Below are 55,757 nucleotides of genomic sequence, written 5' to 3' on the forward strand. Positions count from 1 at the left end.
GGCGTTTCGGGTTAGAACCCGAAACGCCACTCACGACCCCCCCTGCCCCTGCGCGAACCCGGCGATCATGTCGCGCAAGAACCCCGGTAGGTGGTGAAGGCCTCCTTGCCTACCTTCAGGGTAGGGAAGGAGGCCTTCACGGACTTCGCGTCGGGCGGCACCGGATTTCTACCCTCTTTTGTCGCCCGAAGGTGAATTCACGCGACCGAAAAGGGTAAGCGAGAGGGCTGAACGGCGCACGCCGAAAGGAGTGTTCAGCTCGGGTTCTTTTCCAGGTATTCCGTCCAGACCTTCTTCGGCACGCACATTCGCCACGAGTCGACGATCAGTTCTCGTAACTCTTCGTAATCGATCGCGGACAGCCGGACGCGGACCCACTGATAGCGCATATCGGACGGAATCGGCATCATGAACTTCTCCGGTTCGCCGGCCACCAGTGCTTCCCGCTCCTCTTTGGGATAGCCGAATCCCATCACGGTTTCGTCCGGCGAGAGCGAAAGGAACACGATTCGCCCCACGCGGAACTTCGCTCGGTCGCGGACCAGCGCTTCATAGGCGCGAGGCAGGTCCGAAACGATCCGTCTGACGTCATCCCCGGTTACCATTTTTCCACCATTCTCCACTGTCTGTTCCCCAGTCACCCTTGGCGCCCATGGTGAAGGCGACGTAAAGGTATTCGTCGAGGATCTTCGCCAGTGACACGGGCCTGCCCGCCAGTGCGGGGATTTCCGCCCCGTCGTCCCCCGCCTCGGCGATCACCGCGGCGGCCCACGCGCGGCCGAGCCGCAGGTGCGCGCCGAACGCGGCGCCGTCACGGGCACCGTGGAGGGTGGCTGCGATGGCAGCGTCCCACGGCATGATCGTGTTGGGCCGCAACGCATACAGCGCCTTGGCCGCGGCGGTCGGGCCCAGCGTACGCCTGGTCCGTCCCGCTGAGACGACGACACCTGACAGGTCCGCGTAGGCCTTCGCGGCGGTGTCGATCTCCGCGTCCGTCAAGCCGGCCAGGTCGGCCGACGGGAGAGTGGTCCCCCAGATCTCCCACCAGGTGCGGACACCGTCGTCGAAGGGGGCGGGTTCGCCGTCCCGTGGGTACCGGATACGGCATCCCCACGAGTTCAGCCAGCGAAGAAGAATTGTGCGATGCGCGGGCTGTGACAGGTCGATCGCGGACCGCGTTTCCTTCAGCAGCCGAAGCCAAGAGGCGTCCACATTCGTGAAGCCGTTGAACACTTCGGCGGCCCGCCGCAGTTCGGCGAGCGGGGGCAGGGGAGCAGACATGGGCGAACCCTATCCGGTGCCACCAAGGGGGTGAATTTCCGCGTCCAACTATTGGACTTTGTACATTGAGTCACCTATTTGTATCTGCTGCATCCTTCATTGGTCCTTTAGGGTTGTGGTCAGGAAGGTCACAAGGATGGCGGTCACGCAGCGCGATTGCGTTAACCCATCCAGGGGAGGAGAGGGCATGGGCAGACCCGAGCGACCGTTGGACGGCTCCACTGGTCCGATCGCCGCATTCGCTCACGATCTGCGCGTTTTGAGGAACCGGGCGGGAAACCCGAGTTACCGGGAACTCGCCAGGACCGCACTGTTCGCACCTTCCGTGCTGTCCAGCGCGGCGAGCGGCCACCGCTTGCCGACGCTCGCCGTGACGTTGGCGTTCGTCTCCGCGTGCGGTGGGGACCGTGCGGTGTGGGAACGACGTTGGCGGAGCGTCGCCGGGCAGCCGGGCGCCGGCGCCGAGGTACGGGAGGATCGTGCGCCCGCGCCGGCGGACACTCCGCCGGACGGCGCGCACGCGACGGCATCCGGCGTCATCCGCCTCGCCCGTCCGGCTCAGCTGCCCATGGCATCGAGGACTTTCGTCGGCAGGGAAAGGGATCTGGCCGACGCCGCCGAGATGATCGGCGCGAGCGGGCCGGTCAAGGTGCCGTTGCTCGTCAGCGGCCCGATCGGGGTGGGGAAGACGGCTTTCGCCCTGCGGCTGGCGGAAGAGGTCGCGGCGGACTTCCCGGACGGGCAGCTCTACGCCGAGCTGGGCGACAGCGGCTCCGGCGGCCGCTCGGCCAACGGGATCGTGCGCGGGTTCCTGCGCGCGCTCGGCGTGCCTGCCCATCTGGTGCCCGACGATCCGATGCAGCGGATCGGGCTGTACCGGTCCCTGCTGGCGGAACGCAGGTTGTTCGTGCTCCTGACGGGTGTCCGGGACGAGGGCCAGGTGCGGCCGCTGCTCGGGCAGACCCCGCACAGCCAGGTCGTGGTCACCAGCCGCGCCCGGCTGCTCGGCTTGGAGGACACGAACCGTATCGAGCTCGATACGTTCTCCCGCAAGGAATCGCTGGCCTTGATCGGCCGGATCGCCGGACCGGGCCGGGTACGGGCGGAGCACGACGCCACCGACACGATCGCCGAACTGTGCGGGGATCTTCCGCTGGCGGTCAACATCGTCGGCCGCAAGATCGCCGCGCGCCCGGAATGGGCGATCGCGTACACCGCGGGCCAGCTCGCCGATCGCGAACGGCTCATGGACAGTCTCTGTGTCGGTGACGTCAACGTGCGGGACCGGTTCTCCGCGGCGTACGACCATCTGTCGCCCACCGAACGGGAGGCCATCCGGCACTTCGGGCAGAGCGGCGCGGGCTGGACGACGTCGATCGGCATCGCCGCCGCGATGGGCATCATGATCGAGACCGCCGACGAACTCCTCGAATCCGTGGTGGACGCCGGACTTCTCCAGCGTGCCAACGTGGCCGGGCGCTACGCGGTGTCCCGGTTGGTCAGCGCGTTCGCCGCCGAGCGGCAACGCGAACCTGGCCCGTTCGCCGCCGCCGTCCCGATGGCGGGCCGCAGGACGCGCAAGAACGCTTTCGAATCGCTGCGCCACGAGGCGGTGCGCACGCTGCCGGGAGGCTCGTCCGAAGGTTGATTGTTCTCCCCGCGCGGCGCTTCCGGTCAACGGGCCGCGCGGCTTGAATGAGTCGACGAATGAAGGCGAGCGAAATTCGGTGACACAATGCTGATTCTGTCGATGAAAGAGGGTCACGATGGCGGGATCGTGGCGATCGAGGACGGCAAGCTGCTGTTCGCGCTGGAGTCGGAAAAGGACAACTACCCGCGCTACGACCGGATCACCGGCGAGCTGATGGCGCGCGCGGCGGGCATGCTCGACAAGCAGCCCGACGTGGTCGCGCTCGGCGGCTGGGTCAAGGGGGAGTTCTCGGTGGAACCGCCGTCCCGCACCGGATACTTCGGTGTCGGCGAAGGCGCGATCTCCGATGAGGCGGGCAAGTTCTTCGGCAAGGACGTGCGGTACTTCTCCTCGACCCACGAACGCTCGCATATCTACACCTCCCTCGGGATGGCCCCCGCGGCGCCCGGCCAGGCGTACTACTCCCTGGTGTGGGAAGGGAACATCGGTGACTTCTACCGGATCGACGAGCGCGGCGAGGCCACGCACCTGCAGCATGTCCTGACCGACCCCGGCGCGAAGTACGCGTATCTCTTCGCGCTGGCCGACCCGGGTTTCCCACTGGGCAAGGGGAAGTTCCGGTTCAACGACGCCGGCAAGCAGATGGCGCTGACCGGGTTCGCCGAGCCGGGCCCGCTCACGCCGGACGAGCAGAAGACGATCGACTTCATCCTCGACCGCGACGGCATCATCCTCGGTCTGTCCAAAGAGGAGATGTCCTGGTCCCATCTGTACAACGCCGGTGTCTGGTCGCAGGAATACCGCAACGCGGCGGCGAAGCACTCGCAGGCGATCTTCAACCGGTTCTACGACTACGCCGAAAAGAACCTGACCGAAGGCCTGCCACTGCTGATCTCCGGTGGCTGCGGCCTGAACTGCGACTGGAACCGCTTGTGGCGGGAGAGCGGCCTGTTCTCGTCGGTGTTCGTACCGCCGTGCCCCAACGACAGCGGTTCCGCACTGGGCACGGCCATCGACGCGCAATGGTTCTACACCGGGCAGGCGACCATCGAATGGGACGTCTACGCGGGGGAGAACTTCGTCGAGGACGTCGTCCCGGATCCCGCCAAGTACGAGACACGGCCGCTCGTGGCGAGTGAGGTCGCGAAGTATCTCAAGGACGGCAACATCATCGGCTGGGCGCGCGGCCGGTACGAGATGGGCCCGCGGGCGCTGGGCAACCGGTCGATCCTCGCCGCGCCGTTCACCGTGGACACCACCGTGCGGCTCAACAAGATCAAGCGTCGCGAGGACTACCGCCCGATCGCCCCGATCGCGCTGGAATCCGACGCTCCCCAGTGGTTCGTCGGCTCGGTGCAGGACCCGTACATGCTGTACTTCAACCACGTCACCTCCGACGAGTTGAAGGCCATCACGCATGTCGACGGCACCGCGCGCACCCAGACGGTGACGCGCGAGCGCAACGCCGGTATCACCGACCTGCTCGAGGCGTTCCGTGAGCAGACCGGGTTCAGCGTGCTGTGCAACACCTCGCTGAACAACAACGGGCGCGGTTTCCTCAACCGCACCAGCGATCTCATCGAGTACGGGGAGACGTACGGCCTCGACGGCTACGTCATCAACGACACGTTCGTGACCCCGCGCGCCTCCTGAAATCCTTGCCCGACGGGGGCAAGGCCCGGATGCCACCACCCAGCAGTGGCATCCGGGTACCTCGTGGTGCCCGAACGAAGTCTCGCCCGGAGGGGGAAGACCATGCGAGTCGTGTTCGCGGGCGGTGGTGTCATCGCGCTGCTGACCGCGCTGGAGTGTGTGTCGGCCGGGCACGAAGTGGTGATCGCCGACCAGGCGGACATCCCGTTCTCCGGCGCGACCTCGTTCGACCGGCACCGCGTGCTGCGCGCGTTGCATACCGGTGACCCGGCCACCACGGCGGCCGCCGTCGGCGCGCATCACGCGTGGATCGAGCTCGAACACCTGCTGTCCACGTCTTTCTACGAACAGGTCGGCGCGCTCACCGCGCTTTCGGCGGACGCGGCGACGGCGGCGCGGGAATTGCTCACCGCGGCCGGATCGAAGGCCGAAGTGCTCGGCGCCGACGAACTCGCCGCGGAATTCCCGCACGCCGGGTTCGTCCCCGGGACGGGCGCGATCTTCGAGTCGCACGCGGGGGTTCTGCTCGCCGATCGCGTACTGACCGCGTGCGCCACGCGGCTGCGGTGGCACGCGAACGCGGAACTCCATCCGCATCGCAAGGTGGCCGGGATCGACGCAGACCGGGCCGAGGTCCGGCTGGCCGACGGGGGGACCCTCCGCGGTGACGCCGTCCTGGTGGCGGCGGGCCCGTGGTCCCGGGAGCTGCTGGCCCCCGCGCTGTCCAGGGAACTCGTGCTGCACCGGCAGACGATGCTCTACTGCGACGTCCCGCCCGCCGACGCCGCCGCGTGGGCCGCGACCCCGGCGATCACGTCGCTCGGCTCCGACGGGGGCGCGTGGCTGGTGCCGCCCGTGGCCGGGACGCCGTTGAAGCTCAGCGCCGCGAGCGCGTGCCGCGTCGTCGACGAGATCGGCGGCGCCACGGTGCCCTCGTGGTGGCGTGAACACCTGATCGACACGTTCGCCACGCTGATCCCTGGCTTCCGCCGGGACTGGCTGGTCGACACCCGGGACTGCCACTACCTCGCCCGGCGCTCCACCCTCGGCCCGATGCTCGCCGTCCTCGGCGACCGGGTCCTGACCTACGCGGCGTGCGGCGGCTCGTCGTTCAAGTTCGCCCCGCTGATCGCCCGGTCCCTGGCCGCGCGCCTGACCGGCGCCGACCCGGTCAAGACCGGACTCGAACCGCTCGACCGGCCGCTCGCGCGAGCGGGCGGTGTCCACCCGATCCGTCCTGCTCTGCGAGGTGTGTCGTGAAACTGCTCGCGCTGGAAGCCAGCCAGAACTCCTACTACTACCTGCCCCGGTATCAGCAGATCGAGGACTTCGGTGGCGTGCTGTACGTGCTCAACGGGATCGGGACCGAGGATCTCTGGCCGTCCGAGCGCTACCGGATCGCCGGCAGCAACCACATCGACGACCTGATCCGGCACGCCAAGGCCTGGCACGCGGAAGAGTCCTTCGACGGCGTGCTCACCTTCTCCGAATCCGGCGTGGTCCTGGTCGCCGCGGTCGCGGAAGCGCTCGGCCTGCCCGGTATCGGCGTCGACGCGGCGCGGACGAGCCGGAACAAGCTGATCATGCGGCAGGCGCACGAAAAGGGCGGTGCCGCGCATCCGGACTACCGGTTCGTCGAAGACCTCGATTCGGCTCTTCGAGCGGCCGAGGACTTCGGCTATCCGGTGATCCTCAAGCCGACACTCGGCGCGGCCAGCAACTTCGTCTTCCGGGTCGACGACGAAGAGAAGATGCGGGAGCGCTACGCGCAGGCGCGCGAAGGCATCGACGGGATGTCCTGGTACAACATGGAGGCCGAAGGGCTGGACCTCGGCCCGCACGGCCTGCTCGTCGAGTCCTTTCTGGACGGTCATGAACACCTCATCGAAGCGGTGGCATGGGAAGACGAGGTCTACCTCGGGTCCATTGTGGACCGGGTCACTTCGGAGGGCGAGACGTTCGACGACGACGTGCACCACGCGCCCACGTCGCTCACCGCAGAGCAGGTGGCCGAAGTGCACGCGGTGGTGGCCGCCGGAGTGCGGGCGCAGGGGCTCACCCGCGGCGCGCTGCACGCCGAGGTCCGATTCCACCAAGGCAAACCGTTCCTGCTGGAGATCGCCGTCCGGCCCGGCGGCGGGGGACTCGACCACATGGCGCGGCTTTCGGCGGGATACGACCCGATCAAGGGACTCATGGACGTCTCTCGCGGCGTACGGCCGGACGTCGGGCACTTCAGCCCGACCGGGCTGCACACCGCCGCGATGTGCCTGATCTGCCCCGGCGGCGTGATCGCCTCGATCGACGTCCCGCCCGCGGTGAACGAATCGGATTCCCTGTACTACCTGAAGATCTTCGCCAAGCCGGGTGACCTGATCAAGCGCCCGCCGCTCGGCAACAACATCTTCGGCGGCATCGGCGCGCTCGGCTCGTCCTTCGACGAAGCCATGCGCAATGCCAACGACCTCGCCGGGAAGATCGAGGTCAAACTCTCCGAAACCCAGAAGTAGCAACGGATTCTGTTAGGCGAAACCGGGCCCTTACCCAGGGCCCGGTGGCGGAAGACGCCCAAAACCGCGTGGAGGAAGCGTGTCACGGACTGCCACCCAACGGCACTACCTGATGGTCAGACCGACGTATTTCGACGTCGAGTACTCGATCAATCCCTGGATGGACCCGAAGAAACCGACGGACACCGAGCTGGCCATCGCGCAGTGGGAATGGCTGCGTGACCTGTACGTCGACCTGGGGCATCGTGTCGAGCTGCTCGATCCGCTGCCCGGTCTGCCCGACATGGTGTTCGCGGCCAACGGCGCCACCGTGGTCGACGGGCAGGTGCTCGTCGCGCGTTTCCACCACGTGCAACGCGCCGGCGAGTCCGCCGCGTACCTGGAATGGTTCCGGGACAACGGATACCGCTACGTACGGCAGGCGCAGTGGGTCAACGAGGGGGAGGGCGACTACCTCGTCGCCGGGAATACGATCCTCGCCGGGACCGGGTTCCGCACGAACCCGGAGGCGCACAACGAATCGCGCGAGTTCTTCGGCCGCCCGGTGACCCGGCTGACGCTGATCGACCCGCGGTACTACCACCTCGACACGGCGCTCGCCGTCCTCGACGACGACATGGTCATGTACTACCCGGGCGCGTTCTCCGAGGAGAGTCGTCTGCTGCTGAAAGAGCTGTATCCCGACGCGATCCTGGCGTCCGAAGACGACGCCGCCGTCTTCGGCCTCAACGCCGTCTCCGACGGCAAGCACGTCGTGCTGCCGCAGGCGGCCACCGCGCTGACCGCCCAACTGCGGGAACGCGGCTTCGAGCCGATCGGTGCCGACCTGTCCGAATTGCTGAAGGCGGGCGGCAGTGTCAAGTGCTGCACGCTGGAACTGCGTGCCGGTTAGGGAGAGAGAATCGATGGATTCGGCTGTGCGGGACCGGGGCGGGCGCACCACGCTGCGCCGGATCGTCGTCGGGACGGCGTTGATCGCGGTTCCGGCGGTGGTCGTCGTCGTGGTGCTCGGCCTGGGGTCGGCCTACGCGCCTGTCGCGAGCACGGGCGCCAAGGCCGCGGGCGGCGGGCCCGACACCTACGCACGCCTCCTGGTCGCGCTGCCGGTGATCCTGGGCGCCTGCTACCTGGCGGGCGTCCTGGCCCGGCGGCTCGGCCAGCCCGCGGTGATCGGCGAGATCGTCGCCGGCATCCTGCTGGGGCCATCGCTGTTCGGGCTCGTCTGGCCCGGCGCGTTCGGCTGGCTGTTCCCCGGCGGGGTGGTCTCGGCGATCAACATCCTTTCGCAGCTGGGCCTGATCTTCTTCATGTACCTGGTCGGTTCGGAGATCGATCTCGGCGCGGTGCGGAGGCGCGGGTTCACCGCCGTGACGGTCAGCCAGGTCAGCATCGCGCTGCCGATGGTCTGCGGCATCGTGCTCGCGCTCGGCATGTACCCGACCTTCGGCGGTGACGTCGGCTTCCTCGCTTTCGGACTGTTCATCGCGGTCTCGATGAGCGTGACCGCGTTCCCGGTACTGGCGCGGATCCTGACCGATCGTGGCTTGTCCAAGACGCCGCTGGGGGCGCTGGCGCTCACCTGCGCCGCCGTCGACGACGTCGCCGCGTGGTGCCTGCTGGCCGTCGTGGTCGCCGTCAGCCAGGGCGGAACTCCGTCCGAGGTCTTCCTGACCGTCGGGCTGACCCTGGTGTTCGTCGTGGTCATGCTCTCCGTCGTCCGGCCGTTGCTGGCGAAGGCGCTCGCCCGCGTGCCGGAGTCCGCGGTGCTGGCCATCCTGCTCGGCGGGATCATGCTGTCGGCGCTGGCCACCAACGAGATCGGCATCCACGCGATCTTCGGCGCCTTCCTCTTCGGGGTGATCGCGCCGAGGAACGAGCCGGTCGTCACCCGCGCGGCCGGGAAGCTCGGCAGCGTGACCCTGACGTTGCTGCTGCCGCTGTTCTTCGCCTACACCGGGCTGCACACCGAGTTCAGCCTGCTCGGCTCCGGATCGCTGTGGCTGTGGACCGTGGTGATCACGGCGGTGGCGGTGTTCGGGAAATGGGCGGGCAGCACCACGGCGGCTCGGCTGACCGGCGTCGGCTGGCGCGAATCGCTGTCACTCGGGGCGCTCATGAACTGCCGGGGACTGACGGAACTGGTGGTGCTCAACGTCGGCCTCCAGCTGAAGGTGATCAGCCCGGCGGTGTTCGCGATGCTCGTGATCATGACGCTCGTGTCGACGATCGCGACCGCCCCGGCGCTCACCTACATCGCCAAGTTCGGGAAGAAGTCCGGAAAGGACTCGGACAAGACCGCCGGTCCAGCGGCGGCGGAAAGTAGATAGGACACCATGACCAGCAAGCAGGAAACCCTAGTCAGCACCTTCGCCGAGGTCGCGCTCACCGACGAGGTCCGGGACACCATCGGGAGCGAGCTGCGGTCCTTCCCGAACCCTGTCGACGATATCGACCGCTCGCTGGCGATGCTCCGTGTCGCGTTCTCGAAGCTGCCGATCGACCAGTTGCAGACGATCCTGGACTTCGGCAGACACGTCGACACCCCCGGCGTCGCGCTCGTGCGCAATCTGCCGGTGGACCCGGAGCTCCCCGAGACGCCGATCGACGGGGAACCCAGCAAGGACAAGAAGACGTTCGTCGCCGAGACCGTCCTTTTGGGACTGAGCCAGCTACTCGGCGAGCCGGTCGGGTTCACCACCGAGAAGAGCGGGCGGCTCGTGCACGACGTCGTCCCGGTGTCGGCGGGGGCGCGGAGCCAGACCAACCAGAGCTCGCACGTGTTCCTGAACTTCCACAACGACATCGTGCACGACGAGGTCGGCCGCTACGACGTGTCCAATCCGGACTTCCTGGTGCTGAACTGCGTCCGCCAGGACGGGAACAAGGAAGCCGTCACCTACTACGCCGACGGCAGGGACATCTCGGCCGCCCTGGCCCCGGAGGTGCTCGACATCCTGCGCCGCCCGCTCTTCCGGCTCAACGCGCCCGGCAGCTACGTGCGTGACGTGGCCAAGGGGGCCGACGTGCTCTCCGATCCCGTGGCTGTCATCTCCGGGCCGGCGGAATCCCCGGAAGTGGCGATCTCGGCCAACGGCGTGGTGGGGGAGACCGTCGAGGCGGAGCAGGCGCTGGAGGAGCTGCAGCGAGTCTGCCGTGAGGTCGCGCATCAGGTCAAGCTGGAGCCGGGGACCGCGCTGCTGATCAACAACCGGAAGGGCCTGCACGCGCGGTCGCAGTTCTTCGCGCGGCACAACGGGCGGGACCGGTGGTTGCAGCGGACGTACATCCGGCGCAGCCTGTGGACGATCCGGTACCGGGGGACGGCGGAGGACCGGCGGGTGCACTGAGGGTTCCGGACCGGCATGCCTGGTGCCCTTTCACACCTGCCTCACAAGCCCCGACCGGCTCTGGACCAGGTCTTTGCCCGGCCTAGTACATGAAGGCCTCCTTCACTGCGCCAGGCGCAAGGAAGGACGCGCGGCCGTGGTGATGCGAAGAAAGCTTTCGCGACACCGCCGTCAGGCACGAGAGCGGGCATGTTCGAGAAAGCGGCCATCCGGGTAACCGTCGGCGAAAGCATCCGACGGGAGGGAACCCGATGGCAGACAGGTTACGGCCGCCGCAGCAGCAGGAACCACCGGGCGTGACGTCGAAAATGGACCCGCCGCCTCGTGATTCCATGGAGGACTACGAGGGGCGCGAGCTGCTGGCAGGCAAGCGCGCGTTGATCACGGGCGGTGACTCCGGGATCGGCCGCGCGGTCGCCATCGCCTTCGCGAAGGAGGGCGCCGACGTGGCGATCGCCTACCTCAACGAGCACGAAGACGCGAAGTACACCGAGGAACGCGTACGCGCTGAAGGGCGCGAATGTCTCCTCCTACCGGGTGACCTCGCCGAGGCGGCGCAGTGCCGCGAGATCGTGGACCGGACCGTGAAGGAGCTCGGCGGCCTGGACATCCTGGTCAACAACGTCGCCACGCAGTGGCCGGTCGACTCTCCGGAGGAGCTCACCGACGAGCAGTGGACGCATACCTTCGACGTGAACATCCACAGCTTCTTCCGGGTGACCAACGCCGCGTTGCCCCATCTGGGTGAGGGCTCGGTCATCATCAACACCGGCTCGGTGAACGGCTTGCGGGGCAACAAATCACTCATCGACTACTCCGCGACCAAGGGTGCCGTGCACGCCTGGACGTACGCGATGGCGCAGGCACTGGCCGATCGCGGCGTCCGGATCAACTGTGTCGCGCCCGGTCCGGTGTGGACACCGCTGATCCCGTCGACCTTCCCGCCCGAGAAGGTGGAGAAGTTCGGCCTCCAGGTCCCGTTCGAGCGGGCGGCGCATCCCGACGACCTCGCGCCGTCGTACGTCTTCCTGGCGTCCAACCGGCTTTCGTCGTACTACAGCGGCGAGGTCATCGCCGCGCTGGGTGGCGAGACGACACCCGGCTGAGGCGCGCCACGGCGTCGACGACGGCTTCGGGCGCGAGGCGGTCCAGGCACGGGTGGCCGGGCACGGGGCAGACCCGGGCCCGGCTGTCCCTGCACGCCGCGTGCTGGTCGCCGAGCACTTCGGACGGCACTCCGTACGGCGCCCAGCGCGAAGCCGGCACGACCGGCGCGAACAGCGAGACGACTGGCGTCCCGACGGCGGCCGCGAGATGGGCGGGGCCGGTGTTCGGCGCCACCACGACGTCCGCCTCGGCGAGCACGGCCGCCAGTTCGGACAGTCCCGTGCGGCCGCCCAGATCGAGCGCGTCTCCGGCCACTTCCTTGGTCAGCGTGCTTTCCGACGGGGACCCGGTCACGACCACGAGGTGCCCGGCGTCCGACAGCGCCCGCACGATGGCGGCCGAGCGCTCGGCCGACGGTTGCCTGGCCGGAACCGACGCGGCCGGATGGAAGACCACGTAGCCCTCATCGCCGACGAGCCCGTCCACGGGCGGCAGCGGTTCACGGATCGCGAGACCGCCGTCGTCGCCGGGTGACAACGAGAATCCCGCTTCCTCGGCCAGGGAAAGCATCCGGACCGGCTCCGGCGGATCACCGGGAACGCGATGCCGCAGATCCAGCAGCGATCCGGGGTAGTCCTCGCAGACCGCGCCGATCCACGGCACGCCCGCCATCCTCAGCAGTAGCGCCAGCGGGAGCGGGGACTGATGGAACGACGTCAAGATCAAGGCCGCGTCGAAGGAGAACGCGCGCAAGCGCCGGACGAGCGCGTCGGTGTCCTCTTGGGTGACGGGCGGGGGCTCGGGGTCGATCCACGGGGCGCACCAGCTGATGACCTCGTCCACTCCGGGCAGCAGTTCGCCCGCGGCACGGCCCCGGAGCCCGGTCAGCAGGACCACCCGTTCCGCCCCGGCCGCGACCGCGCGGACGCAGGGACCGGCCAGCAGGACGTCGCCGAGGTTGTCCATCCTCGCGACCAGGACGTTCATCGAGTACCCGCGACGGCCAGATGCACGGCTTCGGCGAGGTCCCGCGCGACGGTCGCCCGGCGACGGGCGCGGGCGATCTCCTCCGGCCGGGTCCGCGCGGTCGGGATGAGGATCCCGCGGGCTCCGGCCGCGAGGGCGGCGTCCACGTCGGCACCGGTGTCGCCGATGACCACACAGCGGCGGACGTCCACGCCGAGCGCCTCCGCGGCCTGGCGCACCAGGCCCGGCGCGGGTTTGCGGCAGGCGCAGCCGTCGCCGTCGTCGTGCACGCAGACCTGCCAGGTGCCGAACGGGCCGAGGACCTGTTCGACGCGGGCGTTCACGGCGGCCAGCCGATCCGGGGTGATCAGTCCTTTCGCCACCCCGGACTGGTTGCTGACCACACCGATCCTGATCCCCGCTGCCCGTATGCCGTGCAGGAGTTCCCTGGCGCCGGGCACGGGACGGACGCCGCCGGGATCGTCGAGGTAGGGCACGTCGACGATGAGGGTGTCGTCCCGGTCGAACAGCAGGGCCTGCGGCCGCCGTGAGAGCCGGTGCCGCAGTTCCCCGCGGAGCCGGTGATAGCAGGCCGCGGGCGGGATGAGGACGCTGGTCAGGAGCATCCGCGACACCTCGCCTGGGGTGAGCGGCCCCGGCGCGATCCGGCGCGCGGCGAACTCGGCGGTCAGCCCCGCCCACACTCCGGCCGCCGCGGTGGCGGCCTTACGGCGTCCCAGCGCGAACAGCGCCACGGCGCCCGCCGCGCTCACGATGGCCAGCGCGTGCCGTTCGAGCCGTCCGTGTCCGGCTCCGGTCTGCTGTCGCCAGAGGACACCGTGCTTGTGCCGCATGAGCGCGTCGTCGGCGTTGCCCCGCTGGGCGCGGAGGCTGGCCAGCGGACCCGATCGTTTGGGCGGATGGACGGTGACGCGTTCACCCCGTGCGATGCGGTGACCCACCTTGGCGACCTGCAAGGCCAGATCCGAGTCCTCCCGGTAAGCACGGGTAAACCGTTCGTCGAATCCGCCGACGTCGGCGAGCACGGACCGGCGGTAGGCCATGTCGGCGGTGATCCACCTGGCCGTCTCCAGCCCGGCGGTTCCGCGTTCGTCGTCGGTCGGACGACGGTCCGGCGGCAGCGGTACGACGAGCCGCGCCTGCGACGCCGCCGTCTCCGGCCCGAGGGGCAGGAGGTCTTCGGCGAGTTTCCGCGGCCAGTCCAAGCCGATCACCACGTCGTCGTCGAGAAAGGCGATCCACTCGGTCTCCGCGCGCCGCCAGCCCGCGTTACGGGCCGCGGCGGGACCGCGTCCGCCGGAGCGGACCACATCGATTTCCGTACTGGACGGGGGAAGCCGCAGCTCATCGCCGCCGGGCCGGTCGTCGGCGACGATGATCCGCGCGGGCCGGGGTTCCCCGGCGGCTTCGATCCCGGCCAGGAGCGTATGGAGATTCTCCCGCCCGGTCGTCGGGATCACGATCGTGTAGTCGAGGTCGCTCACCCTCTTCCGGTACCCGGGTGCCACGGCCGCAAACTCCGGTCACGCCGGGATCGCGTCGGTCTTCCGCCGCCACGAGCGATGTTCGCCCAGCTGCGTGAGGAAGGAGGCGAAGAAGCCGTCGGGCAGGGTCGCCTCGGCCGCCGTGGTGGTCACCACGCCCTGGTCGATCAGGGTTTCGGTGTCGTCGGCCAGCTTCGAGGTCACCCCGGCGCGGCGCAGCAGGTCCACACCCGAACCGAAGGCGGCCACCGGTTTGCCGTGCTTGTACGCCTCGGCGACGAAATGCACCGCGTACCCATCGCGTTCGAGGATGTCGATCGCGCCCGGGCCACACGGGACGGCCACCGCGTCGTAGAGCACCGAAGCCATGGTGTTGAGCTGCCTGTCCGGCCACAGCGGGTCTCCTTCACCACCTGGCCGGAGTTCGGCCTCGGCCGGCGCGAGGACTTCGGCGATCGCGCCCTGCTCGGCCAGCGCCTCGACCAGGCGGCCGACGCCGATCGTGTCGACGCCGTCGGCGGCGAGCACCGCGACCTTCCGGCTGGTCGGAGCGACGGGGGGCTGGTTGAGCTGGGAAAGCGTGGGGGAGGAGCGGTCATGGTGTGGCATGGCCGGAGCGGCGGGCACGGTCACGCCGATCCCCTCGGCCACCCGGGCCGCCAGGCCGTGGTCGACGTTGTTGAGCTCGGCGACGGTCCGCGCCCGGACCTCCCGGTCCTCGACCTTGCCGAGTTCGAACCGGAACGCGGCGACGATATGCTCGCGTTCGACCGGGGACATGCTGTTCCAGAACAGCGTCGCCTGACTGTAGAAGTCCTTGAAGCTCTCGCTGCGTTCCCGGATCTTGTGGCCGGCCACGGCTTCGGTGTAGTGCCGGAAGACGCCGGAATCGGCGATCGCCGGGCAGCCACCGCCGAGCGAGTTCGGGAAGTAGCTCGTCCGTCCTTTGTGGATACTCTGCTGCCCGTAACCGTCGCGCTGGTTCGTGTGCACCGGGGCGATCGGCCGGTTCACCGGGAGCTGGGAGAAGTTGGGGCCGCCGAGCCGGATCAGCTGAGTGTCGAGATACGAGAAGTTCCGTGCCTGCAGCAGCGGATCGTTGGTGAAGTCGATGCCGGGTACCACGTTCGCGGTGTGGAAGGCGATCTGCTCGGTCTCGGCGAAGAAGTCGTCGGGGTTGCGGTCCAGGACCATCCGCCCGACCGGCCGCACCGGCACCTGCTCCTCGGGGATGATCTTCGTCGCGTCCAGCAGATCGAAGTCGAACTCGTGTTCGGAGTCCTCGTCCACCAGCTGGACGCCCAGCTCCCATTCCGGGTACTGCCCGGCCTCGATGGCGTCCCACAGGTCGCGCCGGTTGAAGTCGGGGTCCTTGCCCGCGATCTTCTGGCATTCGTCCCAAACCAGGGAATGCGTGCCGAGCACGGGTTTCCAGTGGAACTTCACGAAGGTGCCCTCGCCGGCGGCGTTGACGAGCCGGAACGTGTGGACGCCGAAGCCCTGCATCATCCGATAGCTGCGCGGCAGCGCGCGGTCGGACATCAGCCAGAGCACCATGTGCAGGCTTTCCGGTTGCAGCGAAACGAAGTCCCAGAAGGTGTCGTGCGCCGACTGCGCCTGTGGGATCTCGTTGCGCGGCTCGGGTTTGACCGCGTGCACGAAGTCGGGGAACTTGATGCCGTCCTGGATGAAGAACACCGGCATGTTGTTGCCCACGAGGTCGTAATTGCCCTGACGGGTGTAGAACTTGGTCGCGAAGCCGCGGACGTCACGCACGGTGTCGGCCGAGCCCCGCGACCCCGCGACGGTGGAGAACCGCACGAACACGGGGATCTTCTCGCCGCTGGTGAGGAATTCCGTGACCGTGTAGTCGGCCAGCGCGTCGTCGTAGGCCTCGAAGAAGCCGTAGGCACCCGCGCCGCGCGCGTGCACGACCCGTTCGGGGATGCGCTCGTGGTCGAAATGCGTGATCTTCTCGCGTGCGTGGAAGTCCTCCAGCAGTGTCGGGCCCCGGGCTCCGGCGGTCAGGGAGTCGTTCGTGTGATCGACGCGGACACCCTGCTGGGTGGTCAGCGCGGACTGCCCGGGATCCACACGGCTTCCGCCCAGCTGTTCGTCCTTCGCGTCTTCTCGATGCTGTGCCACTGGTGTCGCCCCTTTGCGGTGGTGGTTTCCCTCGCGGCTACCCCGGCACTGTTTCGGCAAAACGACACCGGGTAACCGGCGCAGGAAACTTCGTGGAGGTGCGAATGACGACGGTGGACCGGCCGACCGTGCTGGAGATCCGCGACCCCGCCGACGACAGGCTCGTCGGCAGCGTCAAGGCGGCGACCCCCGATGGCGTCGAAACGGCGATCGCCACGGCGAAACGGCGAGCCCCGGGCTGGGCCGCCACACCGGCGGCCGAACGCGGGATCGCGCTGAAGGACGCGGCCAGGTCGCTCCAGGCGCGGGCGGGTGAACTCGCCGTCCTCATCGAGAGCGAGACCGGGAAGCCCCGCGACGAAGCCGAGGAAGGTGTTCTCGCCGGAGCCGGGACCTTGGAGCAGTACGCCGAACTGGGTCCGGTGCACCGCGGGCGGTCCCTGCTGGGTGATCGGTCGGCCACCGACCTGATGGTGCCCGAACCGCGGGGCGTGGTCGTGGCACTGACGCCGTGGAACGACCCCGTCGCCGTGGCCTGCGGGCTGCTGGGTGCCGCGGTGGTCACGGGGAACACGGTGGTGCACAAGCCGAGTGAACGCTGCCCGCACACCGGCGCCTGGCTGGGGAACGTGCTGTCCGAGGCGTTTCCCGAGGGAGTGCTCCAGACCGTGCAGGGTGACGGGACCGTCGGCGCCGAACTCGCGGCCCATGCGGATGTCGACGTCATCGCGCATGTCGGCAGTAGCGTCGCGGGTCGTTCGATCGCGGCGAGCGCGGCGAAGACCGGCGCCAAGGCGTTACTGGAGAACGGTGGCAACGATCCGCTCGTCGTCGACGCCGGCGTGGACCCGGTCTGGGCGGCCGGTCAGGCGGCGACCGGGGCGTTCGCCAACTCAGGGCAGATCTGTGTCTCGGTCGAACGGATCCTGGTGCACCAGGACGTCGCGGACGCCTTCATCACCGCGCTGGTCGCCGAAGCGGGCCGGCGCGTACTGGCCCCGCTCGTCGACCGGCGTCACCGCGAGGGGGTGCACGCCCAGGTCGCGGAAGCGATCGCGCAAGGCGCCGATCCGCTCGTCGGCGGCGTCGTGCCGGACGGTCCCGGCGCCTTCTACCCGGCGACCGTCCTCACCGGATGTACCTCCGGGATGCGGATTCTCCGCGAGGAGACGTTCGGCCCGGTCGCGCCGGTGACGGTGGTCGCGGACTTCGAGCAGGCACTCGGCCAGGCCGCCGACGGCGAGTACGGGCTCGCCGCCACGGTGCTGACCTCCTCGATGGCGCACGCGCAGCGGGCATGGCGCGAACTCCCGGTCGGGACCGTGAAGATCAACAACGTCTTCGGTGGCGCGCCCGGCGGAGCCGCCCATCCGCGAGGTGCCAGCGGCAGCGGTTACGGCTACGGGCCCGAACTGCTCGACGAGATGACGCAGACGAAGGTCGTCCACCTGGCGCCTCCGGGGCCGTGATGGGCGCCCGGCACCCATGGACGGCGCCGTTCGCCTGGGCCGGCCGGGCGTTCCGGGTTCCGGGGGAGGAACGCCGGAGTCTCATCCAGACCACGAAGGCCACGGCCGCGGCGGTGATCGCGTGGATCGTGGCGACCTCGGTGCTGCGGCTGCCGCAACCCTTCCTCGCGCCGTACGCCGCGGTGTTCCTGGTGCAGGCCACCGTTTACCGCTCCCTGCGCGGCTGGGCGCAGCAGGTCGGCGCGGTCGGCGTGGGGGTGTTGCTCGCGGCGGGCGCGGGCCAGGTCATCCCGTCCGTCACGGTCGCGCTCGGACTGGTCGTCTTCACCGGGTTGCTGCTCGGCTCGTGGCGGGGGTTCGGTGATTCCGGGGTGTGGGTCGGGATCACCGGCATGCTCCTGGTCTCCTACGGCAGCGCGACCGAACCGGTCCTGCTCGCCGACCGGCTGCTGGAGACCGCGCTGGGTGCGGCGATCGGCGCGGTGCTCAACGCGGTGATCCTGCCGCCGCTGCACGGCGAACGCCTGCGGGAGGCGACCTCCAGGCTGGCCGGGGCGATCGCCGACGTCCTCGACGAGACCGCGGAACTGGTCCGCGGCGGCGATTCGGCCGACGGTCTCGACGACCGGCTGCGGGACGTCCGCAGCCTGGCCGCGGAGGCGGAAGACGCGATCGGCTGGACCCGGGAGGGCCGGTACCTGAACCTCCGCGGACAGCGTGAGATCCGCGAGGAGCCCTTGTCGAACCTCATTTCCCTGTGGCAGCCGCTCGCCCAGCTGATCGACGCCGTGAGCGAGGCCGCCCGGAGTGAGCAGCCGTTCCGGCATCCCGGTGAGCACGCGCGCGGGATCGTCGCCGACCTGCTCGAAGCACTCGCCGAGGTTGCCCGTTCGGGTGACCCGGACAAACTCGATCGGTGCCGCAGGCTGCTCGACGAGATCGACCACCTGCTCGTCACGCCCACGGACGAGGTCGCGACGTCGATCGGCCTGGGGGCGATGGCGTTGCCTGCTCGCCGTCTCGTCCAGCGGCTCCGCGCCGATTAAGCCAGAGCGACGGTGGGTACCGTACCCATGAGCAGCAATGGCAAGCGGATCGTGGTCACCGGCGCCACCGGTAACGTCGGGACGGCGGTGGTGCGCGCGCTGGGTGCGGACCCCGAGGTCGGCTCGATCGTCGGGCTGGCGAGGCGCCCCAGCCGCTGGGAGAGCCCGAAGACCGAGTTCGTCACCGCCGACGTGGCCCGCGACGACCTCCGGGCCGTGTTCGACGGCGCCGACGTGGTGATCCACCTGGCCTGGCTCTTCCAGCCCACCCACCGGCCCGAGGTCACCTGGCGGGCCAACGTGCTGGGTTCGATCCGGGTGTTCGAAGCCGCGCAGGCGATGCGGGTGCCGTCGCTGGTGTACGCGTCGTCGATCGGGGCGTACTCGCCGAGGGACGACGACCACCCGGTGACCGAGGACTGGCCGACGCACGGCTCGCCCAAGGCGGCGTACACCCGGGAAAAGGCTTATGTGGAAAGGGTTCTCGAGGCCTTCGACCGCGGTCATCCACGGCTGCGGGTAGTACGGGTGCGCCCGGGATTCCTGTTCCAGAAGGCCGCGGCGCCCGGACAGCGCCGCCTTTTCGGTGGGCCTCTCGTTCCGGGCAAACTGCTGAGGCCGTCGCTCGTCCCGATCCTTCCGGACATCCCGCAACTGAGGATCCAGACCGCGCACACCGAAGACGTGGCCGACGCTTACCGGCGTTGCGCGCTTCAGGACGTCAAGGGCGCCTTCAACATCGCCGCCGACCCGGTACTGGACACCCGCGCGCTGGCACGGATCTTCGGCGCCAGGCCGGTGAAGGTTCCGGCTGCCTTCGTCCGGCACGCGCTCGCCGCGGCCTGGTCGCTGCACCTGATTCCGGCCACGCCAGGGCTCTTCGAAGCCGTGCTGCGTCTCCCGGTGATGGACTGCACGCGCGCCAGGGAAGAGCTGGGCTGGACGCCGCGATACTCGTCGGAGGACGCGATCGAAGCGTTCCTCAAAGGATTGCGGGAAGGCGAAGGGTTCCCGACCGAACCCCTGAAACCGGACGTCGGCCGGGGGCACGAACTGGCCACCGGGGTGGGGGAGCGGCCGTGAACGAGAAGGAGCTGCTGCACACGCTGACCAAGGTGGTGTCCACTTTGGACGGCACGTCGGTGCGGTTCGCCATCGCGGGCGGTCTCGCCGTGTACGCGCGGGGCGGCCCGCCGTCCGATCACGACGTCGACCTCTTCCTCAAGCACGAGGACATCGAGGAAGCGGCGGACGCGCTGGAAGCCGCGGGGCTGAGACGGGTGCGTCCGCCGGAGGACTGGCTCACCAAGGTCTACGACGGCGACTGTCTCGTGGACCTCATCTTCCGGCCCAACCATCGGCCGGTCACCGACGAGATGCTCGACCGCGCTTCGCTGATGCGGGTCGGGGCGACCGCCGCTCCCGTGCTCAACGGCACCGATCTGCTCGTCGACAAGATACTCGTGCTCAGCCCGCACCGGTGCGATTTCGGGCCGCTGCTGCGGATCGCCCGTGACCTCCGCGAGCAGGTCGACTGGCACCGCGTGGCCGAGGAGACCGCCGAATCGCCGTACGCCTGGTCGTTCCTGACCCTGCTCGCGGCACTGTCCATCATCGACGGAAAGGAGCTTCCGATGCCCGAGGAAGCGCCCCAGTACCTGGTCGCCAGGCTGACCAAGGCGCTGGCGGAGGATCCGAGGACCGCCGAACTCGGCGTGCACGTCACCGTGCGCGGTGACCAGGTCCGGCTCAGCGGCGAGGTCCCCTGTGCCAACCGCAAGGCCGACATCGAGGCGGTGGTCTGCGAACACATCGCGGCCGAGCTGGTGCACAACGACGTCCGGACGGCGGACGTCCGCGAGCCGTCGCACGCCGAGGAGATCCGGTGATCCGGGTCGCCGCGGTCGGGGACGTCCACCTCGGGGAGGACAACCGGGGCCTGCTGCGGCCGGCATTGGACAACATCGCCGAACACGCCGAGGTGCTGCTGCTCGCGGGCGACCTCACCCGGCACGGCAGCGTCGAAGAGGCCAGGGTGGTGGCCGACGAGTTCGCCGGGCTCGACGTCCCCGTGGTGGCGGTGCTCGGCAACCACGACTACCACTCGGACGAGGCGGAAGCGGTCAGCGGGCTGCTGGAGGAAAGCGGGATCACGGTTCTGGAGGGTTCGGCCACCACCGTGGACCTGGACGGCGGAAAGCTCGGCGTCGCCGGGGTGAAAGGCTTCGGCGGCGGGTTCGCGGGCAAATGCGCCAGCCGGTTCGGCGAACGCGAGATGAAGGACTTCGTCGAACACACCATGGCGGCCGCTAAACGGCTGCGCACCGCGCTGGAAGGGCTCGAACACGAGGAGCCAGACGTGACCGTCGCGCTGACGCACTACTCGCCGATCCCCGGCACCCTGCACGGCGAACCGCCGGAAATCCACCCGTTCCTGGGGTCGTACCTGCTGTGCGAGCCGATCGACGACGCCCAGGTGGCGCTCGCCGTGCACGGACACGCGCACTACGGCAGCGAACAAGGCGTCAGCCCGGGCGGTGTCCCCGTGCGCAACGTCGCCCAGCCGGTGATCCGCGCGGCGTACGCCACGTACGTCCTCGAACCTGCGAAAGTGCTGACATGAGGGATCGATTCCATGGTCAACTGAGCGTTCTCGGCGAGCTCCTGTCGAGCATGTGCGGGATGGCTTGCGAGGAACTACGGCTCGCGAACCGGGTCTTACTCGACCGGGACGCCGAAGCCGCCGCCGAACTCGCGGCCGTCGAGGCGAAACTGAACGCGGCACGGACCACATGCGAGGAGACCGCCCAGAAGCTGCTCGCCCTGCAGGCGCCGGTCGCGCGCGACCTGCGGACCGTGCTCGCGGCGGTGTACTGCGCCGACCGGCTGGAGCGGATGGGCGACCTCGCCCAGCACATCGCGGACCAGGCCGCGCGAGCGCCGGAATTCGCCGTCCCCGACGCGCTCGCCGGCCGGTTCGGCGAGATGGCCGGGCTCGTCTGCTCGATGGCGGAAGACCTCGGCGCGGCGATCGAGGGACCGACCGCGGAGGTGTTCCACTCGCTCGCCCGGTCCGATCAGCGTGTGGACGCGCTGTACGAGGAACTGATGACGCTGGTCACCGAGCCGGACTGGCCGCACGGCATCGAGTCCGCGATCTCGGTGGCGTTGCTGGCGCGGTTCTACGAGCGGTTCGCGGACCAGGCCGTTTCGGTGGCGCGGCGGGTGGACTTCGCGCTCACGGGGGAGCTGCCCGAGTCCTCGGTGCGGGATGTTCCTGCCGAGCCTTGAGGTTGCGAAGGCCACTTTCGCAACATCCCTCCCCACCGGAACCGACACACCACCGGCAAACGCCGTGAAGGCCTCCTTCCCTACCTTGAGAGTAGGGAAGGAGGCCTTCACGGACATCTGCTGGCGTCAAGCTCAGGTGGCGCGGTCCGTCAGCGCGTCCCGGATCTTGTCGATGAACGCCGTCCCCGGCGCCAGGATCCGGTTCGCCGGCGGCCGGTCCGGGGCGGCGGGATGCGGCCGTGTCGGGGCGATCTCCTTGGCCCGCAACACTTTCTCGCCCAGTTCCTGCAATTCTCCCGGCGAGCAGGCGGCCTGCAGTTTCGGCAGCAGGTCGCTTTCCTCCTCCTCGATGTGGTGCCGGACGTCCTCGATCAGCTTCCCGACCAGTTGGTCGAACCGCTTGTCGGTCGGCTCCAGGCCGATGAGGTCGTTCATCACGCGTTCTGCTTCGGCGTGCTCCTCGATCTCGTGGTCGGCGACCTCGTCGCCGTTGGGGAGCTTCTTCCGCGCGGCGGGGTACGTATGTTGCTCTTCGGCGATCGAATGCCGCACGAGTTCGGCGATCACGTGGTCCGCGAGGTCCTTGCGGTGCCGATCACCGCCCTTGCCGGATTCGAGCTCCTTGAAGATCCGTTCGAAGGCGCGGTGGTCTTCGGTGATCACCGAGACGAGGTCGTGTTTCGTGGTGGTGGTCATGGACACTCCTGTCCGTGGTCGTCAGTCCGACGCCGCACGGATACCCGTTTCCCGCGGTTCAATCACCCGGATTCGTCGGTGACGTGGTGCGGCGCGCCCACGGGTTTGGATTCCGGGGAGCCGCGCTGGCGCAGGTACACGCTGAACACCGCCATCGAGCCGATGGCGAGGAATTCCGATTGCCAGTTCTGGAGTGTGCGGTTCCAGAAGTCCGACGACGCCAGATAGCCGAACCACGACTCCGGATCACCGAATTCGGTGAGCTGCTCGGCGTTGTAGGCGCTCATCCCGGCCACGGACTGGGCCAGCCAGGACAGCAGGAACAGTCCCAGCATCACCAGCCCGAGTGACATCGAGAAGATCCCCGTGCGCCAGCCTCCCGCTCTGGCCCATTTCGGTGAGTCGGCCGTCGAATGCCGCCCGACCTGCTGCTCCTTGTCGGTTTCCAGGCCGACCCGGCGGGCCGGTTTCGATTCGGGGGAGCCGCGTTGCAGCAGCCACACGGTCGCGAACACGTACAGGAAGAACTGCAGGTACTCCGATTGCCAGTTTTCGGCGACGTCGACGGCGAAGTCCGCGGACGCCAGGTAGTCGAGCAGGCCGATCGGTTCGGCGGCGTGGCTGAGCCGCCGGTCGTTGTAGTCGGCGAGGCCCGCGAACGCCTGTCCCGCGAGGCTCAGCAGGAACAGCAGCCCGAACGCCAGCGAGAGGGCGTTGTCCCGGAGAAAGCGCCGCATCGTCCGCCTCCTTCACCGGTGGAGCAGGCCCAGTAGGACGCAGTAGCCGAGGACGGCCACGACGAAGACGAGGTAGACGGTGAACACCGGGCGCGCTTTCACGGTCCGCCCACCGAGCAGTCGTAGACCTGTTCGTTCCGATGGCGGCAGCCCGCGCCCGTGATCACCCATCCGGTGGACGATTCGTGCAGGAAAAGCGTGTCGCGGCCGGTCTTCACCTGGGCTTCCTCGCTCCAGATCGAGACCGTTTCGGGCGTTCCGCCCGGGACGTCCGCCCTCGCGAGGCCACGTTCGCAGCTCTCCGGCGCCCAGGACTCCTGTGCCCGGGGCGCCAGCAGCGCGCACGCCGAGCGGTGATCACCCGACGCGAGCGCGCCGATGAACCGCGCGGCTGCCTCTTTCACCGGCTCTTGCCCGCTCGCTCCGGTGCAGCCGGCGAGCAGCAGGCAAACACCGAACGCCAGCGTTTTGACGATCACGGAACCGGGGTACCCGGCCGTGGCGTCGTTCACACCTGGTGTCAGGAAGCGGGGTACTGCGTCTCCCGCAACAGATTCGCCAAGTGGACGGCGTTGCGCGCGAGGGTCGCGTTGGTCGAGGCGACCGCTTCGGGCGTCTCGACGAGGTCGTTGTAGTCCCCGCCCTTCATCGCCTCGCCGTTCCAATACGTTCCGCCCTGGGCGGGTACGGTGAAACCGACGTCGTTGAGGGCCTGGAACAGGTCGGCGGTGATCTTGTGCGCGCCGTCCTCGTTGCCGACGACGGCGGTGACACCGACCTTGCCGAACATCGCGGGCCTGCCTTCGTCGTCCGTTTCGGACAGTTCGGCGTCGAGCCGTTCCAGCACGCGCTGGGCCACACTGGACATGTGGCCGACCCAGGTCGGCGTCGAGATCAGCAGGATGTCGGCCGCGGCGATCTTCCGGCGGATCCCGGGCCAGGCGTCGCCGTCGCCCATGTCGCCTTCCACGCCGGCTTTGACGTCGTGGTCGACCACACGCACGAGTTCACCGGTGGCGCCGCGTCCGGCCAGTTCGTCGAGCAGCTGCTGGGCGATCAGCGCGCTGCTCGACGGCGCGGGGGACGGTTTGAGCGAGCACACCAGTGCGAGGGCCTTCAACGGCTGGGTCATCCTGTCCTCCTGTTCGGATCGGTACCGATCCCCGTATGGGTGAAGCCCGCTTCGCCGACGGTCGCCGGGTCCAGGAGATTCCTGGCGTCGACGACGACGGCGCGTTCGGTGGCGGCGGCGAGCCGGTCCCAGTCGAGCTCGCGGAACTCGGGCCACTCGGTGAGCACCACCAGCGCCGCCGCGTCCTTCGCGACCAGGTACGGGTCGTCGACGACCTGGACGATGTCCGGTTCGACGGACTCGACGCCGGGGTCGTACGCGGTCAGCACCGCGCCGCTCCTGGCGAGCTCCCGCGCGACCGCGAGCGCGGGGGAATCGCGCAGATCCCCGGTCCCCGCTTTGAACGCCAAACCGAGCAGCCCGATACGGATGCCCGAGAGCGAACCGTCCGAAACACCGGTGATCGCGAGGCGGATCTTCCGCACCACGGCCGCCCGCTGGCGGGCGTTGGCCTTCATGGCGTCGCGCAGGAGGCCGAAGTCGACGCCCGCGTGTTCGGCGGTCCGCAGCAGCGCGGCGGTGTCCTTGGGCAGGCACGAGCCGCCCCAGCCGGGACCGGGCACGAGGAAGGCGGGGCCGATCCGGGAATCGAGCCCCATGAGCCGCCCGACGTCGCGGATGTCGGCGCCGTAGTGCTCGCACAGTTCGGCGAGGACGTTCACATAGGACACTTTCAGCGCCAGGAACGCGTTGCTGGCGTATTTCGCCAGCTCGGCACTGGCCGGATCGGTGAACCACACCGGCGCGTTCGTCTCGCCGTACAACGCGGCCACCCGTTCGGCGGGCGCCCGGTTCTCCGGCACCGAGCCGAGGACGATCCGGTCGGGCGTCAGGAAGTCCTCGACGGCGTGCCCCTCACGGAGGAACTCGGGATTGCTCACCACGGGCAGATCCGGCCGTCCGAGCAGTTCCGCCAGCCGGGTCCCGGTGCCGACCGGGACGGTGGACTTGGTGACGACGACACAGCCGGACCGCAGCAGGCCGGGGAGCGTGGCCACGACCTCTTCCAGCACCCGGACGTCGGCGGCGCCGTCCTTTCCTTCCGGAGTGGGCAGGCAGAGGAAGACGAAGTCCACATCGGACAGCTCGTCCGGCGCGGTGGTGAACCGGAGCCGGCCGCTGCCCAGCCCGTCCCGGACGAGTTCCGTGAGCCCCGGCTCGACGATCGTGACCTCGCCGCGCCGCAACGTGTCCACTTTGGACGGATTGTTGTCGACGCAGGCCACCTGATGTCCCAGATGCGTGAAGCACGCGGCGCTCGTGAGCCCGACGTAGCCGGCGCCGATCACGCCCACCCGCTCACCCACGGGAAGCCCCCGTCGCCAGCAGTTCTTCGGCCGCCGCGAGGACGCGTTCTTCGCGCAACAGCAGCAAGCCGGGATCCGGGGCTTCGCCGTGTGGATCGCCGACGTCGCCCACCCAGAGGACCGTGTGCTGCCGGGCGTCGGCAGGCGGGCCCCAGAGCCGCGGCGGGGTCGGCCCGAACAGCAGGACCGACGGCGTCCCATAGGCGGTGGCGAGGTGCCCGACGCCGGTGTCACCGCAGATCACCAGCCGAGCTTCGGCCACGGTCGCGGCCAGTTCGGCGAGATCGCCACCGGTGAGCATCGCCTCGCCGGGAAGCCCGGCCGCCTCGGTGACGTCGCGGACGAGGGGCGCTTCCGGCGCGCTTCCCGTGACGACCACCCGGTGCCGTCCGGAGAGTGCCCGCGCCACTCGCGCGTACCGGTCCGGCGGCCAGCGCCGGGCGGCGAACGCGGCACCAGGATGGATCACCACCGCGCCCGCCGCCGGGCTGGGGCCGGGCGGCGGTGGCAGCGCGAGATCGGTGCGGTCGGCCGGGATGCGGGCGGCCTCGAGCAGACGGCACCAGCGGTCGACTTCGTGCGCTTCGGCAGGCCAGTCCGGGCCGTCGACGCCGGGGAAGTCCGGATGCCGGTACGTGATCAGTTCGAGCGGGTCCTGGGCGAGCAGGTCGTGGATGCTCTCCGGGCCGCGGCCGTGCAGGTTGACCGCCAGCCGCGGCGGCTCGCCGGGCCAGGACAGCTCGCCGAGCCCGGCCGTCGGGAGCAGCTCGTCCACCGCGTCGATCAGTTCGACGATGTCGCGCAGGTTCTCGGGCGCGGCGAGCACCAGCCGCTCGCCGTCGAAGGCGCGGCGCAGTGCCCGCAGCGCGGGAACCGCGGTGAGCAGATCACCCAGACCGAGCGCGCGCAGCACGAGGATGCCACCGGTCACGGCCAGGACCCTTCTTCCGAAGCGCACACCACGAGTTCGCGGATCTCGCAGCCGGGCGGCTGGGAGAGGGCGAACACCACCGACGCCGCGACGTGCTCGGGCTGGTTGAGTTTCGCGTCCGGCGGCGGCTTGTACTGCTCGGCCCGATCGTCGAAGAACGCGGTGTGCATGCCGCCGGGGACGAGCAGCGTCACCCCGACCCGGCCCGCCAGCTCCATGGCGAGTGCCCTGGTGAAGCCGACGACGCCGAATTTCGAGGCGCAGTAGGCGCTCGCGTCCCCGGCCACCCGCAGCCCCAGCGTCGACGCGCAGGTCACCACCGTGCCGTGGCTCAGCCGCAGATGGGGCAGCGCCGCGCGGACGACCGCGGCCGTACCGAGCAGGTTGACCCGGACCACGCGTTCCCATTCCTCTGTGGACACTTCGTCGAGCGCGCCGCACGCGTCGGTCCCCGCCGCGGTGAAGACGCCGTCGATCCCGCCCGCCCGTTCGGCGAGTGCGTTCACGGCGCTCGCGGCCGCGGCGGAATCGGCCAGGTCGGCCTGGACGAAGGCGACGTCGGCCGCAGGTTCGACGCGGTCGACGACGAGGGGTGTACCACCCGCTTCACGGACGGCTTCGACGGTCGCGGCACCGAGTCCGGAGGCGCCGCCGGTGATCAGGACGTTGCCGAGAGGGCGCATCATGCTCCTTCCGCCGCGGCCAGCAGCCGGGAGGTGGAATAGCCGCGGATGGTCGGGATCAGGACGATCTCGCCGCCGTGCCTGCGCACGACGGCGCTTTCGGGGAGCTCCGTGTCCGCGTAGTCGCCACCCTTGACCCAGACGTCCGGGCGGAGGCGGTCCAGCACCGCGGCGGGATCGGGCTCGTCGAACACCACGACGGCGTCGACCGAGGCGAGTTCGGTGAGCAACCTGGCGCGGTCCCGCGCGGTCACGATCGGCCGTCCCGGTCCTTTCAGGCCGCGCACGGAGGCGTCGGAATTGAGGCATACGACGAGGGCGTCACCCAACGCACGTGCCTGCCGGAGCAGGCTGGCGTGGCCGGGGTGCAGCAGGTCGAAACAGCCACCGGTGGCGACGAGCCTGCCGCCTCGCGCGCGGACCCGCGCGGCCACGTCGAACGCCGAAGCACCGTGGTGCGTGGTCTCCGGCCGCGGTTCGCTGTCCACAGTGGACAAGGTGGCGGCGCCGCCGGTGGCGACGAAGCGTGCGGCCGTCTCGACCCCGGTGGCCACCGCGTCGGCGGTGGACGCCCCGTCGAGGAGCGCGGCGGTGACCGCGGACGCGAAGCGGTCACCCGCGCCGCAAGTGTCCTTGGCGACGACGCCCGACGGCGGCCGGAACGTCGTGCACGGGCCGCCCTCGGTCAGCACCGCGCCGCGGGAGCCCGTGGTGACGCAGACCGCGGCGGCCTTCCAGAGCGAGTGCACCTGCTTCGCCAGTTCCTCGGCGCCGGCGCGGGCTTCGGTGAGCTGCTCGGCTTCGGCGAGATTCGGGGTGACGAGCCGGATTCCCGCCACGGGCTCCGCTCCGCGCGGATGCGGATCCCAGACGATCGGGATCGTGCCCGCCAGTTCGGCGAGTAGCCTGCGGACCTCCGGATGGCCGGTGACGCCGCGGCCGTAGTCGGCGACTAGGATCGCGCCCGCCGAGCGCAGCGCTTCACGGACGCCGGCGGTGAGCGGCGAGTACTCCGCCCTCCCGTCACCGCTGTCGAGGCGGACCAGCGACTGCCCCGCGGCGCGGACGCGGGTTTTGGTGACGGTGGTGCCGCACAACGGCATCGGCACCACCCGGACCTCGCGCTCCAGGAGTCCGGACAGGGTCCGGCCTCCTTGGTCGTCCCCCAGCGGGGCGACGAGGACGACCTCGGCGGTGGACCGCGCCGCGAGCAACGCGGCCAGCCCGGCGCCGCCCGGCCGCCGCCATTCGCGGGCGAGGTCGACCACGGGGACGGGCGCGTCCGGGCAGAGCCGGTCCGACGTGCCGTCGACGTCGACGTCCAGCAGGGCGTCGCCCAGCACGACCAGCGGCCTCACGTGGGCACCCCGAGCGCGTGGTCGAACGCGGTGCACAGGGCGTGCACCAGCGCGAGGTGGACCTCCTGCACGGTGGCCATCGACGGCGCCTCCACCGGGATCGCGTCGGCGCACAGCGCGGCCAGCGGGTTGGGGGAGGGGCCGGTGATCGCCCAGGTGGTCACGCCGAGTTCGTGGGCGGCCTTCGCGGCCGCGACGACGTTCTGGCTCCCCCCGCTGGTGGAAAGGCAGACGAGGACGTCGCCGGGACGGCCGTGCGCGCGCACCTGCCGGGCGAACACCTCCTGCTCGCCGTAGTCGTTGACGATGGCCGTCACGGCGGAGGTGTCCGCGTGCAGGGCGATCGCCGAAAACGGCTGCCGGTCGTTGCGGAACCGGCCCACCAGCTCACCGGTGAGGTGCTGCGCCTCGGCGGCGCTCCCGCCGTTGCCGCACGCGAGCAGCCGTCCGCCGGACGACAGCACGGTGGCCAGATGGTCACCCCAGTCACGGATCTTCGGCGACCAGGAAGCGGACTTCCCGGCGGCCTCGCTCAATGCTGCGAAGTGTTCTTCGATCACGACACACCTCCGAGGTCAGGGACGGCGGACCACGAAAGGTCCGAGGGCGAGCAGGTCGATGGGGGCCGAACCGAAGCACTCCAGCGCGTCCCGCGGGGAATCGACCATCGGCCTGCCCGCGGTGTTGAGGCTGGTGTTGACCACGGCGGGCACGCCGGTACGCCGTTCGAACGCGCCGAGCATTCTCGCCACGAGCGGTTCGCCGTCGGCGTCGACGGTCTGCACGCGGGCGGTGCCGTCGACGTGGGTGACGGCGGGGAGGCGATCCCGCCACTCCTGCGCGACGTCGTGCACGAAAAGCATGTACGGACTGGGAAGCGGGCCGCGGGAGAAGATGTCGCCCGCGCGTTCCGCGAGCACCATCGGGGCGACCGGGCGGAACTGTTCGCGGCCCTTCACGTCGTTCAGCCGTTCCAGATTGGCCTCGTACCCGGGATGCGCGAGCAGCGACCGGTGGCCGAGCGCGCGCGGGCCGAATTCGGACCGGCCATGGAACCAGGCCACGATCCGGTCTTCGGCCAGGGCTTCGGCGACCGCGTCGGCGACGTCGTCCGGCCGTTCGTAGCGCACGTTCGCGGTCTTGAGAGCGTTCTCCAGCTGGTCGTCCGTCCAGCCTCGGCCCAGGTCCACGCCGGCCATCGGGCCGCCGCGTTCGCCGAAGTCGGCCGCGAGTTGCAGCGCCGCCCCGAGCGCGGTGCCGGCGTCACCGGCGGCGGGCTGGACCCAGATGCGCTCGAACGGTCCTTCGGCGTGCAGCCGGGTGTTGGCCACGCAGTTGAGTGCGATCCCGCCCGCCATCGCGAGGTCCGTGTGCCCGGTGTGTTCATGGATCTTGGCCGCGAGTTCGAGCAGCACGTCCTCCAGGCAGCGCTGCACGCTCGCGGTCAGGTCGGCGTGGACCTGCCCGGGCTCCTGCCCCGGCTCGACGGCGGGCGCGAACGAGGTCCAGTCGATCTCGTCGGTACGGAACCCCATCCCGTTGGTGTGCACGCTTTCCGCGATCCGGTCGAGGAACCGGGGCTTCCCGTAGGAGGCCAGCGCCATCACCTTGTACTCGTCACTGGACCGGGCGAATCCGAGGTGCTCGGTCAGGTCCTCGTACATCAGCCCGAGCGAATGGGGGAGCCGCTGCTCGGCGAGCTCCTCGAACTTGCCGTCGCGGTACTCACCCGCGAGGTAGGACGTGCTCTCGCCGCGGCCGTCGGCCACCAGCACCGCGCAGTCCTCGAACGGCGCGGCGAGCGCGGCCGAGGCGGCGTGCGCGACGTGGTGCCGGACGAACCGGACGGTCGCGGGATCCAGCCCCGGCAAGGCCGCCTTGAGGAACGCGGGAGCCCGGCGGGCGAAGTCGGTGCGGAGACCTTCGCTCTTCCCATCGTGCCCCGCCAGACCCGGCTCGACGAGCGCCGGATTGTACGAATAGCCGACGGCGTCGAGATCCTGCGCGGAGATTCCCGCCTCCGCCAGGCACCACGCGGCGGCTTCGGCGGGCTGTTCCCAAGCGGAGAACGGCACCGGCCGCTTGCCGTGCTTGCGACGGCTGAACCGTTCTTCCTCCGCCGCGGCCACGATCTCGCCGTCGACCACGAGGGCCGCGGCCGGGTCGTGGAAAACGGCGTTGATACCGAGTATGCGCACCGGGCCACCTCTCCGGTCGGGGGATGCGGGCCGTGACCCGCGCTTACTCCTGTAGCGCTACCCGGTGCAGTCGGTGATAAACGACGCGGCGCAAAAGCCCAGGACGTCGCTACGGAGTGAAGCGTCTCTCGGCGGATCTGGGGTGCCCGGCGTCCGGCCCGTCATTCGCGTGTCCAGGCACGGAACTCGCGTGCTCGGAGGCGTAACTCGCGTGCGTGAAGCCGGAACTCGCGTGCTTGGAGGCGGTCCGGCTTCAAGCACGCGTGTTCCGGCTTGGATCACGTGAGTTACGGGTTCAGGCTCCGGCGGCCGGGTATGGGCCGGACCGCGGCCGCGCGAACCAGGCGACGGTGCGCGGAAGCCCTTCCGTCATCGGGATTTCCGGCTCCCAGCCGAGTTCCCGGCGGGCGCGGGAGATATCCGGGCATCGGCGGGCCGGATCGTCGACGGCCGCGTCGATGTGCTCGATCGGCGACGCGCTGCCGGTGACGGCCAAGATCTCCTCCGCGATCCGCAGCACGGTGAGTTCGTGCGGATTGCCCAGATTCACCGGGCCGGGCACGTCGGAGTCCGCCAGCGCGATCAGACCGCGGACCGTGTCGTCGACGTAGCAGAGGGAACGGGTCTGGTCGCCGCTGCCGGTCACGGTGAGCGGTTCGCCCGCCAGCGCCTGGCCGATGAACGTCGGGATCATGCGGCCGTCGTCGGGGCGCATACGCGGGCCGTAGGTGTTGAAGATCCGGGCTATACCGGTGTTCGCGTCCCGTTCCCGGCGCATGGCCGAAGTGAGCGCTTCGGCGTACCGCTTGGCCTCGTCGTAGACGCTGCGCGGTCCGATCGGGTTCACGTGCCCCCAGTATTCCTCGCGCTGCGGGTGCTCCTGCGGATCGCCGTAGACCTCGCTCGTCGAGGCGAGGACGAACCGGGCGCCGTCGCGTTCGGCGATGTCCAGCGCCCGCTCGGTGCCGTGCGAGCCCGCGCGCAGCGTCTCGAGTGGAAGGCGGAAGTAGTCACGGGGCGAGGCGGCGGAAGCGAGGTGGAAGACTACGTCGAACGGGCCCGGCGCGCTCATCGGCCCGGTGACGTCACGGGAGAGGAGCCGGAAACCCGGACGGTCGAGGAGATGCGCCACGTTGGCCATGACGGCCGTGGCGAAATTGTCCACCGCGACGACCTCCGTGCCCGCGTCCAGCAAGCGTTCGCACAGATGCGAGCCGACGAAACCCGCGCCTCCGGTCACCAGCACTCTGTTCATGGCGACTGGCTACCCGCGGTGAGGGCGGGAAAAACCGTGTGAATCGGGAGATGCCGGGTAAGCATCGGATATGCGTGCATTGGTGATCGGCTGGGCGAGCTTCCGGCACGGCGAGGCGACGGCAGGGGACGTACTCAGTATGCGCAGGGTCGACGAAGCGCTGTCGACCATGGGGCTTCCGCACGACCTGGCGTGGAGCCCGGTGTACCGGCCGAACGACGTGAACTACGAAGAGGTGGATCCGGCACGGTACAGTCACGTGGTGTTCGTCTGCGGGCCCGCGCACGGCAGGCAGGTGCGCGAAGTGCACCGCAGGTTCGCCCATTGCCATCGGATCGCCGTCGGGGTCTCGGTGATCGATCCGGAGGACGACACGGTCACGGGTTTCGATCAGGTCTTCGCGCGGGACCACGACGGGGTCGGCGCGCCGGATCTCTCCCTCGGCGTGCCGACCGACACGGTGCTGGTGACGGGGGTGATCCTGGCGCCGGAACAACGGGAGTACGGCGACTCCGGCCGCCATACGGCGGTGCACGCCTCGGTGAAGGACTGGATCGCCGGGGTCGACTGCGCCCGAGTGCCGCTCGACACGCGGCTGGCGGCGTCGGATTGGGAACGCTGTGAGACACCGGACCAGTTCACGTCGATCCTGTCGCATCTGGACGTCGTGGTCACGACGCGGCTGCACGGGCTGGTGCTGAGTCTTCAGGCGGGAGTGCCCGCTCTGGCCATCGACCCGGTCGAGGGCGGTGGCAAGGTCACCGCACAGGCCGACGCGCTCGGCTGGCCCGCCCTCGTCCCGGCCGAGGAGGCGGGCAACCGGGACGTGCTCGACTCCTGGTGGCGCTGGTGCTCCTCGGTGCAGGGCCGGGCGGTGGCCGCGTTGCGCGCGCTGCCCGGTGACGACGGGCTCGTGCGGGACATGGTGAAGGCGCTCAAGACCCGGCCGGTGCGATGAGCGCGGCCGCGACGACGGTGGTGATCGCCACCCGCGATCGGGCGCCGGAACTGGAACGGACGTTGCGGCGGCTCACGGCGTTGCGGCCGCCTCCGCCGATCGTGGTGGTGGACAACGGCTCCTCCGATGGCACCGCGGCCATGGCCGCCGCGTTCCCGGGCGTGCGCGTCGTCCGGTTGCCGCGCAACATCGGCGTGTCCGCGCGGAATCTCGGGGTCGCCGTGGCGCGGACGCCTTATGTCGCCTTCAGTGACGACGATTCCTGGTGGGCCGAGGATGCGCTCGCCGAGGCCGAGCGCATCCTCGACGCTCACGACGACGTCGGCCTCCTCGCCGCGAAAACCCTGGTAGGGGAGGAAGAACGGGAGGACCCGGTCGTCTCGCTGATGGCCGCCAGCCCCCTCGGCAGACCTGATGGGCTTCCCGGACCGGCCGTGCTCGGGTTCCTCGCCTGCTCCGCGGTCGTCCGGCGGACCGCCTATCTGCAGGCCGCGGGTTTCCATCCGCTGCTGCATTTCGGTGCCGAGGAGCGGCTGCTGTCCTACGACCTGGCGGCGCGCGGCTGGTGGCTCTGCTACGCGGAGGACGTGCGGGCGCATCACCACCCGTCGCCGATGCGGCCGTCGCCGTCGTGGCGTGAGCGTGCCGAACTCCGCAACCGGATGCTGATCACGGTGATGAGACGGCCCGTGCGCCGCTGTCTTGCCGAAGGATTTCGTGCGCTGGCCAGGGTTCTCCGGGAGCCACACGTGCTCGGCGCGCTCGCCGGGGTGCTCCGGCGGCTGCCCCGCGCGCTCGCCGACCGGCAACGGCTGCCCGCTTCGGTGGAGCGCCGCATCCGCGCTCTGGAACACGCCCATGGAGGATGAAGTGACGGACCGGATCACGGTCGTGGTGATCACGCACAACCGGCGCGCGCAACTGCTGGAGACCCTCGACTCGATGACCGCGCTGCCCGACGCGGCGCCGATCGTGGTGGTGGACAACGCTTCCGGCGACGGCACGGCGGACGCCGTCGAAGAACGGTTCCCGTCGATCCGGGTGATCCGCTCGCCGCGGAACCTCGGCGCCGTCGCGCGCAATCTCGCCGTCCGTGAGGTGGAGACGCCGTATGTCGCGTTCTGCGACGACGACACCCGGTGGCAGCCGGGGTCTCTGCGGCGCGCCGTCGAGCAGCTCGATGCCTACCCCGGACTCGGTGTGGTGACCGGGCGGTGCCTGGTGGAGCCTGCGCTGACCGAGGACCCGATCACCCCGGAACTGCGACACTCCCCGGTCCCCGGCCCGGACTGGCTGCCCGGGCCGGCGCTGCTGGGCGTCATGGCGGGCCTCTCGGCCGTCCGCGTCCGCGCCTTCCACGACGTCGGCGGCTTCTCCGACCGCATGTGGCTCGGGGGAGAGGAAGAGCTGTTCGCCCTCGACCTCGCGGCCAAGGGCTGGTGGATGTGCTGGGACGAGGAGATGGTGATCCACCACGCCCCCTCGGCCGTCCGCGATCCGCGGCGGCGACGGCAGCTCGGCATCCGGAACACGCTGTGGACGCTGTGGTTGCGGCGTCCGCTCGGCAGCATCGTGCGCCGGATGGCCGCGGTGCTGCGTTCTGCGCCCTTCGACCGGGCCACGTTCGCGGCGGTGGCGGAAGCGGTGCGGGGGATCCCGTGGGTGCTGCGGGAGCGGGCGGTGGTTCCGGCCGGAGTGGAGCGCGGGCTGGTGCTGCTGGAGGAGTCGCAGCGGAACTCGGTCGCGCGACGGTATGTGGGGTGAGAAGACGGACGAGGACGACTCAGCGCACCGCAAAGATCCAGCTGAGTGACCCAGTGTGACGGGTGTGTGGAAATAGAGACGTTTCAGTGTCTCTATTTCCACACACCTTCCGGTCGGCGTCGCGAAAGCATCTTCCGGGACATCAGGTGCGGGATCCAGGCTCCGAGGGAACGCACGCGGCACCGATCACGGACGAAACAACTCGGTCACCGCACGGCGGGTCAGGAAGGCGAAGCGGCAGCCGCCGCCACTTCCGTCTCCTCGCTCACAACGCGCCCATAAGCGCGCAAGGTGTCCGCGGCCACCCGGTCCCACGAGTACCGTGCCCGCACCCGGTCGGTCCCGGCGATCCCGAACGACTCGCGCGCCGAAGAGTCACCGAGGAGCCGTCGCAACGCTCCCGCCAAGTCCTTCGGGCTGCGAGGCGGGACCAGCAGGCCCGTGACGCCGTCGACGACGGTGTCGGTCAGCCCGCCGACGGCGGTCGCCACGACCGGGACACCGCAAGCCATCGCCTCCAGCGGCACGATGCCGAACGGTTCGTACCAAGGTGTGCAGACGACCGCGTCGGCGGAACGCAGGAGCGCGGGCATGTTCTCGCGGGACACCAGCCCCGGCATGTGCACGCGGTCGGCGACGCCGGCCCGATCGGCGATCGCCTGGAGCCGCCGCACTTCCGGAGCCTCGGCGAGCGGGCCCGAGTCCGGGCCGCCCGCGATGACCAGTTCCGTGTCCGGGAGCGAGGGCAGCGCGGCGATGGCGAGGTCGAAACCCTTGCGCGGCACCAGCCTGCCGACGCTGACGATCCGCTGCCGAGCCGTGCGGGGAGCGCACTCGCCGTCCGGGGTGAACTCGGTCAAGTCCACTCCACAGGGGACGACCGAGGCGCGTGAGCGCGGCAGGCCCATCCGCACGAGTTCGAAGACTTCGTCCGAACAGGTCGCGATCACCCTGTCGGCCTGTTTGGCGATCATCCGTTCGAGCCGGCTCCGGTCGGGCGGACTCGTGTCCTTTTTGCCCTGATAGCGCCGTTTCACCACGCCCAGCGCGTGAAAGGTCTGGGTCACCGGGATACCGAGATCCTTCGCCGCGAGAATCGAAGCCAGGCCGGACATCCAGAAATGCGCGTGGACGACGTCCGGCCGGTCCTTGGCCCAGCGGGAGCGCAGCACCCGGCCGAACTCTCCCATATACGGCAGCAGTTCGTCCTTCGGCAGCTTCCTCGCCGGGCCCGCCGGGACGTGGACGACGCGGTAGCCGTCCGGCGTCTCGACCGTCGCGGCGACGCGCCGGTTCTCGCGGCGCGTGTAGACGGTGACGTCGTGGCCCCGCCTGCTCAGCGCGGCGGAGAGTTCGGCGACGTGGACGTTCTGGCCCCCGGCGTCGGCTCCGCCGAGCGCGACGAGCGGGCTGGCGTGTTCGGAAACCATCGCGATCCTCATCGGGGGCTCCTTCCCACCGCGGTCGGCGTGGTCAAGCGGTCACCTCGGTCAGCAGGGCGTCCCAGCGTTCGAGGAACGCGTCGAGCCCGTAGTGGCTCAACGCGAACTCGCGCGCGGATTTCCCTGCCAGTACGGCGAAATCTGGTTCATGGATCAATTCGCGGTAGGCCCTCGCCAGCACTTCGACATCCGTCGAGACGGCGCCTGCGTCGGGCGGGACCGCGAGAACGGCTTCGGTGGTCGCCAGTGCGACGACCGGCATGCCGAGGTGCATCGCTTCGAGCAACGAGAGCCCCAGCGACGTCCACCGGGCGGTGTGCAGGTGGACGCGGCGCCGGGCGACCTCGGCGTGCAGTTCCCGGCTGCGCAGGTCGCCGCCTGGACGGAGCGCGGGGTGGCGGCCTTCGAGATCTTCGCTGCCGATCCCGTACACGTCGACCGGCGCGATCTCCGCGAAACCGGGCAGCAGATCGGTTCCGGTGATCCGCCCACGCCTCGCCGGTTCGTTGATCAGGGCCGCGCCGTGGGCGAGTTCCCCGGTGTAGCGCTCACCCGGGTCGGGGATCCCGTGCGGGACGACCACCGTGGGTGCGAGACCGGAGTCCCACATCAATTCGTTGAAGTGGGTCACGTGGACCAGCGGGATGTCGTCCCGCTCGGCCAGTGGGTGCCGGGTGGTGGCCGCGTGTTCCCGAGGCGTGTTGTGCTCGACGTAGACGGCGGGTACTTCCTTGCCGGGGCGGCGGCGCAGCCACCGCGCCGCCAGCTGGATCTCCTCGGGCCGCTGAAGAACGACGACATCGACGTCGAGGTCTTTCAGCTCGTCGACCGGGATCTCCTCGGCGGAGGGCCAGTCACGGCCGCTGAGGCCGCGTCCCCAAGGCCCGCCCTCGGCGAGCAGCGGCAGGTAGTAACGATGGCCGCCCTGCACGAAGGATTCGGTCCAGGACCCGTGGACGTGCCACAGGAGGATCCGGAGCGGGGCCTTTTTCGTCATACCCGCCAGGTTGCCGGTTGTGGACGGACTAAACGTTTTCCCTTGCCTCACTTTGCTTCCGCTGGGAAACACGCGTGGCGGCGATGCCCACCGCGAGTGCCGCGAGCGAGGTCAGCGCGTGGAGGGCGTTGTCGGCCCAGCTGAAGTTGACGGCGTCACCGGACGTGTCGGTCCCCGCCGAGAGCACCCCGAACGCGGTCAAACCCGCGAAGGCCACGAAAGCCAGCCAGCAGTAGGCCGGGATCGCGGACGGCTTGAGCACCGCGACCAGGCCGAGCACGCCGAGCACGGTGCGGATGACGTCGAGCATCCCGGTCGCGCTGAAGATCCACAGTGTGTTCTCGCCCGCCTGGTTCGCTTCGGGAAGGAAGAAGAAGCCGAGCACCCCCAAGACGAGATGGACCAGTGCGATGATCAGCACCGCCGGTCGCAGAAGAAAGCCTGTCGTACGCGGATTCATCGGAAACGCCTCCGTTTCGCCAGAAGACCCGTCGGGTACCCCGTGGAGACGCCGTGAAACTCCCCCGGGCCGGGCGAGCCGGGGGAGTTCCGCGCCCCGGCTCAGCCGGATTGCGGGTCGGTGTCGTCGTGGGGATCACCGGATGACGTGCCCTGCTCCCCTCGGACCTCCTCGCGTTCTTCCTCGTCCCGTTTCTCGCCGGTGTTGGCCTTTCTCTCCATCGGGGCCTCCTTCGGTCATTTTCCTGCGGCTACCCCGTTCCGAGCGCGTCCAACCCTCCGGTCGCAGGCCATTGTGGACGTTTGGCACCGTGCGGCCGGGGTAGCCGGGAGCAACATCGGCGAACCCGGAGGGGACATGACCGCGATCTCCAACGCAGCAGCGATTCCACTTGCCCCGGCGCGGCCACGGCTGCTGCGGCCCCCGGGGGTGTACCGCCCGCAACACGACACCTGGATGCTGGCGAGCGCGTTGAGCACGTCAGGAATGCCCGCCGGGGCAAGAGTTCTCGACCTCTGTACCGGGACCGGCGCTCTCGCGCTGGCGGCCGCGGCGCACGGCGTGGGGTCCGTGACCGCGGTGGACATCTCCCGGCGGGCGCTGGCCGCGGTCTGGGTCAATGCGCGGCTGCGCCGGCTCCCGGTCCGGCCGCTTCGGGGCGGCCTGGCCGAAGCGGCGCGCGGTGGGCCGTTCGACGTCGTGCTGGCGAACCCGCCGTATGTCCCGTCCCCGGTGCCCGCGGCCGGGGCCGCGCGGGCGTGGGACGCCGGGCCGGACGGCCGGATCGTGCTCGACCAGGTGTGCGCCGGGGCGTCGTCCCTGGTGGCGCCGGGCGGTTACCTGATGATGGTCCATTCCGCGGTCGCCGGACCCGACAAGTCGCTGGAGCAGCTGCGGGCGGCGGGAATGACGCCTTCGGTGGTCGCCACCCGGTCGATCCCCTTCGGGCCCGTCATGCGGGCACGGGCGGCCTTCCTCGAAGCGGCGGGCCTGATCGGCGCCGAGCAGCGGCACGAGGAACTGGTGGTGATCCGTGCCGACCGGCCGTGAGACCAGGGTCCGGATCGAGCCCGGCGGGCCCCTCCTGGTGGAGGGGCCGGTCGAGATCGTCACCGAAGACGGCGAGACGGTGACCTCGGATCGCTTCGTGGTCGCCCTCTGCGCTTGCCGCCGCAGCAAGCGCTACCCGTTCTGCGACACCAGCCACCGCCGCCGTTCACGGCAAGGGGTGCAGCGGCCTCAGGAGTGAGCTCTCCCCGGCTGACCACGCGTCGAGCAGGTGCCTGGTCAGCCGGCCCTCCAGAAGATCGGTGGCCTGGATGCCGAGCGCGATGTCCGCCGCCAGTTCCGGTTCGCGGTCGAGCAGGTCGCCGACGACGTCGTGCCGCAGCACCTGTTCGTGCACCGCGTCGGCCTCGATGTGCTCGGTGTAGAAGTACCGGCATTCGGCCGGCCCGCCGAGGCGTTCCAAGGCCTGGTCCAGCCGCCTGGCGGCGGGCGCGGTGGTGATCTCGGCGGTGGCGAAGTGCCCGACGAGCGCACCGCGCAGGCTTCGGTGCAGGCCGAACAGCGACATCATGTTCACCGTCGCGAGCATCTGGGCCGGGACGTGGTCGAGGTAGGCGAGGTACCCGGAGGACAGGCCCGCCGCGGTCAGCAGATCCGCGAACAGGCGGGAATGCGCCTGCTCGGCCCGCCCGCCGCCGAACTCGTCGAACTCCACCGCGACCAGCGCCGCCTTGGCCCTGCCGCGCAGCCGGGGAATCACCCAGGCGTGGGGGTCCGCCTCTTTGAGGTGATAGATCGACCGATGCGCGAAGTACTCCTCGACGTGCCACCATTCGCCCTCGTCACGCAGGAAGTGCGAAACGCCGCCGCCGTCGACCGGTTCGACGAGCAATTCGTCCAGCAGCCCGCTTACGTCGTCCCCGCCGGGGACGGCGGCGCGGATCCCGTCGAGGAACGCGTGCTCCAGGACGGATCGGAAGCCCAGCAGGCGGGAGTCCCATTCCCATTCGGAGTCGACACCGTCGAAGCCCTGGTAGTGCAGCTCGTAGCAGACGTACAGGGCCAATTGCAGGTCCTCGCCGAACGGGTCGGCGTCGGTCGCCGCCTCGAGGTCGAAGTCGTCACGGCGTCCGCCCGCCAGGGTGTCCACCACGGCGGCCGAGAGCGGGCCGCGGATCTCGGGCAGCCTCGCGGCCACCGCACGGTCGATCGTCGTCATGCCCCGGGAGTACCCGATCTAGCCGTGCGGAACCGTCTCTTCGGTGAGCATCCGCAAGACCGCGACCTCTCCGTCGGCGGCGGCCCGGCGCTGCCGTTCGGCGCCCGTGCCCTCCCGCTCCAGTTGCCCGAGCAGGGTGCGGACCAGGTCCGCGTCGCCGCTGTCCTCCAGCGCCTGTTTGGTGTGCGCCAGCAGTGCGGCGACCCGGTCGCCGACGGGAACCGGCTTTCCCGCCACCGGATCGACGGCCGGTCCCGAAAGTCCGTGGCGCGCGGCCGCCCACACCGCGGCGGCGGCGATCTGCGGATCCAGCGGAGTGGCCTCCACCCCATGCTCCAGATCGGTGAGGGCGGTGCGCACCAGCGCGCGGGTCAGCAGCCCCTGCAAGACGGCCTCGTCCACGGTGGACGCGGTGTCGGCGGCGCGGACCTCGACCGTCGGCCACCGCGCGGACGGCCTCGCGAGCCAGAAGGTCTGGTTCTCGTCCACGAGGACACCGCAGTCCACCAGCCGTCCGACCTGCTCCTCGTAGGCGGCGGCGTCGGCGAAGTACGGTGCGACGCCCGAGCCGGGGAAACGGCTCTGCTCGACCATCCGCCAGCTCTCGTAACCGGTGTCGCGGCCGTCCTCGAAGGGCGAGTTGCCCGACAGCGCCAGCAACGTGGGCAGCCATTCACCCAGGTGGTTGACGACGGCGACCGCGGTCTCCCGGTCGGGCACGCCGACGTGCACGTGACATCCACAGGCCTCGTACGCCTTGATCACGCCCGCGTACAGCGCGTCGACCTTGCCGAACCGGTCGTCGGCACCGTGGTCGCGTTCGGGTGAGGGACGCGGGGGAGTGCCGGCGGCGATGATGGCGCAATCCTCGCCCGCGGCCGCTTCGGCGAGCGTGCGGCGCCCGGCGGTCAGGTGCTCGTACAGCTCGTCGGCGGTTTCGCAGACACCCGTGGCGGCCTCGATCTGGGTCGGCCGCAGTTCGCGGTGGACCGCGGCGCCGTCCGGCAGCGGACAGCAGATCCGGTGCCGTTCGAGCACCGCCTCGGCCCGGGGACAGCTCACCCCGGTCCGGGGATCGACCAGCAGGAACTCCTCTTCGATACCGATACCGGTCATCAGCGCTCCCGCTTCTTCGGCAGCGCCCGCACGGCCGGCCCCTGGAGCACCGACCCGTCCAGGCCGAACCGCGAACCGTGGCAAGGGCAGTCCCAGGTCTTCTCCGCGTTGTTGAACGCGACGAGGCAGCCCAGATGGGTGCAGTGGGCGCCGACGGCGTGCAGTTCGCCGCCCGGATCGCGGTAGGCGGCGACGAGTTCACCGCCGTCACGGGTCACCTTCGCCTCACCGGGCAGGATTTCGTCCACGGAGGCGGGTTTGCGCAGCGCGCTGAGATGGTCGCCGACCAGGAACTTCGCCACGGTGGCGTTGTTCTCCACGGACGAGATCGCGGACCGGAGGTCGAAGCGGTTCGGGTCGTACAGACCCGCGGACGGGTTTTCGCGTCCGGTGAGGAGATCCGCGAGCAGCAGCCCGGCCGCGGTGCCGCCGGTCATGCCCCACTGGCCGAACCCGGTGGCGACCCAGAGATGGCGGCTCGCCGGGTGATAACGCCCGACGTACGGCACGGAGTCCAAAGTGGACAGGTCATGAGCGGACCACCGGTGGGTGACCCGGTGCACGGCCGCGTGCTCGCTCGCCCAGCTCGCCAGCCGTTCGTAGCGCCTTTCGACGTCGACGGAGCCGCCGACACGGTAGTGCTCGCCGCCGACGACCGCGTACGGGACACCGTCCTTGAGGTAGCTCCGCACGGAGTGGTGAGTGTCCGCGTCGAGGTACATCCCTTCCGGCGGCCGGTTGCCTTCGACCGGCCCGGCGACCACCAGATCGCGGACCGGGTCGAGCCGGGCGAAGAACAGGCCGCGGTCGAACACGGGGTAATGGGTCGTCACCACGACTTCGCTCGCACGCACGTCGCCGGAACTGGTGCGCACGGTGGTGCCGCCGAGTTCGTCGACGCCTTCCGCCCGCACCCCCTCGACGATTGTCCCTCCCGCGCGTTCGATCTCGCCTGCCAGGGCGAGCAACCATTGGCGCGGGTGGAAATGCGCCTGCGACGCGAACTTCACCGCGCCGAGGGCGGGTACGTCGAGATCGACCTCGGTGACATAGGAGGCCGGGAGACCGGCCTCGGCGGCCGCTTCCGCCTCACGTTCGAGGCTTTCGACGGTTCCGGGGTGGGTCGTGTAGACGAAACTGGCGGCGCGGGTGAACCCGCAGTCGATGCCGAGTTCGGCCGTGGCCGCGGCGATCCAGTCCAACGCGGCCGCCTGCGTGTACGCGTACGTCGCGGCGGCTTCGGAGCCCTTGGTCTTGGCCAGCGTGGCGTACTTGAGCCCGTGCTGGGCGCTGATCTTCGCCGTGGTGTGGCCGGAAACCCCCGCCGCGAGGCGGCCGGCTTCCAGCACCAGGACCGAGCGCCCGGCCCTGGCCAGCCGGTACGCTGTCGTGAGTCCGGCGATACCGCCGCCGAGCACGGCGACGTCGATCTCCGGCGGCAACGGCGTTCCGGTGCGGTCGGGAGCGGGCGCGGTGTCGAGCCACAGTGAACGCGTTCCGGGCAACTCCGTCATGACGGCCGGATTCCCAGGTGACCACGGGGGCAAACCAGGGTTTTCCGGAACTTCGGAGCGGGTAGCACTGCCCTATGACCACATCCTCCAGGCCCCCTATGACCACATCCTCCAGGCCCCCAGAGGAAAACAACACAGAGGAAAACAACACAGAGGAAAAGAACATCTTCGTCATCGGTCTCGACGACGGCAATGACGAGGTGCTGAGACGAATCCCCGGTGCCGACCGGTATCGCTTCCATGCCTTGCTGTCGCCCGGGGAACTCCAGCACGGCGAGATCCCGATCGTGGAACTCGTGGAGAAGGCGGTGGCGCAGTTGGACACCTTCGACTGCTCTGTCGACGCGATCGTCAGCTACTGGGATTTCCCGTCCTCGACGATGGTCGCCATGCTGTGCGAAAAGTACGGTCTTCCCGGTGTTTCGCTCGAGGCCGTGCTGAAGTGCGAGCACAAGTACTGGAGCCGCCTCGAACAGTCGAAGGTGATCGACGAGGTACCGGCGTTCGGCATCGTCGACCTGGATGAGGACGATCCCCGGCCGCCGGAGGGCGTCGGCTACCCCATGTGGCTCAAGCCGGTGAAGTCCTTCTCGTCGGAGCTGGCCTTCCACGTCGCCGACGAAGACGAGTTCGACAAGGCGGTCGCCGAGATCCGGGCGGGTGTCGACAGGGTCGGCAAGCCCTTCGAGCGTGTGCTCGCCACGGTCGACCTCCCCGCCGAGGTGGCCGACGCCGGTGGAGCGGCGTGCCTCGCGGAAGGTGAGCTCAACGGCGTCCAGGCCGCGACCGAAGGCTATGTCTACAAAGGACAAGTCACGGTCTACGGTGTCCTCGATTCGATCAATTACCCCGATACCGCCTCGTTCCAGCGGCATCAGTACCCGTCGCAGCTGCCCGAGGACGCCGTCGAGCGGATGAAGGAGATCTCCGCCCGCGTGATGGAGCAGATCGGCTTCGACAACGCCACGTTCAGCATCGAGTTCTTCTGCCACCCCGAATCCGGGCAGGTCTGCCTGCTGGAGATCAACCCGCGGCATTCGCAGTCCCACGCGGAGCTGTTCGAATACGTCGACGGCGTGGCGAACCACCAGATCATGGTCCAGCTGGGCCTCGGCCAGGATCCCCGGACGCGGCGGAACCGGGGCGACTACCGGATCGCGGGCAAGTGGTACTACCGCCGCTTCAGCGACGGGCTGGTCACCCGGGTGCCCACCCGCGGCGAGATCGCGGACCTGGAGGCGGAGATCCCCGGGGTGAAGATCGAGCCGGTGGCCGAAAAGGGCATCCGGCTCTCCGACCTGCCCGAACAGGACAGCTACAGCTACGAGCTCGCGCATGTCTTCGTCGCGGCGCAGACCGAACGGGAGATGGAGAGCAAGTACCGCCGGTGCGTCGAGGCGCTGCGGTTCGACTTCGAGGAGGGATAGCCCATGCGGACGGTGGCTTCGCTGCCGTACGAGATCACCGAGGAGGACCACGTCTGGATCCCGGTCTCCGACGGCGTCCGGCTGTCGGCCCGGATCTGGCGGCCGGTCGCTTCGGACGGTGAGCCGGTCCCCGCGATCCTGGAGTACATCCCGTACCGCCACCGCGACCTGACCTCGGTGCGGGACTCCGTGCACCATCCGTACCTCGCGGGGCACGGCTACGCCTGTGTCCGCGTCGACATCCGCGGCTCGGGGGAGTCGGAGGGCGTTCTCGCCGACGAGTACCTCGAACGGGAGCAACTCGACGCGGAGGACGTCCTGGAGTGGATCGCCGCGCAGCCGTGGTGCTCCGGCCGGACCGGCATGATGGGGATCTCGTGGGGCGGGTTCGCGGCGTTGCAGGTGGCGGCGCGCAAACCGCCGAGCCTGACCGCGATCGCGATCTCGTCGTTCACCGACGACCGCTACTCCGACGACATGCACTACATGGGCGGTTGCCTGCTCTCGGACAACGTCGCTGAAGCCTCCACGATGTTCGCCTACGCCACGTTGCCGCCCGACCCCGCGTTGGCGGGTGAGCGGTGGCGCGAGCTGTGGCACGAACGGCTGGAGAATTGCAGCCTCTGGGCCGGTGAATGGCTGAGCCACCAGCGCCGGGACGACTACTGGCGGCACGCGTCGGTCTGCGAGAACTACAGCGACGTCCAGGTGCCGGTCCTCGCCTCCAGCGGCTGGGCGGACGGGTACTCGAACGCGGTCTCGCGGCTGCTGTCGAATCTCGACGTGCCCCGGCGCGGGCTGATCGGGCCGTGGTCCCACAAGTATCCGCATCTCGGACGGCCCGGCCCCGCCATCGGGTATCTGCAGGAACTGGTCCGCTGGTGGGACCACTGGCTGAAGGACGTCGAGAACGGTGTCATGGACGGGCCGATGCTCCAGACCTGGATGCAGGACAGCGTGCCACCGTCGACTTCGTACGAGGACCGTCCCGGCCGCTGGGTGGGCGAGCCGACCTGGCCTTCGCCGCATGTGCGCCCGTCCGAGCACCGGCTCGCCCGGCACCGGATCGCCCGTCCTGGCGAGGAGGTCCCGGTGGAGAACCTGTCGGTGGAGTCGCCGCTTTCGGTCGGCCAGTTCGCCGGGAAGTGGGCTTCCTACAGCGCTCCACCCGACCTTCCGTACGACCAGCGGGAGGAGGACGGCGGCTCGCTCGTCTTCGACACCGACGAACTCACCGAGCCGTGTGAAATCCTCGGCTCACCGGTGGTGGACCTGGAGGTCTCCGCGGACAAACCGGTGGCACAGGTCGCCGTCCGGCTGTCCGACGTCGCCCCGGACGGCAGGGCCACGCGCGTGACCTACGGGCTGCTGAACCTGACCCACCGGGACGGGCACGACGAGCCGGAGCCGCTCGAACCGGGCAAGCGGTACCGGGTGCGCGTCGAGCTCAACGCCGTCGCACAGGCGTTCCCCGCCGGGCACCGCATCCGGCTGTCGATCTCGTCGTCGTACTGGCCGCTGGCGTGGCCGCCGCCGGAACCGGCGATGGTGACCGTCCACACCGGACAGAGCACGCTCACGCTGCCGGTGCGGCCGATGGCGGAGGCGGACGAGGTCCCGGCACGGCCGTTCGGCGAACCCGAAGGGGCCGAACCGTTGCCCGCGACCCAGATCGAGCCCGGTGAGCAGCGCTGGACCGTCTCCCGGGACCTGATCGACTACCGGTCCGCGCTCGACATCGTCAAGAACGAGGGCAAGGTGCGGTTCGACGACATCGATCTCGACGTCACCAGGAACGTCTTCGAACGCTACTCGTGGGTGGCCGACGACTTCTGTTCCCCGGTGGCGGAGACGGCCTGGTCGATGACCTTCGCCCGCGGTGACTGGGAAGCGAGGTCCGAAACCCGCACCCGGGTGTCCTGCACTCCCACCGAGTTCGTGATCGACGCACAGCTCGACGCATACGAAGGGGAGCGAAGGACGTTCTCCCGAAACTGGTATCGGACGGTTCCCCGTGATCAAGTCTAAGCTGAGTCTTCCGGCGAAGTCGCTGCTCGCGTGGCTGCGCCTCACTGGCCGGAAGCGCACCTACGCCGACCTCGACCGCTTCCGGCGGAGCATCGAAAGCAGCCAGGCGAAGGGGGATCGGGGGCCGATCCGCTCGATCAGGCGCCGGTTCGACGTCAGCCGGTCCGAAGTGGACGGACGACCCTGCTACACCATCAAGCCGCGCGTCCGCGGGGACGGCAGGAAGGTGCTGTACTTCCACGGTGGTGCCTATGTGCACCAGATCCAGCACGATCACTGGCGGTTCTTCGGACGGCTGATCGACCGCACCGGCTGCTCGGTCACCGTGCCGATCTACCCGCTGGCCCCGGAGCACCAGTGCCCCGAGACCATCGCGTTCGTCCGTCGCGCGTACGACGAGTTCTCCACGGGAGTCGACCCGGAGGAGCAGATCGTGATGGGGGACTCCGCCGGTGCGGGGGTCGCGCTCGCCCTCACCAAGGCGCTGCGGGACGAAGACAGGCCGGTGCCCAAGGAGACGGTCCTGTTGTCGCCGTGGCTGGACCTGACGATGAGCCATCCGGCGCAACCCGCGCTGGACGAGCGCGACCCGTATCTCGCGCTCACCGGCCTCACCGAGGCCGCCAGGCTCTACAGTGGCCAGTTGCCGCGTACCGATCCCAGGCTCAGCCCGGTGTTCGGCGACCTTTCCGGGCTCGGGGCGCTGACCGTCTACATCGGAACCAAGGACGTCCTTCTTTCCGACGCCCGGCGCCTCCACACGTTGTGCACCGAGCAAGGTGTACCGCTGAGCTATCACGAGTACGAGGGCATGATCCACGCGTGGATGCTGGCCTCGATCCCGGAAGCGAGGCTGGCGCTGGAGGAGATCGCGCATCTCGTAGACCGGGCTCTGGTGAAATCGGTGTAGCCGCGTGAAGAGCGGGTAACCGGAAGGCAACGGCCGGCGCAGCGAGGTTGTACGTCCGCCGGCCGTGAGGTGGACCGGCGTGGGCAACCCCGGCGGGGCAGGGACGCCGGCGCGCCGGTCACCGTGTCCACCCGTCGCACAGGAGCGCCCGATGCAGCAGCTGGAATCACTGGGGGAACTCGCCGCGCTGGTCCGGCGGTGGCAAGGCCTGTACGTCCGGTGGGCGCCGACTCCCGAACATCGCCCCGGCACGAGCCGGGACGAACTCACCGGCGCGGAACTGCCGGGACTCTCGGTGAACCCCCTCGATCCCGAACCATGGTTGCGCGATCAGCCACTCGAACTCTGGCTGGCCAGGCGGCTTTACGACTACTGCCACCTCCGGCACGAACGCCGTCGCGAGACCAAGCCCTGGGTACTGGCGGGCCGGATCGTGGGCTCCGGTCCGGACAACGAGCCTCTGCTGACCGACCCCGAACCGGTCGGAAGGATCTCCACCGCCGTCCTCGGCGAAGCTCGCGATCTGTTGCGGGACAGGGCCCGGCACGACGCGGACTGGGGCCCCTTGCGCCGCCCGCCTGAACTGGGCCGGACCTGACGCCGTAACTCTCGTGATTGGAGCCGTAACACGCGTGCGTACAGCCGTAACTCGTGAGTTCCGCCTCCAATCACGCGAGTTACGGCTCCAATCACGCGAGTTCGGGGTGGATTGCGAGGAGGTCCACGACGTCCTCCGCGCGTTGCCGTTTCTCGAACCGGTCCCGTTGCCGGTCCGCCCCGCTGCCTTCGGCGACGAGCCGGGCGCAGCCGTCGCGGACGAAATCGAGGTCACCCGTCTCTTCGAGGGCACCGGCCGCGAAGGTGACGACCTCGTCGAGCACGTCGCTCGCCGGGGCGAGGTCGCCGGTCCGGAAATGCGGGCAGCGGCCGGAGAGTCCTTCCCGCGACGCGCGCCAGATCTGCGCCCGAAGGACCTCGTTGGACAGGTTCGGCGGGTGCTCCTCCGTCGCGAGGATCGTGCCGACCAGCCCGCGGATCAGCACCCCGAACAGGACCGCTTCGCCGGCCGTGGCCGCGACGTCGCCGAGCCGGAACTCCACGGTCGGCTGCTTCTCGGAAAGCCGCACGTCCCAATAGACCATCGCGCGATCGAGGATGGCGCCCGCCCGGAGCCAGGCGTCGACGACGCTTTCGTAGTGGTCCAGCGAGGTGAACAGCGGCGGCGAGCCTGCCGAGGGCCAGCGGTTCCACTGCTGATACCGCCAGCTGGCGTACCCGGTGTCGTACCCGTCGCAGATCGCGGAATTGGCGGTCACGGTCAGCAGCGCGGGCAGGAAGGGCCGGACGCGGTTGATCACCCGGATCCCGGTTTCCCGGTCGGGGACGGCGATGTGGACGTGACAGCCGCAGGTGTGCGACGTCCGGGCGGTCGCCCCGAAATGTTCGGACATCCGTTCGTAACGCGGATTCGGGGTGATGGCGGGCAAGGCCGTCTCCGCGAGCGGTGCGCTGCCGCTGGGCAGCAGGCGGCAGCTCCGCCGGGCGGCGGCCTCGGCCAGTTCCGCCCGCATCGTCGACAGCTGTCGCTCCGCCTCGTCATGGGTCGTGCAGATGCCGGTGGCCGATTCGGCCTGGGAGCGGGTGAGCTCCTGCTGGAGTTCGCCCTGTTCTTCGTCCGCGGCGTCGACGACGGCGCCGCCTGTCGGGGAAAGGTGACCGGCCCGGTCCACTACGAAGAATTCTTCCTCGACTCCGAAGGTGAGTACGTCCTTGTTCACAGCCGCTGATACCCCCGGCTCGTTCGGCACAAACTTGTTTTCGCAGGTCGTGGACGGGGTACTTCAGGGCATGAGTCCGAAGTCGGAAGAGCCGCCGTACCTGCTGGCCGCACAGGCCGGGACGGTCGTGCGCCGCCTGTACACCAGGCTGCGGGACGACGAGCCCGCCTCGCCCGCCGACCTCTGCCGCACCATCGGGGCGTTGCAGCGGCTCGCCGACGACCTCGCCAACGTCCTGCCGGGCTTGCAGGAACAGCTCGAAGAGAGCCTCCTGGCCGGCCGGGTGGGTGCGGGTGACACGCCGCGGCAGGCTTGGGACAAGGTCTCCGAGGTCGGCTACGCGCTCGCGCAGGCTCGTACGGGCGGCCTCTTGCTGGCCGCTGAACTGCGAGTTTCCCAGCGAACACTCGGAGAACTGACCTCTTCGTGACACTCGGTGCTCAGCCGACCGGCTGGGCGCGGACCACCGCCACCGGGCAGTGCGCGTGATGCAACGCGTCGTCACTGACCGATCCCAGCAGCAGGCGCCGGAGATCGCCGTGATCGCTCCGGCCGAGCACCAGCAGCGCGGCCTCACTGGACTGCAAGGTCAGCGCCTGCGCGGCGGGACCGACGCCGTGCACCATCTCCACGGCGACGTCCGGATAGCGCTCCCGCCACGGTTCGAGCTGCCGGGCGACGAGTTCGTCGGCGACCTCCTGGGGAAGGCCGGGCGCCGGGTCCAGTACCGGACCGCCGAGCAGGGGTTCGCTCGCGGGCCCCCAGATCGGCATCCGCGCGACGTGGACGGCGTGCACGGTGAGCCCGTGACGAGCCGCGAAGTCGAACGCGAACCCCGCCGCCTGAGCGCTCTGTGCGGAGCCGTCGGTACCGAGGATCACCGGTCCGCCCCGCGGCGGCTCGTCCCCGCGCACCACCACGACGGGACGGCCGGCGGTCTTGGTCACGCCGGATTCGGTCGAGCCGAGGACCGCCTTGGTGAACAACCCGGTGTGGGATTCACCCAGAACGATCATCGCCGCGTCCACCTCGTCCGCGACCGAGGTCAGGACCTCCTCCGGAATGCCGCCGCGGACGACCGTGCGGACGTCGAGCCCGGGGTCGGAGCGCTTAAGGGCTTCAGCCATCGAAGCGAGTTGCCGACGGGCAGGTTCCACGTCGGCCGCTTCGTCGGCGGCCTGGGGAACCGCTTCGTTCAGCGGCGTCGCGACAGGGTCCGAGCCGGGTGGGGGAAGCCGGTCATGGGTGCAGTACGCGAGGACCAGGCCGAGGCCGCGGGTCTTCGCCTCGGCGACCGCCCAGCGGACGGCGCGGCGTGCTTCGGGCGACCCGTCGAAACCGGTCACGACCGGCCCGGTGCCAGTCTGTGCAGCGGACATGGAACATCACCTCCGACACGCTGGTGATACCCGCTTTCCCCGGCCTTCAAGCGCGGCGTTTCCCCGGTCGCTCGCCGGGTACGCGGAGTGGACAATCCATCGGAAGCGAGGAGAAACCGTGAGCGACGCGAACCCGATCGAAATCCAGAAGTGCCTCTCTGGCGTCGACTACCCGGCGGGCAGGGACGATCTCGTCCGGGCCGCCGAGGGCAACGGCGCCGACGACCGGACGCTCGACCTGCTGCGGAACCTTCCCGACCGGGAGTACGAAGGCCCGAGCGGCGTGAACAAGGAGATCGCGAAGGGGTAGGCCGGTTTCACCTGGTGACGCGCCTGGGTACTTCCATATATGACTTCCTTGTCGACACCCCGCGCGCTTGACCGCAAGCGCGCAGTCTCAGCCTCCCGCGCACCGCGGGCGCTCGAGGAATCTCGGGGACGTCTCCGACTGCACGTGAGCAGGCCGACCAGGAGGACCGCCGTGGTCAAGGCGAATGGCGAGGTCGATCTCGGCACCGCGCCGAGGCTGTGGGACATGCTGAGCCAGCGGCTCAACGGCTGCGGTACCAGGGTGATCCTCAACCTGTCCGAACTCGAGTTCTTCGGCACGACCGGCATGCGGGTGCTCGAACGAGCGCATCTGCTCGCCGAGGAAACGCACACGCTCCTCTTCATCTTCCCTGGTGAGTGCCGTTCCGCCCGTCGGCTGCTCGACCTCCGCGACAGCGAGGACCTTCACGTTTTGTAGGGTCGTTGGTGACGTGTCACAAGAGGCTCAAGAACGGCCTCGGGTCGCGCGAGCGGCGAGCGCCGCGCTCACCAGGGCGACGTGTTCGAGCCTCGTGGGATCCAGCCCGGTGAGGTCCGCGATCCGGCGCAGCCGGTAATCGACCGTGTTGGGGTGGACGTGCAGGGCCGCGGCGGTCTGCCGTCGCCCTCCCCGGCGGAGGAAGGTCTCCAGCGTCAGCAGGAGTTCCTCGTTGCCGTCGAGCGGCGCCAGCCTGGAGGCCAGCCGGTCGAGTGCGGGTCCGGGACGGGAAAGCTGGTATTCGAGCAGGACGTCGTCGAGGCGGTACAGGCCCGGCGGCCGTCCGGCTCCGATGGCGACCGCGAGCACGTCCTGCGCGAGCTTCGCCGCGTCGGGCACCTCGGCCGGTTTAGCGGCGGCCACCCCGGCGATGACCTCGGCACCCGCCGTCCTGGCGACGTCGACGAGGACACGCTCCAGCCGGGCCCAGTCGCGAGTGGACAGTTCGCCGGCCGGGGTTTCGTGCGGTAGCAAGGCGATGCCGCCTTCGGGAGTGAGCGAGGTCAGGACGGTGTCCCGGATCTGGCGCTCGAGTTCGACCCGCAGCCGCCGGAGCTTTCGTCGCCCGGCGACCAGCGGGTCGACCCCGTCGATCTCCTCGTCCGGATGCGCCCCGACCGACGCCGCGAGGACGAGGTAGCACGGCGGCAGCCGCAATCCGGCCTGTCCCGCCGCGACCTCCGCGGGTTCGCCGTCGAGCAGCGCGGAAAGCACGGTGTGCCGCGCCGACCGCTCGTCGTCGAACATCGTCTGTCGCTCATCGAGGTACCCGGCGCCGACCGCGGGCGTGACCACCTCCAGGTAACGCAGGGTCAGCGCGTTGACGGCCAGGACGTCGGCGACCTCCTCCGGACGCGCGTCCGGCGTCAGTGACGCCCAGACCACCTGGATGCCAATGTGGTACGCGGTGAGCACGACGTCGAGCGGGATGCCTTCCTCCGCGCGCCGGGCCGCCGACTCGCGGAGGAAGTCGAGTTCCTCGCGCGCCGGTGTGGACCCGGTGCGCAGAGTGTCGATGAACGAGCGCAGGTTCTGCTCGATCACCTGCGTGATGTCGCCGCTGAGTTCCTCGGCGGGGAGCAGGCCGTACTCCGGGATCCGGGAGACGATCTCGGCCAGCACCGTCTTCGCGAGCGATGGCAGGACTTCGGTCAGCCGTTCCGCCAGTGGACGGCCGCCGATACGGAAGCCCGAACCCTTGTCACTCGTCACAACCGCCCATCATGGCAGCCGGTCAGCGAGTGAGCATGTCCCGTGCCGAATCGAGGGTCGGGTGCACGGTGAAGACGGCGTCGAGGCCGAGCAGCGCCATCGGACGCAGCAAGGCCCGTTCCTGGGTGACCATGATGAACGGGACGCCTGCTTCCTCGGCCTTCGCCCGGATCTGGACGAGAACGGTGAAGCCGGACGAATCGCAGAAGCTGACCGCGGACAGATCGGCGATCAGCGCCGACGGCTGGAATCGGAGTTCCTCGTCCAGCGCCCGTCGCAGGTCGTCCGAGACACCGAGGTCGATCTCACCGGATACGGTGACCACCGTGTCATCGGCGGAAGCGATGATCGAAATGTCGAGAGAGGAAACGAATCTCCGAGTCGAAGGTGCTGGATGAGAAGCGGGAGCGCGGTAGTCGGTCAAGTTGACTCCTTGCCGGTACGGGGGCCGGCCGCTGCCCGGTGGACAGGCCGAACCCGGAAGAAGGGATCCGGCGGCTGGTGTCTGAACCGCGACGGGTCAACCGTAGCAGCCCCGTGACTCGGTACGCCGGGTGAGCGGTGCCCGGCAGGCCGTCACGCCCTGGCTTCGCCGACCACCACCTGGCTGAGGTCGGGGTGCATCTCGTCGGCGCGAGTTCGGCGACCGGGCGATCGGCACCCTGCCGGCGAGCGGTTTCCCCGTTCCCGACCGGCTCCTCCACCCGGCACGCCTCGTAGGCTGAACGTCGGGAGGCCGAGATGACGACAGCCGAGGTGATGGCCGAACTGGCCGCGCTCGAGGACCCGCGCGCACGGCAGGTGAACGAGAAGCATGGCGACGACCACGGGGTGAACCTCGGCAAGCTGCGTGCGCTCGCGAAGCGGCTGAAAACCCAGCAGGAGCTCGCGCGCGAGCTCTGGGAAACGGACGACACGGCGGCGAAACTGCTCGCGCTCCTGATCTGCCGCCCGAAGGCGTTCGACCGCGCCGAGCTGGACCGCATGGTGCGTGAGGCGCGTACCCCGAAGGTGCACGACTGGCTCGTGAACTATGTGGTCAAGAAGAGCCCGCACGCCGAAGAGCTGCGCCTGGCGTGGTCGGCCGATCCGGACCCCGTGGTCGCGAGCGCCGGCTGGGCCCTGACGACCGAACGCGTGGCGAAGAAGCCCGAGGGCCTCGACCTCACCCGGCTGCTCGACGTCATCGAAGCGGAGATGAAGACCGCGCCGGATCGCCTGCAGTGGGCGATGAACCACTGCCTGGCGCAGATCGGGATCGAGCACGCGGAGCAACGTGCCCGGGCGATCGGCATCGGGGAGCGCCTCGAAGTGCTCAAGGACTATCCGACCCCGCCGAACTGCACGTCGCCGTTCGCTCCCGTCTGGATCGCCGAGATGGTGCGACGGCAGTCGTGACGCGCCGTCCACGAGGGACGCCCGTTCGAGGCGAAGTGTCCAATTCGGGCGATTCGGGCGAATGTGCGCGGGGTCGTGAGTGGTAAAGATCGTTCTAACCCAATGCCGCGTAGCTTAAGTTGATCTTGGATGGGGGTCTTGATCGTAAGCGGTGAGGATTGCCGCAGGTCACGCGCTCGGTTGCCCTGGCTGGCAGGAGCCGACCGCGCCCCCTGAGTGTCCACTAAGGACACTTTTCGCTGGCTCAATGTCCGATTGATGCCCGGATGGGCGATTGCGCGAGGGGGTCGTGAGTGGCGTTTCGGGTTAGAACCCGAAACGCCACTCACGACCAACCCGACCCATGACCGGCCCTTCGTCGCATCAGGCGCAGCGAAGGGAGCCTTAACCCCACCTGTCAGCCCCGCCCAAGATCAACTTAAGCTACGTGGCATTGGGGTTCTAACCCTCTTTATCGCTCACGACCTCGCCCCAATCCCCGCAAAGTACTCCAATCGGGCGCTCATATCGCGAAAAGTGTCCCTTGGGGACAGTTGAGAAGTGGCGGCTGGGCAGTGCGACGGCAGGACGCCGCGCGTGATCGCCGCTCTTGGCCCAAGTGCGGGAAGCCTCAGCCGAGCGCGTCCGCCTTGATGGCCTCGAACTGGGCGCCCATCCGTGCCGCGAGCGCCTCGGCCGCGCGCAGCGGCCGGACCATCACCTTGAAATCGGTGATCTTGCCGTCGGCGCCGAAGGTCAGGAGGTCGCAGCCGTTGATCTTCAGCCCGTCGACCGTCGCTTCGAACTCGTAAACATGGTGCGCGTCGTCGTGGATCTCGCGGACGTAGCGGAAGTCCTCGAACACGCGCAGCACGCCGCGCAGGATCGCCGCGGTGATCGCCTTCCCCTGGTAGGGCTTGAACGCCACCGGACTGGTGAAGACCACGTCGTCGGCGAGCAATGCCTCGAGCGCGGCGGCGTCCTTCGCTTCGACTGCTTCACGGAACGTGAGCATGGCGATCTCCTCATAGTCAACTTGTTGAGTAGATGCCGCCGAGCGTAGGTGATCATCGCGCCACTGTCCATCAAAGTGACTAATCAACTTTGCGACTAATCCGCGTGGCACTATCATCGCGCCATGGCGCTGCGGAACGCGATCCTCGCGACGCTCCTGGACGGCGAGTCCTCGGGCTACGACCTGGCGAAGAGCTTCAACGCGTCGGTCGCCAACTTCTGGACCGCGACACCACAGCAGCTCTACCGCGAACTGGACAAAATGGAGTCGCAGGGCCTGGTGGCGGCGCGAGTCGTCGAACAGCGACGGCGTCCCAACAAGCGGCTCTTCTCCTTGACCGACGCGGGCGCGGCCGAGCTCGCCGCATTCACCACCCGGGTGCCGAAGCCGACCGCGATCCGCGACGAGCTGCTGGTCCAGGTCCAAGCCCTCGAGGCAGGTGACGACAAGGAGGTCCGGCGCGCCGTCGCGGACAGGAAGGCCATCGCCGAGACGAAGCTCAAACGCTTCGAGCGCCTTCGTGAGCGTCTGCTCGGCGAGTCCGCCGAAGCGGAGTTCCTCGCCACCGCTCCCCGTGTCGGGCCGTATCTGACCCTCGCCCGCGGGATCGCGTTCGAACAGGAGAACATTCGTTGGTGTGAAACGGTTCTCGCGGTACTCGATCGGCGTGATGGAGGTGATCGGCTTGGTTGACCGGAAAACGGGTCCGAAGTTCCGTCAGGTGGTCTTGGACTGCACGGACGCCCGTGGGCTGGCGGAGTTCTACCGGCGCCTGCTGGTGTGGACATTCCAGCAGGTCGACCGGCTGGACGAAGCGAGCTGGCCGGACGCCGAACCGGTGCCTCAGCAACTGCGCCTGGACCTGACCGTGGACTCGGTCGAGGAGCTCGAGGCGCAGCACACCCGCGTCCTCGAACTCGGCGGGCGGCTCCGGTACGACCGCAGCGAAGACCCGGAAGAACCCTTGCGCGTCTACGCGGATCCGGCGGGGCATCCGTTCTGCATCTTGGTAGCCTGAACGCGTCAGGCGCGGCAGAGCAGCGCGTCGGGAGTGCGATTCGAGCCGACGCGCCCGGT

The 55,757-nt window shown here is 69.5% G+C and carries 57 protein-coding genes (1 of these 57 running past the window's edge); 29 read left to right on the plus strand and 28 right to left on the minus strand.

All coding sequences use genetic code 11. From position 1 onward, the window contains the following. Positions 1-254: 254 nt before the first annotated feature. The gene (locus tag AC0685_RS31945) at positions 255-605 is read right to left on the minus strand and encodes an MmcQ/YjbR family DNA-binding protein (protein ID WP_034319694.1); all 351 of its coding nucleotides are present in this window, start codon (positions 603-605) and stop codon (positions 255-257) included. Continuing rightward, complete coding sequence (locus AC0685_RS31950) at positions 589-1,281, minus strand: hypothetical protein (RefSeq protein WP_478228894.1); 693 nt, start codon at positions 1,279-1,281, stop codon at positions 589-591. Before AC0685_RS31950 ends, AC0685_RS31945 begins: the two co-directional genes overlap by 17 nt. 187 nt (positions 1,282-1,468) lie before the next feature. On the opposite strand from AC0685_RS31950, the gene AC0685_RS31955 reads away from it, so the two are divergent. The 8 genes from AC0685_RS31955 (at position 1,469) to AC0685_RS31990 (ending at position 11,548) form a co-directional block, all read left to right on the plus strand. Next, positions 1,469-2,929, plus strand: a complete 1,461-nt coding sequence (locus tag AC0685_RS31955; protein ID WP_478228895.1) for an NB-ARC domain-containing protein — start codon at positions 1,469-1,471, stop codon at positions 2,927-2,929. Positions 2,930-3,016: 87 nt separating this feature from the next. After that, positions 3,017-4,585 (plus strand): carbamoyltransferase C-terminal domain-containing protein, encoded by a 1,569-nt coding sequence (locus AC0685_RS31960; protein WP_219152840.1) that lies wholly within the window; start codon positions 3,017-3,019, stop codon positions 4,583-4,585. Positions 4,586-4,687: 102 nt separating this feature from the next. Continuing rightward, positions 4,688-5,845 (plus strand): NAD(P)/FAD-dependent oxidoreductase, encoded by a 1,158-nt coding sequence (locus AC0685_RS31965; protein WP_478228896.1) that lies wholly within the window; start codon positions 4,688-4,690, stop codon positions 5,843-5,845. Next, positions 5,842-7,095: an ATP-grasp domain-containing protein gene (locus AC0685_RS31970; RefSeq protein ID WP_478228897.1), complete on the plus strand. Its 1,254-nt coding sequence runs from the start codon at positions 5,842-5,844 to the stop codon at positions 7,093-7,095. The genes AC0685_RS31965 and AC0685_RS31970 overlap by 4 nt, the downstream gene beginning before the upstream one ends. A 79-nt stretch (positions 7,096-7,174) precedes the next feature. Next, the gene (ddaH, locus tag AC0685_RS31975) at positions 7,175-7,987 is read left to right on the plus strand and encodes a dimethylargininase (protein WP_478228898.1); all 813 of its coding nucleotides are present in this window, start codon (positions 7,175-7,177) and stop codon (positions 7,985-7,987) included. Between the two features lie 13 nt (positions 7,988-8,000). After that, positions 8,001-9,422 carry a cation:proton antiporter gene (locus AC0685_RS31980; protein WP_478228899.1) on the plus strand — a complete coding sequence of 474 codons (1,422 nt, stop codon included), beginning with the start codon at positions 8,001-8,003 and terminating at the stop codon, positions 9,420-9,422. A gap of 6 nt (positions 9,423-9,428) precedes the next feature. Further along, positions 9,429-10,442, plus strand: a complete 1,014-nt coding sequence (locus AC0685_RS31985; protein WP_478228900.1) for a TauD/TfdA family dioxygenase — start codon at positions 9,429-9,431, stop codon at positions 10,440-10,442. A gap of 251 nt (positions 10,443-10,693) precedes the next feature. Beyond that, positions 10,694-11,548 (plus strand): SDR family oxidoreductase, encoded by an 855-nt coding sequence (locus AC0685_RS31990; RefSeq protein WP_478228901.1) that lies wholly within the window; start codon positions 10,694-10,696, stop codon positions 11,546-11,548. Here AC0685_RS31990 and AC0685_RS31995 read toward each other — a convergent pair. From AC0685_RS31995 to AC0685_RS32005, 3 genes are read right to left on the minus strand one after another with little or no spacing between them, the layout of a single operon-like run. Beyond that, positions 11,511-12,536 (minus strand): glycosyltransferase family 9 protein, encoded by a 1,026-nt coding sequence (locus AC0685_RS31995; RefSeq protein ID WP_478228902.1) that lies wholly within the window; start codon positions 12,534-12,536, stop codon positions 11,511-11,513. The two genes, AC0685_RS31990 and AC0685_RS31995, sit on opposite strands and share 38 nt — an antisense overlap. Next, positions 12,533-14,020 carry an HAD-IIIA family hydrolase gene (locus AC0685_RS32000; protein WP_478228903.1) on the minus strand — a complete coding sequence of 496 codons (1,488 nt, stop codon included), beginning with the start codon at positions 14,018-14,020 and terminating at the stop codon, positions 12,533-12,535. The genes AC0685_RS31995 and AC0685_RS32000 overlap by 4 nt, the downstream gene beginning before the upstream one ends. A 39-nt stretch (positions 14,021-14,059) precedes the next feature. Beyond that, positions 14,060-16,165 (minus strand): catalase, encoded by a 2,106-nt coding sequence (locus AC0685_RS32005; protein ID WP_478228904.1) that lies wholly within the window; start codon positions 16,163-16,165, stop codon positions 14,060-14,062. A gap of 104 nt (positions 16,166-16,269) precedes the next feature. Here AC0685_RS32005 and AC0685_RS32010 point away from each other — a divergent pair, with 104 nt between their 5' ends. Genes AC0685_RS32010 through phoU form a run of 6 tightly spaced genes read left to right on the plus strand, consistent with a single transcriptional unit; the run spans position 16,270 to position 21,971 of the window. Beyond that, positions 16,270-17,634, plus strand: coding sequence for an aldehyde dehydrogenase family protein (locus tag AC0685_RS32010; RefSeq protein WP_478228905.1), 1,365 nt, complete (start codon positions 16,270-16,272; stop codon positions 17,632-17,634). Continuing rightward, positions 17,634-18,680, plus strand: coding sequence for an FUSC family protein (locus AC0685_RS32015; RefSeq protein WP_478228906.1), 1,047 nt, complete (start codon positions 17,634-17,636; stop codon positions 18,678-18,680). Before AC0685_RS32010 ends, AC0685_RS32015 begins: the two co-directional genes overlap by 1 nt. 27 nt (positions 18,681-18,707) lie before the next feature. Further along, on the plus strand, positions 18,708-19,763 hold the full coding sequence (locus AC0685_RS32020; RefSeq protein WP_478228907.1) for an NAD-dependent epimerase/dehydratase family protein: 1,056 nt from the start codon (positions 18,708-18,710) through the stop codon (positions 19,761-19,763). Then, positions 19,760-20,569 (plus strand): nucleotidyltransferase family protein, encoded by an 810-nt coding sequence (locus AC0685_RS32025; RefSeq protein ID WP_340682861.1) that lies wholly within the window; start codon positions 19,760-19,762, stop codon positions 20,567-20,569. The genes AC0685_RS32020 and AC0685_RS32025 overlap by 4 nt, the downstream gene beginning before the upstream one ends. Continuing rightward, positions 20,566-21,303, plus strand: a complete 738-nt coding sequence (locus tag AC0685_RS32030; protein WP_478228908.1) for a metallophosphoesterase family protein — start codon at positions 20,566-20,568, stop codon at positions 21,301-21,303. The genes AC0685_RS32025 and AC0685_RS32030 overlap by 4 nt, the downstream gene beginning before the upstream one ends. Further along, entirely contained in the window at positions 21,300-21,971 is a 672-nt protein-coding gene (phoU, locus tag AC0685_RS32035) for a phosphate signaling complex protein PhoU (RefSeq protein ID WP_478228909.1), read from the plus strand. The genes AC0685_RS32030 and phoU overlap by 4 nt, the downstream gene beginning before the upstream one ends. A gap of 132 nt (positions 21,972-22,103) precedes the next feature. Here phoU and AC0685_RS32040 read toward each other — a convergent pair whose 3' ends face one another. The 11 genes from AC0685_RS32040 to AC0685_RS32090 form a co-directional block, all read right to left on the minus strand. Beyond that, complete coding sequence (locus AC0685_RS32040; RefSeq protein ID WP_478228910.1) at positions 22,104-22,667, minus strand: hemerythrin domain-containing protein; 564 nt, start codon at positions 22,665-22,667, stop codon at positions 22,104-22,106. Positions 22,668-22,729: 62 nt separating this feature from the next. After that, positions 22,730-23,404 (minus strand): DUF6766 family protein, encoded by a 675-nt coding sequence (locus tag AC0685_RS32045; RefSeq protein ID WP_478228911.1) that lies wholly within the window; start codon positions 23,402-23,404, stop codon positions 22,730-22,732. 98 nt (positions 23,405-23,502) lie between these two features. Further along, on the minus strand, positions 23,503-23,883 hold the full coding sequence (locus AC0685_RS32050) for a hypothetical protein (RefSeq protein ID WP_478228912.1): 381 nt from the start codon (positions 23,881-23,883) through the stop codon (positions 23,503-23,505). Between the two features lie 41 nt (positions 23,884-23,924). Continuing rightward, complete coding sequence (locus tag AC0685_RS32055; protein WP_478228913.1) at positions 23,925-24,536, minus strand: flavodoxin family protein; 612 nt, start codon at positions 24,534-24,536, stop codon at positions 23,925-23,927. After that, positions 24,533-25,831, minus strand: coding sequence for a UDP-glucose dehydrogenase family protein (locus tag AC0685_RS32060; protein ID WP_478229004.1), 1,299 nt, complete (start codon positions 25,829-25,831; stop codon positions 24,533-24,535). Before AC0685_RS32060 ends, AC0685_RS32055 begins: the two co-directional genes overlap by 4 nt. A gap of 4 nt (positions 25,832-25,835) precedes the next feature. Beyond that, the gene (locus AC0685_RS32065) at positions 25,836-26,780 is read right to left on the minus strand and encodes a glycosyltransferase family 9 protein (protein ID WP_478229005.1); all 945 of its coding nucleotides are present in this window, start codon (positions 26,778-26,780) and stop codon (positions 25,836-25,838) included. Next, on the minus strand, positions 26,771-27,457 hold the full coding sequence (locus tag AC0685_RS32070) for an SDR family oxidoreductase (protein WP_478229006.1): 687 nt from the start codon (positions 27,455-27,457) through the stop codon (positions 26,771-26,773). Before AC0685_RS32070 ends, AC0685_RS32065 begins: the two co-directional genes overlap by 10 nt. Continuing rightward, a complete protein-coding gene (locus AC0685_RS32075; protein WP_478228914.1) occupies positions 27,457-28,815 on the minus strand; it encodes a PfkB family carbohydrate kinase in 1,359 nt (452 codons plus the stop codon). The genes AC0685_RS32070 and AC0685_RS32075 overlap by 1 nt, the downstream gene beginning before the upstream one ends. After that, positions 28,812-29,375 carry a D-sedoheptulose-7-phosphate isomerase gene (locus AC0685_RS32080; protein ID WP_478228915.1) on the minus strand — a complete coding sequence of 188 codons (564 nt, stop codon included), beginning with the start codon at positions 29,373-29,375 and terminating at the stop codon, positions 28,812-28,814. Before AC0685_RS32080 ends, AC0685_RS32075 begins: the two co-directional genes overlap by 4 nt. Positions 29,376-29,390: 15 nt before the next feature. Then, entirely contained in the window at positions 29,391-31,013 is a 1,623-nt protein-coding gene (locus AC0685_RS32085; protein WP_478228916.1) for a carbamoyltransferase family protein, read from the minus strand. A 295-nt stretch (positions 31,014-31,308) separates the two neighbouring features. Further along, complete coding sequence (locus AC0685_RS32090) at positions 31,309-32,268, minus strand: NAD-dependent epimerase/dehydratase family protein (RefSeq protein WP_478228917.1); 960 nt, start codon at positions 32,266-32,268, stop codon at positions 31,309-31,311. A 70-nt stretch (positions 32,269-32,338) separates the two neighbouring features. Here AC0685_RS32090 and AC0685_RS32095 point away from each other — a divergent pair, with 70 nt between their 5' ends. Genes AC0685_RS32095 through AC0685_RS32105 form a run of 3 tightly spaced genes read left to right on the plus strand, consistent with a single transcriptional unit; the run spans position 32,339 to position 34,990 of the window. Then, positions 32,339-33,226, plus strand: coding sequence for a polysaccharide pyruvyl transferase family protein (locus AC0685_RS32095; protein WP_478228918.1), 888 nt, complete (start codon positions 32,339-32,341; stop codon positions 33,224-33,226). Next, a complete protein-coding gene (locus tag AC0685_RS32100) occupies positions 33,223-34,095 on the plus strand; it encodes a glycosyltransferase family 2 protein (RefSeq protein WP_478228919.1) in 873 nt (290 codons plus the stop codon). Before AC0685_RS32095 ends, AC0685_RS32100 begins: the two co-directional genes overlap by 4 nt. Further along, positions 34,085-34,990, plus strand: coding sequence for a glycosyltransferase family 2 protein (locus AC0685_RS32105; protein ID WP_478228920.1), 906 nt, complete (start codon positions 34,085-34,087; stop codon positions 34,988-34,990). Before AC0685_RS32100 ends, AC0685_RS32105 begins: the two co-directional genes overlap by 11 nt. Positions 34,991-35,211: 221 nt before the next feature. On the opposite strand, the gene AC0685_RS32110 is transcribed toward AC0685_RS32105, so the two are convergent. The 3 genes from AC0685_RS32110 to AC0685_RS32120 are packed head-to-tail and all read right to left on the minus strand — an operon-like array spanning position 35,212 to position 37,889. Beyond that, positions 35,212-36,432, minus strand: a complete 1,221-nt coding sequence (locus AC0685_RS32110) for a glycosyltransferase (protein ID WP_478228921.1) — start codon at positions 36,430-36,432, stop codon at positions 35,212-35,214. Between the two features lie 31 nt (positions 36,433-36,463). Beyond that, complete coding sequence (locus tag AC0685_RS32115) at positions 36,464-37,429, minus strand: glycosyltransferase (RefSeq protein ID WP_478228922.1); 966 nt, start codon at positions 37,427-37,429, stop codon at positions 36,464-36,466. A gap of 28 nt (positions 37,430-37,457) precedes the next feature. Further along, on the minus strand, positions 37,458-37,889 hold the full coding sequence (locus AC0685_RS32120; protein WP_478228923.1) for a DUF4383 domain-containing protein: 432 nt from the start codon (positions 37,887-37,889) through the stop codon (positions 37,458-37,460). Positions 37,890-38,246: 357 nt separating this feature from the next. On the opposite strand from AC0685_RS32120, the gene AC0685_RS32125 reads away from it, so the two are divergent. Further along, complete coding sequence (locus tag AC0685_RS32125) at positions 38,247-38,939, plus strand: methyltransferase (protein WP_478228924.1); 693 nt, start codon at positions 38,247-38,249, stop codon at positions 38,937-38,939. Next, positions 38,923-39,138 carry a CDGSH iron-sulfur domain-containing protein gene (locus AC0685_RS32130; RefSeq protein WP_034322975.1) on the plus strand — a complete coding sequence of 72 codons (216 nt, stop codon included), beginning with the start codon at positions 38,923-38,925 and terminating at the stop codon, positions 39,136-39,138. Before AC0685_RS32125 ends, AC0685_RS32130 begins: the two co-directional genes overlap by 17 nt. Here AC0685_RS32130 and AC0685_RS32135 read toward each other — a convergent pair. The 3 genes from AC0685_RS32135 to AC0685_RS32145 are packed head-to-tail and all read right to left on the minus strand — an operon-like array spanning position 39,106 to position 42,746. Next, positions 39,106-40,116, minus strand: coding sequence for an iron-containing redox enzyme family protein (locus tag AC0685_RS32135; RefSeq protein WP_478228925.1), 1,011 nt, complete (start codon positions 40,114-40,116; stop codon positions 39,106-39,108). The two genes, AC0685_RS32130 and AC0685_RS32135, sit on opposite strands and share 33 nt — an antisense overlap. 18 nt (positions 40,117-40,134) lie before the next feature. Further along, positions 40,135-41,232 carry a carboxylate-amine ligase gene (locus tag AC0685_RS32140; protein WP_478228926.1) on the minus strand — a complete coding sequence of 366 codons (1,098 nt, stop codon included), beginning with the start codon at positions 41,230-41,232 and terminating at the stop codon, positions 40,135-40,137. Further along, the gene (locus AC0685_RS32145) at positions 41,232-42,746 is read right to left on the minus strand and encodes an FAD-dependent oxidoreductase (RefSeq protein ID WP_478228927.1); all 1,515 of its coding nucleotides are present in this window, start codon (positions 42,744-42,746) and stop codon (positions 41,232-41,234) included. Before AC0685_RS32145 ends, AC0685_RS32140 begins: the two co-directional genes overlap by 1 nt. A gap of 98 nt (positions 42,747-42,844) precedes the next feature. Between AC0685_RS32145 and AC0685_RS32150 the strand changes: the two genes are divergently transcribed. From AC0685_RS32150 to AC0685_RS32165, 4 genes are all read left to right on the plus strand, one after another. After that, a complete protein-coding gene (locus tag AC0685_RS32150) occupies positions 42,845-44,173 on the plus strand; it encodes an ATP-grasp domain-containing protein (RefSeq protein WP_478228928.1) in 1,329 nt (442 codons plus the stop codon). Between the two features lie 3 nt (positions 44,174-44,176). After that, the gene (locus tag AC0685_RS32155; protein WP_478228929.1) at positions 44,177-46,201 is read left to right on the plus strand and encodes a CocE/NonD family hydrolase; all 2,025 of its coding nucleotides are present in this window, start codon (positions 44,177-44,179) and stop codon (positions 46,199-46,201) included. Beyond that, entirely contained in the window at positions 46,188-47,111 is a 924-nt protein-coding gene (locus tag AC0685_RS32160) for an alpha/beta hydrolase (RefSeq protein WP_478228930.1), read from the plus strand. The genes AC0685_RS32155 and AC0685_RS32160 overlap by 14 nt, the downstream gene beginning before the upstream one ends. 151 nt (positions 47,112-47,262) lie before the next feature. After that, positions 47,263-47,709, plus strand: a complete 447-nt coding sequence (locus AC0685_RS32165; RefSeq protein ID WP_478228931.1) for a DUF6098 family protein — start codon at positions 47,263-47,265, stop codon at positions 47,707-47,709. A 91-nt stretch (positions 47,710-47,800) separates the two neighbouring features. On the opposite strand, the gene AC0685_RS32170 is transcribed toward AC0685_RS32165, so the two are convergent. After that, positions 47,801-48,889 carry a carboxylate-amine ligase gene (locus AC0685_RS32170; protein ID WP_478228932.1) on the minus strand — a complete coding sequence of 363 codons (1,089 nt, stop codon included), beginning with the start codon at positions 48,887-48,889 and terminating at the stop codon, positions 47,801-47,803. Positions 48,890-48,959: 70 nt separating this feature from the next. Between AC0685_RS32170 and AC0685_RS32175 the strand changes: the two genes are divergently transcribed. Next, entirely contained in the window at positions 48,960-49,319 is a 360-nt protein-coding gene (locus AC0685_RS32175; protein ID WP_478228933.1) for a hypothetical protein, read from the plus strand. 10 nt (positions 49,320-49,329) lie between these two features. Here the strand turns inward: AC0685_RS32175 and AC0685_RS32180 are convergent, their stop codons facing one another. Further along, positions 49,330-50,268, minus strand: coding sequence for a universal stress protein (locus AC0685_RS32180; protein WP_478228934.1), 939 nt, complete (start codon positions 50,266-50,268; stop codon positions 49,330-49,332). A 118-nt stretch (positions 50,269-50,386) separates the two neighbouring features. Between AC0685_RS32180 and AC0685_RS32185 the strand changes: the two genes are divergently transcribed. Together AC0685_RS32185 and AC0685_RS32190 are read left to right on the plus strand one after the other, a co-directional pair. Beyond that, positions 50,387-50,578 carry a DUF2795 domain-containing protein gene (locus AC0685_RS32185; RefSeq protein WP_478228935.1) on the plus strand — a complete coding sequence of 64 codons (192 nt, stop codon included), beginning with the start codon at positions 50,387-50,389 and terminating at the stop codon, positions 50,576-50,578. Positions 50,579-50,749: 171 nt separating this feature from the next. Then, positions 50,750-51,016, plus strand: coding sequence for an STAS domain-containing protein (locus AC0685_RS32190; protein WP_478228936.1), 267 nt, complete (start codon positions 50,750-50,752; stop codon positions 51,014-51,016). Positions 51,017-51,043: 27 nt separating this feature from the next. Here AC0685_RS32190 and AC0685_RS32195 read toward each other — a convergent pair whose 3' ends face one another. Further along, on the minus strand, positions 51,044-52,288 hold the full coding sequence (locus tag AC0685_RS32195; protein WP_478228937.1) for a PucR family transcriptional regulator: 1,245 nt from the start codon (positions 52,286-52,288) through the stop codon (positions 51,044-51,046). A gap of 22 nt (positions 52,289-52,310) precedes the next feature. Continuing rightward, on the minus strand, positions 52,311-52,712 hold the full coding sequence (locus tag AC0685_RS32200; RefSeq protein WP_478228938.1) for an STAS domain-containing protein: 402 nt from the start codon (positions 52,710-52,712) through the stop codon (positions 52,311-52,313). A 317-nt stretch (positions 52,713-53,029) separates the two neighbouring features. Here AC0685_RS32200 and AC0685_RS32205 point away from each other — a divergent pair, with 317 nt between their 5' ends. Further along, positions 53,030-53,686, plus strand: a complete 657-nt coding sequence (locus AC0685_RS32205) for a DNA alkylation repair protein (RefSeq protein WP_478228939.1) — start codon at positions 53,030-53,032, stop codon at positions 53,684-53,686. A 610-nt stretch (positions 53,687-54,296) separates the two neighbouring features. On the opposite strand, the gene AC0685_RS32210 is transcribed toward AC0685_RS32205, so the two are convergent. Continuing rightward, positions 54,297-54,680, minus strand: a complete 384-nt coding sequence (locus tag AC0685_RS32210; RefSeq protein WP_478228940.1) for a nuclear transport factor 2 family protein — start codon at positions 54,678-54,680, stop codon at positions 54,297-54,299. A 123-nt stretch (positions 54,681-54,803) separates the two neighbouring features. Between AC0685_RS32210 and AC0685_RS32215 the strand changes: the two genes are divergently transcribed. Together AC0685_RS32215 and AC0685_RS32220 are read left to right on the plus strand one after the other, a co-directional pair. Beyond that, the gene (locus AC0685_RS32215) at positions 54,804-55,373 is read left to right on the plus strand and encodes a PadR family transcriptional regulator (RefSeq protein ID WP_478228941.1); all 570 of its coding nucleotides are present in this window, start codon (positions 54,804-54,806) and stop codon (positions 55,371-55,373) included. Next, the gene (locus AC0685_RS32220) at positions 55,351-55,698 is read left to right on the plus strand and encodes a VOC family protein (protein WP_478229007.1); all 348 of its coding nucleotides are present in this window, start codon (positions 55,351-55,353) and stop codon (positions 55,696-55,698) included. Before AC0685_RS32215 ends, AC0685_RS32220 begins: the two co-directional genes overlap by 23 nt. Positions 55,699-55,703: 5 nt before the next feature. On the opposite strand, the gene AC0685_RS32225 is transcribed toward AC0685_RS32220, so the two are convergent. Further along, positions 55,704-55,757: the 3' end of a glycoside hydrolase family 5 protein gene (locus AC0685_RS32225; RefSeq protein WP_478229008.1), read on the minus strand. The gene runs 1,755 nt beyond the window's last position; 54 of the gene's 1,809 nt are visible here — the last part of the coding sequence; its start codon lies beyond the right edge, outside the window; it ends in the stop codon at positions 55,704-55,706.

It is taken from the genome of Amycolatopsis sp. NPDC043889 (assembly GCF_056435645.1).

Coding starts and splice junctions, on each gene's coding strand:
- AC0685_RS32055 (WP_478228913.1), bottom strand. CDS start 24,536: ATGACCCAGCCGTTGAAGGCCCTCGCACTGGTGTGCTCGCTCAAACCG.
- AC0685_RS32145 (WP_478228927.1), bottom strand. CDS start 42,746: ATGACGGAGTTGCCCGGAACGCGTTCACTGTGGCTCGACACCGCGCCC.
- AC0685_RS32090 (WP_478228917.1), bottom strand. CDS start 32,268: ATGAACAGAGTGCTGGTGACCGGAGGCGCGGGTTTCGTCGGCTCGCAT.
- AC0685_RS32165 (WP_478228931.1), top strand. CDS start 47,263: ATGCAGCAGCTGGAATCACTGGGGGAACTCGCCGCGCTGGTCCGGCGG.
- AC0685_RS31980 (WP_478228899.1), top strand. CDS start 8,001: ATGGATTCGGCTGTGCGGGACCGGGGCGGGCGCACCACGCTGCGCCGG.
- AC0685_RS32015 (WP_478228906.1), top strand. CDS start 17,634: ATGGGCGCCCGGCACCCATGGACGGCGCCGTTCGCCTGGGCCGGCCGG.
- AC0685_RS32115 (WP_478228922.1), bottom strand. CDS start 37,429: ATGACGAAAAAGGCCCCGCTCCGGATCCTCCTGTGGCACGTCCACGGG.
- phoU (WP_478228909.1), top strand. CDS start 21,300: ATGAGGGATCGATTCCATGGTCAACTGAGCGTTCTCGGCGAGCTCCTG.
- AC0685_RS31955 (WP_478228895.1), top strand. CDS start 1,469: ATGGGCAGACCCGAGCGACCGTTGGACGGCTCCACTGGTCCGATCGCC.
- AC0685_RS32045 (WP_478228911.1), bottom strand. CDS start 23,404: ATGCGGCGCTTTCTCCGGGACAACGCCCTCTCGCTGGCGTTCGGGCTG.
- AC0685_RS32215 (WP_478228941.1), top strand. CDS start 54,804: ATGGCGCTGCGGAACGCGATCCTCGCGACGCTCCTGGACGGCGAGTCC.
- AC0685_RS32125 (WP_478228924.1), top strand. CDS start 38,247: ATGACCGCGATCTCCAACGCAGCAGCGATTCCACTTGCCCCGGCGCGG.
- AC0685_RS32135 (WP_478228925.1), bottom strand. CDS start 40,116: ATGACGACGATCGACCGTGCGGTGGCCGCGAGGCTGCCCGAGATCCGC.
- AC0685_RS32205 (WP_478228939.1), top strand. CDS start 53,030: ATGACGACAGCCGAGGTGATGGCCGAACTGGCCGCGCTCGAGGACCCG.
- AC0685_RS31945 (WP_034319694.1), bottom strand. CDS start 605: ATGGTAACCGGGGATGACGTCAGACGGATCGTTTCGGACCTGCCTCGC.
- AC0685_RS31995 (WP_478228902.1), bottom strand. CDS start 12,536: ATGAACGTCCTGGTCGCGAGGATGGACAACCTCGGCGACGTCCTGCTG.
- AC0685_RS31985 (WP_478228900.1), top strand. CDS start 9,429: ATGACCAGCAAGCAGGAAACCCTAGTCAGCACCTTCGCCGAGGTCGCG.
- AC0685_RS32110 (WP_478228921.1), bottom strand. CDS start 36,432: ATGAGGATCGCGATGGTTTCCGAACACGCCAGCCCGCTCGTCGCGCTC.
- AC0685_RS32120 (WP_478228923.1), bottom strand. CDS start 37,889: ATGAATCCGCGTACGACAGGCTTTCTTCTGCGACCGGCGGTGCTGATC.
- AC0685_RS32040 (WP_478228910.1), bottom strand. CDS start 22,667: ATGACCACCACCACGAAACACGACCTCGTCTCGGTGATCACCGAAGAC.
- AC0685_RS32105 (WP_478228920.1), top strand. CDS start 34,085: ATGGAGGATGAAGTGACGGACCGGATCACGGTCGTGGTGATCACGCAC.
- AC0685_RS32070 (WP_478229006.1), bottom strand. CDS start 27,457: ATGCGCCCTCTCGGCAACGTCCTGATCACCGGCGGCGCCTCCGGACTC.
- AC0685_RS31960 (WP_219152840.1), top strand. CDS start 3,017: ATGCTGATTCTGTCGATGAAAGAGGGTCACGATGGCGGGATCGTGGCG.
- AC0685_RS32100 (WP_478228919.1), top strand. CDS start 33,223: ATGAGCGCGGCCGCGACGACGGTGGTGATCGCCACCCGCGATCGGGCG.
- AC0685_RS31950 (WP_478228894.1), bottom strand. CDS start 1,281: ATGTCTGCTCCCCTGCCCCCGCTCGCCGAACTGCGGCGGGCCGCCGAA.
- AC0685_RS32140 (WP_478228926.1), bottom strand. CDS start 41,232: ATGACCGGTATCGGTATCGAAGAGGAGTTCCTGCTGGTCGATCCCCGG.
- AC0685_RS32020 (WP_478228907.1), top strand. CDS start 18,708: ATGAGCAGCAATGGCAAGCGGATCGTGGTCACCGGCGCCACCGGTAAC.
- AC0685_RS31965 (WP_478228896.1), top strand. CDS start 4,688: ATGCGAGTCGTGTTCGCGGGCGGTGGTGTCATCGCGCTGCTGACCGCG.
- AC0685_RS32095 (WP_478228918.1), top strand. CDS start 32,339: ATGCGTGCATTGGTGATCGGCTGGGCGAGCTTCCGGCACGGCGAGGCG.
- AC0685_RS32150 (WP_478228928.1), top strand. CDS start 42,845: ATGACCACATCCTCCAGGCCCCCAGAGGAAAACAACACAGAGGAAAAC.
- AC0685_RS32175 (WP_478228933.1), top strand. CDS start 48,960: ATGAGTCCGAAGTCGGAAGAGCCGCCGTACCTGCTGGCCGCACAGGCC.
- AC0685_RS32155 (WP_478228929.1), top strand. CDS start 44,177: ATGCGGACGGTGGCTTCGCTGCCGTACGAGATCACCGAGGAGGACCAC.
- AC0685_RS32180 (WP_478228934.1), bottom strand. CDS start 50,268: ATGTCCGCTGCACAGACTGGCACCGGGCCGGTCGTGACCGGTTTCGAC.
- AC0685_RS32010 (WP_478228905.1), top strand. CDS start 16,270: ATGACGACGGTGGACCGGCCGACCGTGCTGGAGATCCGCGACCCCGCC.
- AC0685_RS31990 (WP_478228901.1), top strand. CDS start 10,694: ATGGCAGACAGGTTACGGCCGCCGCAGCAGCAGGAACCACCGGGCGTG.
- AC0685_RS32220 (WP_478229007.1), top strand. CDS start 55,351: ATGGAGGTGATCGGCTTGGTTGACCGGAAAACGGGTCCGAAGTTCCGT.
- AC0685_RS32210 (WP_478228940.1), bottom strand. CDS start 54,680: ATGCTCACGTTCCGTGAAGCAGTCGAAGCGAAGGACGCCGCCGCGCTC.